Source organism: Phaeobacter sp. (assembly GCF_022825805.1).
Lineage (GTDB): Bacteria > Pseudomonadota > Alphaproteobacteria > Rhodobacterales > Rhodobacteraceae > Phaeobacter.
Map to the genome: position 1 here is coordinate 1 of NZ_JAJDWC010000031.1, position 57,145 is coordinate 57,145.

A 57,145-nucleotide genomic window follows, 5' to 3' on the forward strand; every position below is an offset into this window, starting at 1 on the left:
CGAATACACGTCTTCGAACTTCATAAGTCGAACTTCCTGTAACACTTCTGTCCGCTTCATAACGCCTCCTTTCGGAGACATGATAAAACCGGACAGATCGCATGTTACCTACACCGGACATATCGCTTGTTAGCGACAAACATCTGACATCACAGTTGTAAACAAAACTAGACATATGTAGCCTGTAGATATGGATAGCTCTCGTTTTTGCTCTGATGCGGATCATGCGGTTGTCATCGGCGCCGGCCTTGGTGGGCTGGCCGCCGCCATGAGATTGGGCGCGCGGGGCTACCGCGTGACTGTGCTGGATCGGTTGAAAACGCCCGGTGGCCGGGCGAGCGCGATCTGGTCGGGAGGGCACCGGTTCGATCTTGGTCCCACCATCGTGACGGTGCCACAGGTGTTCGAAGAGCTCTGGGCGGCCTGCGGGCGCAGTTTTTCGCGTGATATCGATTTGCGGCCGATGGATCCGTTCTATGAAATCCGTTGGCCTGATGGCTCGTCCTTTCAGGCGCGGGGATCCACCTCTGCGATGGAAGCAGAGGTGGCGCGGCTGTCGCCCAGGGATGTGTCCGGATATCTGGCGTTTTTGCGAGATGCTGAGGCCCGGTATGAATTCGGGTTTGAGGATCTGGGCCGCCGCCCGATGCATCAGCTGTGGGAGCTGATCAAGGTGCTGCCAAAGTTTGCCTGGTATCGTGCGGATCGGTCGATCTATGCCCATGCGGCGCGCCGGGTGCGCGACCCCAGGCTGCGTATGGCGTTGAGCTTTCATCCTTTGTTCATTGGCGGAGATCCCACCAAAGTCACTTCCATGTATGCGTTGGTTGCGCATTTGGAAAAGCAGTTTGGCGTACATTATGCCATGGGCGGCGTTGAGGCGATTGCCAAGGCGATGGTGCGCATCATCGAAGCGCAGGGTGGGTGTTTGCGTCAGGAATGCCAGGTTGACGAAATCCTGCTGGAGCCAGCTGCCAGATCCTCAGGGTCCACCCGATCAGCCGGAGCCGCACGCGGGGTCCGCCTGGAAGATGGCACCGAGATCGCGGCAGATATCGTCGTGTCGAATGCCGATCCTGGCCACACCTACGACCATTTGTTGCGGCGTCATTCCAAACGCCGCTGGAGCACTCGAAAACTGACAAAGGCCCGGTGGTCGATGGGGTTGTTCGTCTGGTATTTTGGGACCCGGGGCACGCGAGACATGTGGCAGGATGTGGGTCATCACACCATTCTGAGCGGGCCGCGCTATCGCCGGTTGTTGCGTGACATCTTTCGCAAAGGCCACTTGGCCGATGATATGAGCCTTTATCTGCATCGCCCCAGCGTCACAGACGGCAGCGTCGCGCCGGAAGGTGATGATACGTTCTATGCGCTGTCGCCGGTGCCGCATTTGGGGTGGGACAACGGCGTTGATTGGAAACAGCAGGCCGAACGCTATCGCCAGCGGGTGCTGGAGGTGTTGGAGGCCGGACCATTGCCTGGGTTGACGGATCGGCTGTCGCAATCGCTGGTCTTTACGCCAGAAAATTTCCGAAGCCGCTATCTCAGCCCTCTTGGCTGTGGGTTCTCGCTGGAACCGCGGATCCTGCAGTCTGCGTGGTTTCGTCCACACAATGTGTCAGAGGAGGCCAAGGGGTTGTTCCTGGTTGGTGCGGGCACCCATCCGGGCGCGGGGCTGCCGGGTGTGATTTCTGCGGCGGAGGTGCTGGACCAGTTGGTGCCTGATCCGGCCATCGCCCACATCGAAGCCGTGAGGGCCGCAGAATGATTGACCCTAAGGATATGGCCCATTGCCGAGAGGCGATCCGAACCGGCTCCTACTCTTTTCACGCCGCATCACGGTTGCTGCCGGGGCGCATACGGGATCCGTCTCTGGCGCTTTATGCGTTTTGCCGGTTGGCGGATGACGCGGTTGATGAACATGATGACAAGGCAGCAGCTGTTTTGCGCCTGCGGGAGCGGTTGGATTGCGTGTATGCTGGGCGGCCGCAGAACACACCGGCTGACCGCGCCTTTGCTGCCATTGTCGAAGAGTTCGAGATGCCGATGGCGCTGCCGGATGCGTTGCTGGAGGGGTTGGCCTGGGACGCCCAGGGTCGGGAGTATCGCAGCCTGTCGGATCTGCGCAGCTATTGTGCGCGGGTTGCTGCAGCGGTCGGGGTGATGATGTGTGTGCTGATGCGTGTGCGCGATGCAGATGCTTTGGCGCGGGCCGCGGATCTTGGTGTGGCGATGCAGTTGACCAATATCGTTCGCGACATCGGCGAGGATGCGCGTGCCCGGCGCATGTATCTGCCGCTGGATTGGTTGGCGCATGCGGGTCTTCGGAAAGAAGACATATGGCGCAACCCGCGCCCGCATCCGGCGCTGGCGGCCATTGCGGGCCAGCTTTTGGGGGAGGCCCGCGCGCTGTATGAACAGTCGGAAGCCGGGATTGCGGCCCTGCCGTTCGCCGCGCGGCCCGGTATTTTTGCCGCGCGCTATGCCTATGCCGGGATCGGAGATGTGGTGGCGCGCAATGGCTATGACAGTGTCACTCAAAGAGCGGTGACACGTCGGCACCAAAAGCTCGGATGGTTGGCGCTTTCGGTGCTGCGGTCCATGTCGGTGACAGTGATGCCACAATCGGCTGTATTGCACCGCAAGCCGCTGCCGGAGACAGCGTTTCTTGTCGCGGCCGCAGCACATCGGGGGGCGCAGCCCAGCTGGGCAGATCAACGCTCTGCCGAGTTGCTTGCAGTTCTTGCGCAGTTGGAGCAGACAGACCGGGACAAACGTGTTGCAAGGCTGGCGTAGGCGATGGATTGGTTATTGTTCCTGACATTCCTGGGGGCTTGTATGGCGGCGGCGGCCACTGGGGCGATGTTTGAGCCTGGCTCGTGGTATGCAGCTCTGCGCAAACCTGTGTGGACACCGCCAAATTGGCTTTTCCCGGTGGCTTGGTTTGTCCTTTATATCTGCATGTCCGTCGCCGCAGCGCGTGTTGCGGTGCTGCCAGACAGCGGTCAGGCGATGGCGTTGTGGTCGTTGCAGATTGCGTTGAATACGCTTTGGACACCGGTTTTCTTCGGCCTGCGACGCATGAAGGCAGCGCTGATTGTGGTGTCCTGTCTCTGGCTGGCGGTTGCCGCCACCCTTTATGTGTTCTGGCAGCTTGACCCCGTCGCAGGTGCGCTGTTTGTGCCCTATCTTCTGTGGGTCAGCATTGCGACCGCGTTGAACGAGGCGGTTTTGCGGCTCAACCCTGGTGATCAGGTGGGTTGAGCCTGTCGCGGAAAATGCCGCGAGCAATACTGGCGATTGCCGGACTTATGGATCTGCAAACTGCCAGCCGGGACGGCGCGGCACCCGCATGGCGATCATCGGCTTCAACCAGGGCTGCCTGAACCGGCGCAGATCAAGGGCCTCATGGACACCATCGTGCCAACGCCCCCCTAGCTGGGTGCGGACGACCGAGCGGCAATAAAACGGCGCGTCCAGCATGGCCTTGGTCTGGGTTGGGCGGCTGTTTGCGTCCCCACGGGTGTCGCGCCGTACCATCCAGAGAGAGCGGGCCATCGGTCTGCGATCCGGCAGCGCAATCGGGGTGACTGTGCCGTTTCGATCGAAATGAACTGCAGCGCTCAGCGTGCTGCCATCCAACCGATCGGCATCATAGAACGCAACGGCGCCATCGTCGGTGGGAAAACGGGCCCAGGTCCAATAGGAAAAATCCTGTTCCAGTGCGCGGGTGCCGAAATTGGCGTCGAAATACCCGTGGCCTGCCCATTTCACCCCACGGTTCAGATCAACCTCAATGCGGGCAGAGGGGGCAAATGGACGCCAAATGTGACAGCCATCTGGAGTCAAAGGCAGCTCATCTGAACTGAGCGCATCGGGATAGAGGCGGATTTGGCCTTGCACACGACCGGGAATGGGTGGAGCGGCCCATTCGTCTACATCCACCAGCAGCGTCTTGCCGCTCCATTGCAAGTGGCTGGGCCCAACCACAAACGTCGTTTCGCTCTGACGCAATGCGCGCTGCCCCCGGTCTGTCATCGTGAACCGTCCACCTGGGCCATAGGTGGCGACATTTATGCAGACGTGGTTTTCCGGATTGCGTCGCCCGGACCATCGGTACCAGGGTGAGAAGACCGATCCGATGAAGGCGATGACCGAGATTGCGTAGGTGCCGCAATCGGAGATCCCGTCGATGTACCACCACGCATATCCGTTTGCGGGAACGGCCAGGTCAAACCGAGGTCCTTGGCGATCGTTTCGGCCGCGTGCCGTCCGGAGAGCGCAGCCATTGGAACCCCCGCTCCAGGATGGGTGCCGCCGCCCGCCAGATAAATCCCGCGCATGCGTGTCTTGGCGGTGGGTCTGCGAAAGGTCGCCATCAGCGCATGTGGGCTCTGCCCGTAGAGGGATCCGAGACTGTGAGGAAAGAGCCGCGCGAAATCCTGCGGACTGCTGAGCTGCTGCGCCGTCGGAAACGGGCTGAGCCCGGCGCCAAAACTTGCCAGGGCGGAGCGAATGCGAGTCAGACATGTGGTGTCCTCCTTCCAGGTGGTGCCCGCGGTCATCGGCGCGGCGTTTTCGATGATTTCAAAGCGTTCAGGTCCCGCCGGTGGGGGCGAGGTGTCGCTGCGATCCTGTGCGCAGAGATACAGCGTCGCCCGGCGGGGCGGTTGCCGTTCGGCAATCGGATCAAATTCCTGTCTGGGATCATCGGTGAAGAACAGATTGTGATGCGCGAGCTTCGGCCCGCTCCATTGCGCTGCGCAGGCCAGAACATGGGCTGACAGCGATCGATGTTCGAGCGGGGCGGGTTTCACGGCGTCCATCAGGTCGGAGCCGAGCGCGCCCTGATCCAAGGCACGCGGGTCGCCATTGAACACAATCACATCAGCGTCGAGCGACTGCCCCGCGTCGGTCACGACGGTCGATGCGCCAGCTTCGTTGATCTGCACCCGCCGGACCAATTCGTTGAACCGCAACTCCGCGCCATTTTGAACGAGCAGATCCGCCAAGGCCGCAGGCAGGCGATGCATCCCCCCGCGAATGCGCCAAACCCCCATTTCTTCGGCGCGCCAGATCAACGACAGAAGCGCCGGCGACTGATAGGGAGTTCCACCCACGTAGGTTGCATAGCGCCCAAACAACTGCTGCAGCCGGGGGTCGCCGAAGCGTCCGGACAGCAGCCTAGCCAGGGAAAGATGCGGTGCCATGTCCAAGGCCAATCGCGGATGGCGCAGCACCGCGTGCGTGGCGTGGAGCTGTGATGGCGCAGGCATCTGCATGATCGGTGCGCTGAACGCATCAAACAGACGCTGCGCCGCAGCCCGGAACCTTAGGAATGCGTCCGCATCTTTCGGGCCAGCAAAGGTGGCGATGGCGCGGGCGTTTGCTTCTGGGTCCCCGACAAGATCAAGCTGGCTGCCGTCGCGCCAGAAATGACGGGCCAAAAGCTGTTCTTGTACGAGGTCGAGATCGGCGTTTAGATTGCGCCCAAGTGCTGCGAACAGATCCCGGATCACGGGCAACAGCGTGAGCACGGTTGGCCCGGTGTCAACGGGACCAAGATTGCTTGGCTTGGTGCGAATTTTGCCGCCTGGGTGGACCTGCGCCTCAATCACGGTGACATCAAGCCCAAGGGCGCGCATGTAAACTGCGGTTGACAGACCGCCAATTCCTGCACCGATCACAATGGCTTTTTTCATGGGTGTGTCATTTCTGAAATATTGAATTGCCTGGAAAATTCACAGAGGCGGCGTGCCAAATGGCCCCTTCCGCTCAATAGTTGACTCCGCTCAGACAAATGTCCAATGTAATTTACACATACATGTAATTTTTGAATTACACATGCGGAGGCACCGGGTGGCATGAAAGATCGACTGCAGCAGCGTATCGACACAGCATTGGCCCGGGCGACGCGTTCCCCTGCGCCGCAACAACTGGCGGAGGCCTTGACCTATGCGGTCAATCCGGGAGGAGCGCGCATTCGGCCCACAGTCTTGATGCAGGTGGCGTCCGCCTGCGGCGACCCTGATCCACAAGCAAGCGAAGCCGCCGCTGCCGCGCTGGAACTGATCCATTGCGCCAGTCTGGTCCACGACGATCTTCCATGTTTTGACGATGCCGACCTGCGTCGCGGCAAACCCAGCCTGCATCGCGCATACAGCCAGCCGATTGCTGTGCTGGCAGGGGACAGTTTGATCCTAGCAGCGTTCGAGACGCTGTCAGATATCACTGACACACGCAAAGCGATTGCCCTGGTTCGCCATCTGGCGCGCTATACCGGGATGCCAAATGGGATCTGTGCCGGGCAGGGATGGGAAAGCGAAGAGACCGTCGATCTGTCAGCCTACCATCAGGCCAAAACTGGCGCCTTGTTCATTGCTGCGACCGAAATGGGGGCCATTGCCGCCGATCAGGACCCGGCACCCTGGCAAGATCTCGGCGCGATGATTGGTGAGGCGTTTCAGGTCGCAGATGATCTGCGTGATGCGCTGTATGATGAACAGACGCTCGGCAAACCTGCAGGTCAGGATGTGATCCACGACCGGCCCAACGCGGTGAACCAATTTGGTGTGGGCGGCGCGATTGAGATTTTGCAGGATATTCTGGCCGGGGCGATTGCCTCCATCCCGGCTTGTCCCGGGGAAGCGGCACTGGCGCAGCTGGTGCGCAAAACGGCGGAGAAACTGACGCCGGTCACCGGGGACAGCCAAAGAGTTCCAGGTGAGTGACACGCTGGGAGCCGGACCGCCGCCGGGCAGAACCTTGCGGCAGCGTTGGTTGGATGTGCTGGCGGATCGCGGGTTTCATCGCTTGGCGGCGCGGGTTCCGGGGCTGAGGTCGATCGCGCGTCGTGAAGGCGCGGAGATGTTTGATCTGGTCGCGGGTTTTGTGAATTCACAGGTTCTGTCTGCTCTCTTGAAATTGCAGGTTTTGGATCATCTTCGGGATGCGCCGCTGCAGGTTGCGGATCTGGCGCGTCGTTGCGGAGCTGCGCCGGAGCGGCTGCAGGTTTTGTGCCAGGCGGGCGCGGCGCTGGGTCTGCTGCGCCAGCGCGGGGATGGCTGTTGGGATCTGACGCGCAAGGGTGCGGTTCTGCCTCACGTGCCGGGGCTGCGGGGTATGATCGAACACCACGATATTCTGTACCGGGATCTGGCCCAACCAGAGGTGTTTTTTGCACGCCCCACCGAGACCGAGTTGGCGGCATTCTGGCCCTATGTGTTTGGAGCAGGTGCTGTGAACGATCAGCCCACTGCGCAGCGATTCTCTGATCTGATGTCGCAGTCGCAGTCTTTGGTTGCGGAAGAGACGCTGGCGTGTCGCCCGTTGCGCGGTGTGCGCACGTTGCTGGATGTTGGCGGAGGTCAGGGTCGTTTTTTACGGTCGGTTGCGAAGTGTCATCCAAAATTGACGCTCCAGCTGTTTGACCTGCCTCAGGTGGTTGCCAACCTGCCAGACGATACCGGTCGGATAGAGGTTTTCCCTGGCTCTTTTCGTGATGACCCGCTGCCAGTGGGTGCGGATGCGATCAGCCTGGTCCGGGTTTTGTATGACCACGATGACGATACGGTCGCACAGTTATTACAGCGTGTTTTCAATGCGCTACCCTCTGGTGGGAAGATCATTGTGTCTGAGCCGATGCTGACAGGTCAGCGGGCAACTGATGTGTATTTTGCGGTTTACACCCTCGCTATGGGAACAGGGCGGACGCGCAGTGCAGACCAGATCGGAACCATGCTGCGCGAGGTTGGATTCGTGCGGGTGAACTGCCTGAACACACACCGGAAATACATCACTGAAGTGGTTGTCGCTTCAAAACCATAGAAACGCTCAGTTTCGTGGACAAACTGCATGTCTATTTTGATTGACATGTGAATATGTAAACATAGACTGACATATACGGAGTAACGTCTTACTGACGTCTGACAGTCCGTTTTGGTTGGCGTGTAGGGCTGGATCGTTTGTCGATGATCTGGCCAGAGCCAACGGCGATTGATGCAAACCACAAAGGTGCACGCGCCAGGGCTGACCAAGGCTGACCAGGGCTGAAACGATAACTCCGCAGGGGAGGGAATTGGTGCAAACAACTGCAGTCATATTGAACGGTCCGAAGGATATGCAGCTTGCGGAGCTGCAGACCCGGGATCCAGACGATCATGATCTGGTGGTTGATGTGCGGTATTCCGGCATTTCCAGTGGTACGGAAAAACTTCTGTGGTCCGGTGATATGCCGCCATTTCCCGGCATGGGTTACCCGCTGGTTCCTGGTTATGAAACCGCAGGCGAAGTTGTCCATGCGCCTGCGGGCAGCGCATTTAAGACCGGGGATTGGGTCTTTGTCCCCGGGTCTGATTGTTTTGAAGATGCTCACTGCCTGTTTGGCGGCGCAGCGCGTCACGTCGTAACCGCGGAGGACCGCGTGATACGCGTTGATCCCGGAATGGGCGCGGAAACAGCGCTGCTTGCACTGGCCGCGACGGCGCGCCACGCGGTTGCGGGACTGGGGCATCAGGTGCCGGATCTGATTGTGGGTCATGGCGTTTTAGGCCGTCTCTTGGCGCGGCTGACCCTTGCCGCCGGTGCGCCAGCGCCCACGGTTTGGGAAACTGCGCCCGAACGCATGGGGCAGGACGAACCCTATCCCGTTCTACGGCCGCAAGATGATCCGCGGCACGACTATTCGGTGATCTGTGATGCCTCGGGTCAGGCGGATCTGTTGAACAGCTTGATCCGGCGATTGGTCAAAGGTGGCGAGATCGTCCTGGCCGGTTTTTACGCCCAGCCCGTCAGTTTTGCCTATCCACCGGCCTTCATGAAAGAGGCGCGGTTGCGGATCGCAGCAGAATGGAACCGGGATGATCTGGAGGCCACACGCGCGCTGGTGGAATTGGGGGCGCTGTCCCTTGACGGATTGGTCAGCCACCAACGCAGGGCCACCGCCGCGACAGATGCCTATCGCCAGGCATTCTCTGACATCGATTGCCTGAAAATGATCCTGGATTGGGAGGGCCACGCATGAGCCTCGATACACCGCCAAAGCTAACTAGCTATGACGCGAAACTCCGCGAAGAAGCCGCCGAGACCGCGCCCTCGCTGGAGGTGCCCATGCGCGAGCCGACGCGAAAGACGCAGATCATCGCGATCTACGGTAAGGGCGGCATCGGGAAATCCTTCACGCTGGCCAACCTGAGCTACATGATGGCAGAGCAGGGAAAGCGGGTTCTGCTGATTGGCTGTGATCCGAAATCCGATACCACGTCTTTGCTGTTTGGCGGTAAGGCCTGCCCCACCATCATCGAGACCTCAACCGCAAAGAAACTGGCTGGTGAAGAGGTTGCCATTGGCGATGTTTGTTTCAAACGCGGTGGCGTGTTTGCGATGGAGCTTGGCGGGCCGGAGGTGGGCCGTGGCTGCGGTGGCCGCGGCATCATCCACGGGTTTGAACTGCTTGAAAAGCTGGGCTTCCATGATTGGGACTTCGACTATGTCTTGCTCGATTTTCTGGGCGATGTGGTCTGCGGCGGTTTTGGCCTGCCGATCGCGCGGGATATGGCGCAGAAGGTCATCGTGGTTGGCTCCAACGATCTGCAATCGCTTTATGTCGCCAACAACGTCTGCTCTGCGGTGCAGTATTTCCGCAAGATGGGTGGGAATGTCGGCGTGGCTGGCATGGTGATCAACAAGGATGATCACACCGGACAGGCGCAGGCCTTTGCCAAATCGGTCGATATCCCGGTTCTGGCGTCTATCCCTGCAGATGACGATTTGCGCCGGAAATCAGCGGCTTATGAAATTGTCGGGACCAACCAGACCCAATGGGGCGCGCTGTTTGCCGAGTTGGCGGACAATGTCGCCGAAGCCCCGCCAGTGCATCCCACGCCGCTCAGTCAGGATGATCTGATTGCGTTGTTTGATGGCAAGGACACGGGCGCTGATTTTGTCCTGGTCCCCGCAACAGACGAAGACATGCGCGGCAAGAATGCTGAGCCGAAACAATCCCTTGAAGTGATTTACGACGATATCTGATGGACAAAGAGATTGATCATACCCGCCATGCTGGAGATGCGGTGCCGGATCTGGAGCAAGGGCAGACGTCCGATGGTCTTGGCTGTCATGCTGGTGCAGATCAGATGGAGAAAGCCGCCCGGGCCACTGGCCAATCCGAACTGTTGGATCAATTTGCCAAAGACTACCCACAGGGCCCCCATGACAAGCCCCAGTCGATGTGCCCTGCGTTTGGATCTTTGCGTGTGGGCCTGCGGATGAGCCGGGTGGCCACGGTCCTGTCCGGTTCGGCTTGTTGCGTCTACGGGCTGACCTTTGTCTCCCATTTCTATGGCGCGCGCCGTTCCGTTGGCTATGTGCCGTTCAATTCCGAAACTCTGGTGACGGGTCGGTTGTTCGAAGACATCCGCGATGCGGTACACGATCTTGCGGATCCGGATCGCTATGACGCGGTCGTGGTGACAAATCTCTGCGTGCCGACAGCCTCTGGGGTGCCGCTGCGACTGCTGCCAAAGGAAATCAATGGCGTGCGGGTGGTTGGCATCGATGTGCCAGGTTTTGGCGTGCCCACCCATGCCGAAGCAAAAGACGTGCTGGCAGCAGCGATGTTGAACTACGCCCGCCAGGAAATTGCGGCAGGCCCGGTGCCAGCGCCAGCTGGTGGTGTGGATGACAGGCCGACTGTGACGCTGTTGGGGGAGATGTTCCCTGCAGATCCGGTGATGATCGGTCAGATGCTGGCCCCCATGGGTGTGGCCGCTGGGCCGGTGGTGCCATGCCGCGAATGGCGCGAGCTGTACGCGGCGTTGGATTGTGGCGCTGTGGCAGCGATGCATCCGTTTTACACCGCGACTGTGCGTGAATTCCAGCAGGCCGGTCGGCCGGTTATCGGATCTGCGCCCGTTGGGTATGACGGCACAGCGGATTGGCTTGCTGCCATTGGCGAGGCTTTTGGTGTGTCAGCGGATCGCGTGGCGCAGGCGCAGAATACCATGTTGCCTGCAATCCGCGGCGCGCTGGCGGCGCGTCCGATCAAGGGGCGGATCACCCTGTCCGGATACGAAGGCTCCGAGCTGTTGGTCGCCCGCTTGCTGATCGAAAGTGGGGCAGAGGTGCCATATGTCGGCACCGCCTGTCCGCGCACGCCCTGGAGCGCGGCGGATGCGGCGTGGCTGGAAAGCAAAGGTTGCAAGGTACAATTCCGTGCATCGCTGGAACAGGATCTGGCCGCGGTTGAAGCGTGCGGGCCCGATTTGGCGGTTGGGACAACGCCGGTTGTGCAGGCCGCCAAGGAACAGGGCATTCCGGCCTTGTATTTCACCAATCTCATTTCGGCCCGACCGTTGATGGGCCCTGCCGGTGCCGGATCTCTGGCCGAGGTGATCAATGCGGCGATCGCCAATGGCGCGCGTATGGACCGGATGAAAGAGTTCTTCGAAGGCGTCGGTGATGGCGACACCGCAGGCGTTTGGGAGGGAGACCCGAACCTGCGCCCGGACTTCCGCGCTTTGCAGGAAAAGAAACTGGCAAAGCAGGCCCGCGCGGCCAAAGCGGCGGAGATGATCTGATGCTGATCCAGGATCACGACAGAGCTGGCGGATATTGGGGCGCGGTCTATGCGTTCTGCGCGGTAAAAGGACTGCAGGTTGTCATTGACGGTCCGGTCGGCTGCGAAAATCTGCCTGTCACCTCAGTGCTGCATTACACGGACGCGCTGCCACCGCATGAACTGCCCATCGTTGTCACCGGGCTCGGTGAAGAAGAGCTGGGCCGTGACGGCACCGAAGGGGCGATGAAACGGGCCTGGAAAACTCTGGACCCGACGCTTCCGGCGGTGGTGGTGACGGGTTCGATTGCCGAGATGATTGGCGGCGGGGTGACGCCACAGGGGACCAATATTCAGCGGTTTTTGCCGCGCACCATTGATGAGGATCAGTGGGAAGCGGCGGATCGCGCCATGACCTGGCTGTTTCAGGAATTCGCCATGACCAAAGGGCGGATGCCCAAGGAAAAAAAGCGTGATGAGGGGGCCAAACCGCGGGTGAACATCCTGGGTCCAATGTATGGCACCTTCAATATGCCCTCTGACCTGGCGGAAATTCGGCGTCTGATCGAAGGCATTGGCGCCGAGGTCAACATGGTGATGCCGCTTGGCGCGCATCTGGCGGAAATGCGGGACTTGGTTAATGCCGACGTCAATGTGGTCATGTACCGCGAATTTGGCCGCGGTCTGGCCGAAGTTCTGGCCAAACCCTATCTGCAGGCGCCGGTTGGTTTGGAATCGACCACGCTGTTCCTGCGCAAATTGGGGGATCTTCTCGGACTTGATCCCGAGCCGTTCATCGAACGCGAAAAACACTCCACACTCAAACCGCTGTGGGATCTTTGGCGGTCGGTGACGCAGGATTTCTTTGGCACTGCGAGTTTCGCGGTTGTCGGCAGCGAGACCTATGTGCGGGGTTTGCGCCATTTTCTGGAGACGGATCTTGGGTTTGATTGCGCCTTTGCGGTGCCACGTGTTGCGGGCAAAAAGACCGACAACGACGAGGTGCGTCGCCTGATGGGCGAGCGACGGCCGCTGATTGTTTTCGGCTCTATCAATGAGAAAATGTACCTGGCAGAGATGAAAGCCGGGCATGGACCAAGCCCTGCATTTATTCCGGCAAGCTTCCCCGGTGCCGCGATCCGGCGCGCCACTGGCACACCGTTTATGGGGTATGCGGGCGCGACATATGTGCTGCAGGAGGTGTGCAACGGCCTGTTTGATGCGCTGTTCCACATTCTGCCGCTGGCCCAGGACATGGACGCTGCTAAAGCCACCCCAGCGCAGCTGCGCAAGGATCTGCCCTGGGATGCAGAGGCAAAGGCGCTGCTCGATAAGATCGTTGAGGATCATCCGATCCTGACGCGGATTTCGGCCAGCAAGACCCTGCGCGACGCGGCAGAAAAAGCTGCATTGGAGGCCGGTGTGAGCCACGTGGCGGTGGACACCGTCGCAGCCCTTCAGAGCGATCAAACCACACAAAAATACGGGAAGAAGGAGATCTGACGATGACAGACCAGGCGACCGATTTTTCGACCAAACCCAGCCGCAGCGCCACCGCGCTTCGATGGGAGTATCGGGTTTATTTCGCGCTGATTTTCCTGCTCGCGCTTCCGTTCGCCTTGGCAGACGTCCTGTTGGCCTATTGCGGCCTGAAGGCGCACCGCCGCCAGGGGAACGTGCTGCAGCGTGCCTGGGCAGAGGCAAATGCAATTACACCGATGATTTTCATGCACTGAAATCACCGGATTGAGAATTCCGACCGGGCCACAGCCCTTTCGGAACGCCAGTGCAGCTTTTTTGAGTTGTCTGGCAACCCGGCCGCGGGGATCGCGGCGTCAGCTTTGACCGTCCGGAGGATAAGTGATGGCTGATAAAACAGACCTGTCGTTCACAGGTCTCACAGACGAACAGGCGCAAGAATTGCACTCTGTCTACATGAGCGGGCTCTGGCTCTTCTCGATCATTGCGATCGTGGCTCATCTGGCAGTGTTCATCTGGCGTCCGTGGTTCTGAGGAGGGCTATGGAGTGATGAGCAAGTTCTACAAGATCTGGCTAGTCTTCGATCCACGTCGCGTTTTCGTGGCGCAAGGGGTCTTCCTGTTCCTGCTGGCAGCAATGATTCATCTCGTTCTGCTGAGCACGGATCGCTACAACTGGTTTGAGGCCGCAACCGTGAAATACGGTTCGGCTGAATAACGCCAGTTTCATATCAAGACTGCGGGTGGGCGGGCGCTCTCCCGCAGTCGTCCAGGCACTTAGCTGATCGCTCTGCCGCTTTGGCGGCTGCGACTGGATCTGAACGGAGAATAACTCATGGCGTTGCTGAACTTCGAGAAGAAGTATCGGGTACCCGGCGGCACCCTGGTCGGAGGCGATCTGTTTGACTTCTGGGTGGGCCCGTTTTTCGTTGGTTTCTTTGGTGTGACGACAATCTTTTTTGCGGCACTGGGAACCATTCTTATTTTTTATGGGGCCGTGCTGCAGGGCACGTGGAACCCCTGGCTGATTTCGATTGACCCGCCGCCGTTGGAATACGGCCTTGGTGCCGCGCCGCTGCGCGAAGGCGGATTGTGGCAGGTGATCACGATCTGTGCCCATGGCGCCTTTGTCAGTTGGATGCTGCGCGAGATCGAGATTTCCCGCAAACTGGGCATGGGGCTGCATGTGCCGTTTGCCTTTGGCGTTGCGATTTTCGCCTACACGACTTTGGTGGTCATTCGCCCCGTGCTGATGGGCGCCTGGGGACATGCGTTTCCTTATGGCATCTGGACCCATCTCGATTGGGTGTCGAACACCGGATATGCCTATGGCAACTTCCACTACAATCCGGCCCATATGATCGCGGTGACCTTTTTCTTCACCAACTGTTTGGCCTTGGCGTTGCACGGATCGCTGATCCTGTCTGCAGCAAATCCCAACAAGGACAAGGAAATGCGCGCGCCCGATCACGAGGACACGTTCTTTCGCGATTTCATCGGCTACTCGATTGGTCCGCTTGGCATTCACCGCTTGGGTTTGTTGCTGGCGCTCAATGCCGGGTTCTGGTCGGCGATCTGTATCGTGATCTCCGGCACCATCTGGTTCGAAGAATGGGTTGTTTGGTGGGATTGGTGGCTCAATCTGCCGTGGTGGGCAGACCTGTAAGAGGAGGCATGAAACATGGCTGAATATCAAAATATCTTCACGCAGGTTCAGGTCCGCGGCCCAGCAGAAATGGGCATGGTGGAAGATGTCGACCTGAAAGAGCGAGGCCGCGGCGTCAGTTTTAGCAATCTGGCGGGCTTCCTTGGAAATGCTCAGTTGGGTCCATTCTATCTCGGCCCCTGGGGGGTCGTGTCCCTGATGTCTGGCGCGCTTTGGTTCTTTATGGTGGGTATGGCATTTTGGGTGCAGGCTGAATTCAGCCCCGCGGTGTTCCTGCGGGATCTGTTCTGGCTGTCATTAGATCCACCCGGCCCGGAATACGGTCTTGGATTTGCGCCTTTCTGGGAGGGTGGATTGTGGCTGATCGCCTCGTTCTTCCTGCTGGTATCGGTGATGACCTGGTGGATCAGGTCCTGGGTTCTGGCAGAGCAGCTGGGGATGGGCAAACATGTTTGTTATGCGTTTGCCTCTGCCATCTGGTTGTTCCTTGTTCTCGGACTGATCCGGCCGGTGCTGATGGGCAGCTGGTCCGAGGCGGTGCCTTATGGTGTATTCACCCACCTGGACTGGACCAATCTGTTTTCACTGACCTACGGCAATCTGTTCTATAATCCGTTCCATGCGCTCTCGATTGCGTTCCTTTACGGGTCTGCGCTGTTGTTTGCGATGCATGGTGCCACCATTCTTGCGGTGACGCGCTTTGGTGGGGATCGCGAACTTGAGCAGATCGCTGATCGCGGTACTGCGTCGGAACGGGCGGGTCTGTTCTGGCGTTGGACCATGGGGTTCAACGCGACAATGGAGGGGATCCATCGCTGGGCCTGGTGGTTTGCTGTCTTGACCACATTGACAGGTGGCATTGGCATTCTGCTGACCGGAACCGTTGTTGATAACTGGTATGTCTGGGCACAAGATCACGGCTACGCTCCGCCGGATTGATCCTGATTGCTAAGGCTGAATTTGTGAAAGGAGAGGAACCATGACAGACAAACCTGGTTGGTGGGTCAAGGATGAACAGCCCAGTCTCTATCTTTGGGTCTTTACCAAGATGACGTTGGGCGCAGCCTATGGGGCCTTGTTCCTGACAGGCGTGATCTTCTTCATCTTGATACTGAGAGTCCTGTCAGGGCTGCTGCCGGAAGATCCCTATGCTGCGCTTGAAACAGGCGCTCAAATGGTGGCTCTTTTGGCCTAAAGACCTGGCTTGCGTGGCTGGTTGGTCAGCTGCGCAAGAACCCAGCGCGAATGCATCAAGGTGTCCCAACCTTCGCATTTCGCCAAAGGCAGACGCGTTCTGGATTTGCCTGCATGCCCCCAAGTTTTGCAGTTCCCCCAAGATCCACAGCCGGCCTGCCCAAACACCGGAGGTCGCTTTATGACAACGTCGAAACAGGTTCCTGCACAGCTGTCCGAAACTGCAGCCTCTTTGGTCCAATCCAAGTCGGACCAATCCAAATTGGTTCAGTCCCAGCAGGACCGATCGCGACCTCCGGCCTCATCTCAACCCAAGGCACCGTCGCAAGCGCAGACACGCCCTGCAACGCCGCTTTTGGATCGTGTGGCAGGCCCGGCTGATTTGAACGCTTTTCGCGATGCGGATCTCACACGCCTGGCCGATGAATTGCGTACGGAGGTCATTTCTGCGGTGTCCGAAACGGGGGGGCACCTTGGATCGTCCCTTGGCGTTGTTGAACTGACGGTCGCGCTCCATGCGGTGTTCAATACCCCGATGGACAAGATTATCTGGGACGTGGGTCATCAGTGTTATCCCCATAAAATTCTCACCGGGCGACGGGATCGTATTCGCACCCTGCGCCAAAAAGATGGTCTGAGTGGTTTCACCAAGCGTGCCGAGAGCGATTTTGATCCGTTTGGCGCGGCCCATAGTTCCACCTCTATTTCTGCAGCACTTGGCTTTGCGGTGGGCCGTGATATGGGCCAGCCGACTGGCGACGCAATAGCGGTGATCGGTGATGGATCCATCAGCGCGGGCATGGCCTACGAAGCACTGAACAATGCGGGCGCGCAGGGGCGGCGGTTGATCGTGATCCTGAACGACAATGAGATGTCGATCGCACCGCCTGTGGGAGCGGTATCGAAATATCTGACGGACCTGCATGATAACTCTCCGCTCCGGGCATTTCGCGATATTGCCGAGGGTATGGAAGCCGCCCTGCCCGGTCCGATCCGCGATGGTGCGCGCCGCGCACGCCAGCTGGTGACGGGTGAAGGCGGCTCTGGCGGCACCATTTTTGAAGAGCTTGGGTTTGATTACGTGGGGCCGGTCAATGGCCATAGTGTTGCGGACCTGTTGGCGGTGTTGCGTGCGGTGCGAACGCGCGCCACCGGGCCCGTGTTGATCCACGCCTGTACCGTGAAGGGCAAAGGATATCCACCGGCGGAGCATTCTGCAGACAAATACCACGGTGTCGCCACCTTCGATGTGGCTTCCGGTGCGCAACACAAGAAGACACCGAATGCGCCCAGCTATACCTCCGTGTTTGGAACGGCCCTGACCGATGAGGCAACACGTGATCCCGCCATTGTAGCGGTGACCGCGGCAATGCCATCGGGCACGGGGCTGAACATTCTGGCGGATCGCTTTCCTGCGCGGGTGTTTGATGTCGGCATTGCGGAACAGCATGGGGTGACCTTTGCGGCGGGTATGGCTGCAAGCGGGTTGAAGCCATTTGTGGCGATCTATTCGACCTTCTTACAAAGAGCCTATGATCAGGTGGTGCATGATGTGGCCCTGCAGGGGCTGCCGGTGCGGTTTGCCATTGATCGGGCAGGGCTTGTGGGTGCCGATGGCGCGACCCACGCGGGCGCCTTTGATCTGGCCTATCTTTGCAATCTGCCAGGCATGACCGTTATGGCCGCCGCTGATGAGGCTGAGCTGGTTGATATGGTGGCTACCGCAGCTGCCCATGATAGTGGCCCGATTGCGTTCCGCTACCCAAGAGGGGCGGGCACTGGGGCCGAGATGCCGGATCGCGGGCGTGTTCTGGAGATCGGCAAGGGCCGGATTGTCGCCGAAGGCAGCAGAGTTGCTTTGCTGTCGCTGGGTACGCATTTGGCGCCCTGCCTGGAGGCCGCACAGATGCTGGATGCTGATGGGATTGGTGTCACCGTGGCAGATGCGCGATTTGCCAAACCGCTGGATCACGACCTGATCCGCCAGCTGGCCCGCCATCATGATCTGGTGGTGACGGTCGAGCAGGGTGCGGCCGGTGGATTTTCAGCGCAGGTCACCCAGTTTCTTCTGAATGAAGGGCTGTTGGATGGCGGTGTCAAACTGCGCTGCATGACCTTGCCGGACCGGTTCATCGATCAGGCGAGCCCCAATGAAATGTACGCGGCGGCAGGGTTGGCAGTCTCTGACATCAGACAGACTGTGTTGCGTGGACTGTCACATGATAGCAAAATTGCCCACCTGCGGGCCTAGGGTGCGCGCACCCCTGATGGTTCAGTTGCCCGGATGGCTCAGCCAATTGGCGCAAACAGCAGCTCGGCGTGTTTTTCCATGTAGATCTGGAGCCAGGGCGTGAACCGAGCGGGTTGCTCCCGCAGCGACTGATGCAGATCCGATGGGCTGCGCCAGCAGGTGGCATGTACCTCTGATGGGTTGGGCGTGATCTCTGCGGAGCCGGGGTAGTAGCCGACGAACAGATCGACCACTTCGTGTTCGATCATGTCTGTCCCAACTTCTGCCCGATATTCAATCTGGCCACAATGCTGCAGGTCCGGTGCATCAAGCCCCAGTTCTTCGCGTAGCCGACGGTGTGCGCAGGCCTTGGGGTCTTCGCCCCAATGAGGATGGGTGCAGCAGGTGTTCGCCCACAATCCAGGGGTGTGGTATTTCGACAGGGCACGTTGCTGCAATAGGATGCGACCCTCCTCGTCCAAAAGAAAGACGCTGATTGCGGGGTGGCGCAGACCGCGGCGATGGACGTCGTATTTCTCAACAGCGGTCAGCGTGCCATCGACCCAGGCCGGGATCATTTGGGTCATCACACATGCACCTCAGGTACAAGACCCGTGAGATGGGCCAGATTCTTCAAACCGATCTTCAGATGGGCGAGGGGCCGTGCGCGCACAAGCTCTTTGTTCATATAGGCATCAAATGTCAGTCGCTGCACATCGATGTCATGACAGAGTGAGACAAAACGTTCGCGCCGCCCGTCAGACTTGTAATAGGCATCCTGCATGGCGCGCAGAACTTTGAAGACGGTTTTGTGGTCTTTCATGAAGAGCTTTCTGGCCAGCCGCAGGTCGCTGGCGCGCCCGGATGCAAGTGCGGCTTGCGCGGCGGTTGCTGCGACCCGGCCACCGACCATGGCATAGTAGATGCCTTCTCCGGAGGAGGGGGCAACCACTCCGGCGGCGTCCCCCGCCAAAACCACATCCTGAGCGTTGTCCCAGCGTTTTAATGGCTGCAACGGGATGGGCGCGCCTTCGCGGCGCAGGGTATCGCAGGCTTGCAGGCCGCTTGCGGCGCGCAAATCTGCGGTGGCTTGCTTCAGATCCACTCCATTGATCCCGGTGCCCATACCGACGCTGGCCTCTGCCCCGTGGGGAAAGACCCAGCCGTAGAAATCAGGGCTGATACGGCCGTCGTAGATCACGTCGCAGCGGTTGGGATCATAGTCCGCCGACGGCTGCGGTGCGGCGATGATTTCGTGGTAGGCAATGACATAAGGGATATCGTCGCCGCCTTTGACCTCTTGCTGCGCCACAACAGAACGCGCGCCATCGGCGCCAATCACATAGGTGCAGGGTAGGTGACGTTCCTCGCGGGTTGCCTTGTCCCGGTATACGACCTGGGGTGTGGGCGTGCTGCGGTCGATGCGCAAAAACGTGCCCGTGAAACGCTCGGCCCCTGTTGCTGCTGCGCGTTGGCGCAGGAAGTCGTCAAAATCGGCGCGATCGACCATGCCCACAAATCCGTTTTCAATGGGAATATCGACAGATCGCCCTGTCGGGGACACCATCCGGGCAGTGGTGATGCGGGCGCGGAGCTGGGAGTCTGGGATATCAAAATCACGGATCAAACGCGGAGGTACCGCCCCACCGCAGGGTTTGATCCGACCATCCCTGTCCAGCAAAGCAACTTTGTGACCTGCGCTCGCCAGATCCATTGCGGCTGTGGATCCTGATGGGCCGCCCCCGACCACTACGACATCATAATGCATGATCATTCTCCCGGGATATCAGCAAGCTGGGTTGTTTTGGTCTGTAAGGACAAGGTGCCGACAGCCATCCACATGGCTGCCAGAAACAGGGCCGCTTCGAACAGGAACACCGCGCCAAATGCTTCTGCATCGCCAAGCGGCGAGCGGGCCAGGTCGACCAAAGCAGCCCCCACCAGGCCACCAAAGCCGGCAGCAATCGCCTGCGCCGCCCCCCAAAGGCCCATACGTGTGCCTTCGCGTTTTTCGCGTCCGTTGCCAGCAAGCTGCATCATCGATCCTATTGCGGCCACGGCAAACATGCCGTTGAAAAAGCCAAGAGCGATGACCGGCGCCAGCAGGTCCGCACCCCTGATCTGGCCAAACGCCGCGATCACGACCAGGACCAAAGCGGACCCGCCGCATCCCGCGACCACCCAGGATCTCAGCTCGCCCATGCGGAACCCTGTGCACAGGACGCCGACTGTCAGCATGCCCAGGAAAACACCGCCATTCTGCGCGCCAGAAAGCTGGGTGGATTGGCCGAGGGAATAGCCAAAGACCAACCCCGCATAAGGCTCCAGGATGAGTTCCTGCATGAAATAGGCGGTCATCGAGAGGAACACAAAAATGGTGAACTGACGCGCCTTTGGCTCCTGCCAGATCTCTTGCAGCCCTTCGAGAAAAGATTGAGTGTGGTTGGCCGTTGTCGGCGCTGGCTCGGTCAGTTGCTGTTCAACCCGCCAGAGCGCGAGTGCGGTTACGGCAGTTCCAAGGACCGCCACTAAAGCCACAACTGCAATAAGGCGTTGTGGCGAATACGGATCCAGCAGCGCGCCTGTGGCGATGGCGGTGCCCGCAATGCCGAGGATCATCATCAACCAAGTCATGGTTGCCGCAGCTGCCCGGCGGCGAGGCTCGGTCGCGGTTGCCAAAAGTGCCAGCAATGACGTTCCGGAGGCGCCGACGCCAATACCAATCAGCCCATAGGCCAGAATGGACAAAAGCAGGACCCAGATCATTCCAATGGGAACCAGTAGGATGGCCAATGCCGCCATCACAGCGCCAAGGGCCAGAACGGCCATGCCACCAAGGATCCAGCGGCTGCGGCTACCGCCGGTATCGGACCGAAACCCCCAATTGGGTCGGGTGATCTGTATCGCGTAATGCAGAGCCACCAGAAATCCGGGGAGCACCGCCGGCAGGGCCAATTCGACAACCATCACACGATTTAAGGTCGAGGTCATCAGCACGACAATGGCGCCGAGAGCCATCTGAACCAGACCAAGACGAAAGATTGAGACCCAGCCCAGCATCACCCAATCCCCCGCAGGGCGAGGGCCGAAACCATCATACCCAGCACATAAAGTGTGACGCCCACGCCGTTGTACCAGGGGGCATATTTCTGTGGATCGGTGAGCAGCCGGCGCATAGCAACGATCTGCATCACTGCAAGCGCGGCCACTGTGGCGGCTGCCAAATGCGCACCCCACAGCAGCAGCATGGGTGCGACCAGGGCCTGTGCCATGATCATGATGATACAGGCAATTTTTGCGGCAACCTCGGGGCCCAGGCTGACCGGCAGGGATTGTATGCCCATGGCGCGGTCACCGTGCAGTGCCTTGAAATCATTGAGGGTCATGATGCCATGAGCACCAATCGCATAGAGCAGGGCGAGGAGGATAGTCTCAAACCGTGGCGCACCCGCTGATAGCACGGCGGCGCCAGTGAACCATGGCAGTGCTTCATAGCAGAGCCCGACAACGCCTGGTCCAACCCAACCCGACCTTTTGAGCCGGAGCGGTTCTGCCGAATAAGCCCAGGCGGCAGCAACAGCGACACAGGTGGCGGCGAACCCCCACAGGCCGAGCAGCCATCCCAACCCCAGCGCCATCACTGACATCACGATGGCCACCCAAAGGCCCCATCGTCCCGGCACCCGCCCCGAGGGAATGGGGCGGTGCGGTTCATTGATGGCATCAACGTGGCGGTCGCACCAGTCATTGGCCGCTTGGCTCATGCCGCACACCACAGGCCCAGCGAGAACCAGGCCCAGCACAACCAGCCAAATAGCTGGAAGAATAGGTTCATTGGCAGAGACGATGCCGCAGAGATAGGCCCACATCGGCGGAAACCAGGTGATTGGTTTGATCAACTGGAGCAGGGCGGCAGGATCAGGCCATTTTCGATCTCGTAAATCAATGCTGACACTCATGAAGTCAATATGACATTACGCGTGGCATTCAGGCAAGATGAGTCTTGTCTCGGGCGCATCAAATTGGGCCATCTGGGCGGCACAACCGCAGCGGCACATTGCCCTCGCGTGTTAGGTGCCGATTTTATGATACCCAAAGACCAACCCGTACCGGTGCGCTGCACTGGCCATTGACCAACAGAGGGCTAGCTACCGACTATGACTTATCGGAGACTGATTGCCGCCCTTTTTTGCCTGTGCTGTCTTGGAGCGCCTGCCTTTGCATTGACGGCAGAAGATCGGGTCATGATCATCGAATGGCGAGAGGATGCGGCTGAGTTGTTTCTGACGGTGCCGACATCAGACCTGCAAACGCAAGGGATCGCCCGCCGATCTGGTCTGATCGGTGCAGATGGTAAGATTGATTTCGCAACGTTGCGGCAGACACCGGGTCACGTTGCTGATGGGATCTTGCGGTTTGGTGCATTGACGTCCGGCCCCGATCCAGTGGATGGCATGACGATGATGGTGCATGACAAGCGCGAGATCCTGCCCTACGCGGACCCTTTCGATGCGTTGATGGCGTCCTCTGTTTGCGGCGTGCCCGACAGCGTTGAACGTTTATCCGCGGATGGCACGCGGCTCTATCTCAGCGCTTATCGCGGAATGGTTGCAGATCCTGATGGCATTGATCTTGATCTGTCGATGTTCGCAGGCCCGGTTGAAGTCAAAGTGTTTGATAGCGATGGGCTGACCACCCGGTTCACGGCTGACCCCAGTGTTCAGCAGATCCGGGTCCATCGCGAGGTCGTGGCGGCCGCCGCGCCGTCGTATCTGGCCGCTGTAATTGCCGCATTGGTGGCGGCGTTTGCGTCGGTCGGATTGGTGCGCGCGCTCAAACAGCGCTGAGTGGTCTTTACCCAGCCGACCGCAAACATATGCGTTTAGAAACAAAAAAACCCAACCCGCGAACGGGTTGGGTGATTTGCATAGACAGTCAGATGGTTTAGCTGGACTGCTCTTGCGCCAGCATTTCATCTGCCCGCGCGAAGATGTCTTCGTAGCGCTTCTTCTCTTTGCCGCGATAGCGCGCGCCCTTCAGGTCTTCGTAATTGGAGGACACATCGCCCACCAGCAGCAGGCCGACCATGCCAGCGGTGCGGTGTGGGGTGCAGAAGTAGCCATAGGCACCTGGCGTATCGAGTGTGATCTCGATTTCTTCGCCGATCTTACCCTTCCACGCGCTTGCGCCTTCGGGGATGTTCTTGTCTGTGGTGGCAGAGTTGTGGCCGCGGTCGGTGGCCACGAATTTGATGGTGTCGCCCACGTTGGCGCGGACGATGTCCGGATAGAACACCTGCCGCTCTTTTTTGTTGTCGGGATGTTTGTTCAGCATCTCGACTAGAATGGTCTTGGGTTCCTCGTTTGCAGCCGCAACGGAAGGCACAGCTGCGGCTGTTGCCAGGGCGCCAAGATAAAACAGGTGTTCACGTCGTGTGTGGTTCATGGTCTCTCCTTTCGGGGTGACGGTTGGTTCGAAGGGTTGCTTTTCGATGATCCGGCTCGGATAGGGTGTCTGCCCGCCGATGCTGGTGTGGTTGCAATGGCGGGCCGAATGATCTGGCGTGGTATCCGGGATGGCAGTTGGCGAGCATCTCTCAGGTCCTTTGGCCTGATCCATGTCGCGGTTAGTCGGCATGATCGCGCTGCACTGACGGCTCTGTCATCCCAGACAAAACCCTGTCGCATCGGTCAATCGCGAAAGAGCTCGCCTGGCGTATTGCTCCCTTTCCTGTGGTCCGGTTGGGGAAAGAGCTAATCCACCCCCAGCCAAAGGCAAATGACGGCTGCGTCAGGCGCCTTTTTCCGGTCTTGCTGCGCGAAAAATTGCGTGGCCTGCCGGTTGCACACCGCTCTAGTCTTTTTCCGTTTAGGCGACCATGCGCGAAAGCGCGCACTGCGACCAAAGGTCATCCAACGCAGAAATGAGCATTTCAATATCCGCATCGCTGTGCAGCGGTGATGGGGTGATGCGCAGCCGTTCAGTGCCCTTGGGCACGGTTGGATAGTTGATGGGCTGGACGTAAATGCCCCAATTTTCCATAAGCATATCGCTGATCATGCGGCATTTGACAGGATTGCCGATCATCACGGGGATGATGTGGCTGGGGTTGTCGATATGAGGAATGCCGCGGGCGTCCAATGCCGCGCGGACCTGCGCCACGCGCGCGGCCTGCTGCTGTCGTTCCACCTGGCTGGTTTTCAGATGCCGAATGGAGGCACAGGCCGCCGCCGCAACTGCCGGGGGCAGGGCGGTGGTAAAAATAAACCCACTGGCAAATGACCGAATGAAATCGCACAGCGCGCTGGATCCTGCGATATAGCCGCCCATGCATCCAAACGCTTTGCCAAGCGTGCCTTCGATCAGGGTGATCCGGTCCATAAGCCCTTCGCGCTCCGCGACACCACCGCCGCGCGGACCATACATGCCCACTGCGTGGACCTCATCCAGATAGGTCATGGCGCCATAGCGATCGGCCAGATCACAGATTTCGGCAATCGGGGCGATATCGCCATCCATGGAATAGACGCTTTCAAAGGCGATGATCTTTGGGCGGTCCGGATCCAGCTCGGCCAGCTGGCGTTCCAGATCTTCCATGTCGTTGTGTTTCCAGATCCTTTTTTCCGCCCGGCTGTGGCGGATCCCTTCGATCATCGAGGCGTGGTTCAGGCTGTCAGACAGGATCACCACATTGGGCAGGCGCGCCCCCAAAGTCGATAGCGCAGCCCAGTTGGAGACATAACCTGACGTAAACAGCAACGCCACCTCTTTGTGGTGGAGATCAGCCAATTCCTGTTCCAGCAAGAGATGCTGGTGGTTGGTGCCAGAGATATTGCGGGTGCCCCCGGCGCCGGTGCCATAATCGTTCACCGCAGCCACCATTGCGGCCATGACATCTGGGTTTTGACCCATGCCGAGATAATCGTTCGAGCACCACACGGTCACATCGCGTTGGCCGCCGTCGTGACGGTTGGTGGCATTTGGGAAATTGCCACAATGGCGTTCCAGGTTTGCAAAGATGCGGTAATTGCCCTCTTCGCGTAGTTTGCTCAGCTGGCTGTTGAACAGCGCGTCATATTCCATTGGCGTCCTCCTTGAAGGGCTTTGGAGACTTTTCTTCTTTGGGCGCAGGCAACATCCAGCGCCAGAGTTTGTCGTCAGGCAGGGGCAGCACCAGCAGCACGTGTTCGAGCAGCGCCAGACCGGCCAAAGCGGCGATCAGCCCGTCGCGGGGATCGCTGCTGGCTGTGGCGCGCAAGGCAAACGCGATGGCGACCCAGCCCAGCAGAGCCGCTGAAACCGGGAACAGTGCATTGATGCGCTGCCTGCGAAAGTGGCTTGGCATATGCGCCAAGGCCCGAGGCAGAAAATCGCTGTGCACGTGCGGCACGCCGAGAAAGAGGTTGAGTTTTGCAGAAATGCGGGCCGCAAACAGCAGGGCATAGACCCAAAGGCCCGTCGGGTTGGTGGCGTCTGTGTGGGCATAAATGACAGCCACCAACCCTAGCACCAGCGCAGCTTCGTGATAGGCAATTGTGCCAAAGCCACGCCAGAACCTCTCCCAGTGGGAAATCCCTGCAGGGCAGGGAAAGGGGCGAGGCCCCGTGATCACACCGGTCAGAAAGCTGATTTCGATCCATCCCCAGATCGCCAAGGCGCCCACAAATCCGGCATAGTCACCGGTTGTGGTTGGCAGAGCTTGTGCCGCCGACATCAACAATGCGCCCAGACCCAGCAGCGGCAGACTGGCGACGCAGACGACACCTGGTGCGATGTCACGCCGCTGATCCATCACTGCGATGCCGCGCAGGATGAGCCCGGTGGAGGCCCACCAAAGCGCACAGGCCACAGCTGCTGCAAACCACGCCGAGGCGATCATTGCGCCATCTCGCCTTGCTCGCAGCAGGCCCTAACCTGTGGGTCGTTATGCCGGCTGCGGATCAATAGGCAGGCTCCAGGCGCACGGACTCCGGCACCTCATTGGGGATTGCGGGGATCAGCATCAATCGCGCAAACGCCGTGGCCGCACGTGCGGACGCCCAGCCCGCTTTCAGCCGACCAACAATGCCACCTCTTTTGCGCGCCGCATCCAGATCCGCATTGGCGTCTTGCATGGCATTTAGCAAAGGCTGCCACTTTGGGTGATCGATATCGAGCGTGATCGGAAAGATCTGACGAGAGATTTCCGAGGTTTTTTCAAACACCGCTTGCCCGTACCACGCGGGATCCACGCCCAAAGCCTGGTGGAATGCCGGGCGTTGGTGGTCGCGGATCCACATGGTGGAATAGACGGCTGTAAGGAAAAACTTGATCCAATAGACATTGCCACCGCGGGTCAGATGCGGGTTGGCCTTCATCAGCAGGGCAAAAGCTTCGCCGTGGCTGAACTCATCATTGCACCATTCCCGGAACCATTTGAAAATCGGATGGAACCGGTATTCGGGATTGGCCTCCAGATGACGATAGATCGTGATGTAGCGGGCATAGCCGATCTTCTCACTGAGATAAGTGGCGTAGTAGATGAATTTCGGCTTGAAATACGTGTACTTCTTCGCCCGAGTGAGAAACCCGAGGTTCACGGAAATACCCGCCTCGCGAAGTGCATCATTGATGAAACCAGCATGGCGGGCCTCATCGCGCGACATGAACTTGAACAATTCACAAATGTCTGGATTGGTGCCACGCCGTTTCATTTCCTTGTAGAGAACGCAGCCTGAAAATTCAGCGGTGCAAGAGGAGATCAAGAAGTCGATGAACTCCTTGCGCAGCTCGGGCTCCATTCCATCCCAGTCGATCTGATCCCAGTCTTCGTTCTTCTTGAAATGGCCACGGTTCGGGTCTGATCGCATCTGATCCAGCAGCAGGTCCCAGTCTTGGCGCACAGGCTCGACATTGAGCGCATCCATTTCGTCAAAGTCGGTGGTGTAAAACCGCGGGGTCAACAGGGTGTTTTGCATTGCGACCGCAGTGGCGCTGTCACTGTCGTTGACCGCCTGGGCTTCCTGATAGGCGAGGCTTTCTTCGGCGGTTTCGGCATCGGCAGAATGTTTGGTGTGGACGTTCATAATGTGACCTCCTCTGAGAAGGAAAACTCGCAGAGCTCCATATATTCCAGATCGCCGGTCAGCCGGGTCCAGAGTTGCTCCAATTTGGATGCGCGAATGATTGTGGCGGTGCGATCTTCGCGCACAACGGCGCCAAACGGCGCCATGACCGGTGGCCCGTCGACCATGACTTCGTCACCGGGGTGGATCACTGCCCCATTGTTCAGGCGCACATGGGCGCTCAGTTCTTCAAAGCGATGGCTGACCTCAACCGTACAGGGGGCCATTTCAGTTTCTTTGGTGAAAAATCCCATGATCTATCCTCTCTATCCGTCCAGCACGCCGAGCCAGCGGGCTGTGCTTTCGCTGCCGAACATGGTGAGTTCGATTTCCCAGCCCGTTGCGGGGTCGTGCAGCTGCAGTCGCTTGTTTTCATACTGGCGCAGTTCAACAGCGGGATTGCCCACGATCCCGTTGCGATGCCGTTCAAACATCAGACCGGAGCGAACCGCCGCGATGAAGCCGCCATTGTCGGAGGTGACAATCATTGTGCCGGTCGGGTCGGTGATCTGCACCGCGTTGCCCTCACCCTGCAGGATGATGTCACGGCTTTGGAGCAGTTCTGCAGCTTTGGGCTGACCCAGCTTTGGGCGTTCCGTCACCACGGCGAAGGTAACCAGAGCGAGCACAAACAAAACTAGCCCCGCCATGGCCTGCAGCAGACGTTTTGGGATCAGCTCTTTGCTTTCGCGTCTGGTGGCTGCTTCGGTTTCAGCGTCGATGATCAACCTCATGCCAGGGCTCCTTCCTGCGGGACGTTCCGCTCGACCTGTGGTGTTGCAATGGTTGCATCAACGGCCTCGGCGAGCAGACCCGCGACGTGATGCGCCTCTGGAATGCACCGCAGTGCGGGCTTTGGCTGTCGCATCTGCCAGGGCTGCACGTGAGGCCAGAGCATCGCGTAGGAGATGCGGGTTTCGCTGATGGATTCAAAAACGATTGTCCCGGTACCGTTGGACCTGGCCAGGAGATCGGCAGCAGCAATGCGGTTGAACGGCAGATTGATGCTGAGCGTGAGCGCCGCCCCGATGCGCATGACAACACGCTGATTGGTGACCGTATAGAGGGTCGCGCGCGCCTGCAGGCGGGCCATGCCATAAATGACGACGGTCGCCAGACCACCCAAGACAAGCGGCGGCAATCCCGTCAGCAGGGCGGCGTCCCAGGGCATAATCTGCAGCGACAGGACGACCCGCCATAAGCAGAGCACCGCAAAGTAGCCGATCACCCAATTGAGCCACATGGCTTCGGTCGCCAATTGCCAGGGCTTTGGCGCGCCTTGCCAGAGGATATGTTCTCCCTCCGGCAGCTTCTCCGGCAGGCCAGGTACGGGTTCGGTTTTGAAATCACTATGTTCCATCAGTGTCTCCTTTTGCCGGTGGGAAGCGGGCTTTGTTGGCTCCGCTTCAAACCGGCAAAGCCTCAGACAGGCAAATGCTCAGGAATACATGATCCCGCCCGCATACCAGGCGCTGATCTTCTCTTCCTCAAGCAGCGTGACCTCGTCTGATTTGCGTGGCTTGGGCACGCCGGCAAAGCGGCTGGAATGCAACGAGGCGACTTTCACCCATTTGGGTTTGATCCGGGCCAATGACATCGGGATCAGGCGCTGGCCTTTGCCATGGTCCTCTTCCAGGGTCACTTCCAGATAGCGGACGAGCGCTTCTGGCTTATCGACCCACATGTCAGTGATATGACCGATCACCTGATCGTCTTTGGACAGCACCGGCAGTCCAATTGGATCGCGACCGGCTGAAACCTTGAACTCAGGTGCCACACGCATCGGGACGATTTTGACATGGCCATGCCCGTCCAGTTCCGGCGTGTTGTGACGCGGGGCCCAGGCGGCTGGACCGACGCCATCTCGCATTGGGTCACCCGTTGGTGCATATGGAAAGCCGCCAGCGCCGTTGGTGCGTGCCAGGGCCAGTTCGTCGCGGTCGCCGCGCGCGCCTGAGGGCACTGTCAACGTGCCTTTGCCATCCCGAAGGATAAAGGTCTTGTCCTTGGGCAGGGGGAACGGCCCCTGGTTGGCGGCTGGGTTGCCTTCCTCGTCGACCAGAGGAAAACCCTCGCGCATGTTTTCGGTCTGCAGGTAGTAGATCAGCCCCGCCAAAAAGATCCAGAACCCCCATATGGCGGCGCTCGCCAGATCAAAATTGCCAAAGAAATTAACTTCAACCATTGTGTGGTCCTCCGGTTAGCTGGGAAACTCGGCGAGGCCGAGCTTATCGGGGTGAGTGCCAGCCTTGATCGGCCGCTTGAACGACAGGCGAACAAGCGGGGCCAGCAGAATGAGCGTTGCAAAAAGCAGCAGTATTTCGATGTGGTAGACGAAGGCATAGCCGATGGACGGCGTGTTCAAGGTGGCCCCAAACGTGCCAGCCTGTGCCATTGATCCGATGACGTCTTTCAGCCCGCCTCCGGCCAGAATGGCGAGACCCGCAGCGGTTGCCTGGGCCGCACCCCAGGCGCCAAGAGCCAGGCCCTGACCGGTCAGTCCGCGTTTGGGCAGTGTCATGGCTGACGTCAGGGTCGCCACGGCAAACAGCCCAGCACCAAGCCCGATGCCGCAGACCCCAACAAAGAAGACTGATGGTGCCTGCATGGGGGCGGAAAAAACGAGAGCTGAAAAGCTGGCAATCCCGATCAACACGCCGCGGGCGGCCAAGCGGATTGGATCCTGCCCCCGGCCCAGCCAGTGGGCCGACACCGCAAACCCGAACAGTGCTCCTGTCGCCCAAAGGGCGGTCAGCAATGTGGTGCTGGACACCGACAGGCCCAGAATGGCCCCCCCGTATGGTTCCAGCAAAACGTCCTGCATATTGAAGGCAAGCGTCCCAACGAAAACAGTCGCCAAGAGCCGTCCGGCCCGCCCGCCCGCGGCATAGTCTGCCCAGGCATCACGGAACCGCGGCTTGGCGGCAGGTGTGGCACTTCGGCTGGTGGGGGCGAGCGGTTCCTGTTTCCAAAGGGCCAGCAGATTGATCAACAAAGTGGCCAGCGCGGCACCTTGCACGACGCGGATCAGCTGTAGTTGTGAGAAATCGGTCAGCAACCAGCCAATGATGACGGCGGAAATTCCCATGCCAATCAGGAACATGACATAAAGCAGAGCCACCACCCGCGGACGGGTCGTGTCATTTGCGCGGTCCGCAGCCAAGGCCAGTCCGGCGGTCTGTGTCATATGTAGGCCCAGACCCGTTGCGATAAACGCCGTTGCCGCCAGCGCTTCGCCGGCCCAGGATGGCCCTGTTGTTTGATCCCCGCCCAACACGATGAGCGCAAAAGGCATCACCGCCAATCCACCCATCTGCCAGAGTGAACCAAACCAAAGATATGGAATACGCCGCCACCCCAGGCTGCTGCGGTAGGTGTCCGATTTGAACCCCAGCAGGGGGCGCAGCGGGGCCACCAGCACAGGCAGGGCCAGCATGACCGCCACGATGATGGTCGGCACGCCGAGTTCCACAATCATCACCCGGTTCAAAGTTCCAAGCAGCAGCACGGTCGCCATGCCAACCGACACCTGAAACAGCGACAGCCGCAGCAGATCAGACAGCGGGAACGCGTCTGATGCGGCGTCCGAGAAAGGCAGGAACCTCTTACCCAGGGCTTTGACATGGTTGCGGGACAGGATCATGGCTGAAACTCCACCGCTGTGGAGATGTAGAAACCGCTGGTCACACGGTCGATTTCCCGCAGTTGCCCGGTGATCTCGTCGTGGTGCATCTGAGCCTGCAGCCGGGCGACAGAGTGCGGCACCATGGTTGGCGATTTTTGCGACTTCGGGAACATCTGGCCCACCCGCCACATCAGCATCAGCAATGGGGTGCGCGGCGCCACGGTAAAGGCAACCTTGCCGCACCGCTCCCCCAGGGTCGACAGTGTCTGACCGAGATCCCGGCGGTCGTAGTAGATTAAGCTGTCCATTGCGATTGCATGATCAAAGCGACCCCATCTGGGATCGGTCAGATCACCACTGGCGAATTGAATGCGGCCGCGCAGCGGCTCAGGGCAGCGGCTTTCTGCAATGTTGATCAGCGCGGGAGACAGGTCCACCGCCACAACATCCGCACCGCGGTGGGCCAGATCAAACGCGAGCGTGCCCGTGCCGCAGCCCGCGTCAAGAATGCGCCATCCCATCAGGTCGTCGGGCAACGCAGCCAAGAGCGTGTTTCGCATCTGGTCGCGACCGGCCCGGACAGTGGCACGGATACCGGACACAGGGGCATCCGACGTCAGCCGTGCCCAGGTTTGTGTGGCCTGGCGGTCGAAGTAACGCTCTACCCGTTGGCGGGTGGTGAGATATGTGTCGCTCTGTGTCAATCGAACCCCAACAATTCAAAGATGTCACGATCAGGGAGAGGGGCGGGCGCCAGCGGTTCCGTCCCGGCCCACAGCGTTTCGGCCAATCGAATGTATTCCAGTCGCGCGGCGACGATGTCGTCTTCGTCGGGCATTTCGAACAGCGTCTTTTTCTTCAGCCGGGAGCGACGAATTGCATCGATGTCAGGCATGTGGGCGATGCGCTTGAACCCGACCGTGTCACAAAAGCGGTCAACCTCATCCGTGTCACGCGAGCGGTTGGCGATGCAGCCGGCCAGACGCACGTTGTAGTTTTTGGATTTGGCCTGAACCGCCGCAATGATCCGGTTCATTGCATAGATGGAGTCAAAATCATTGGCCGTCACGATCACGGCGCGATCAGCGTGCTGCAGCGGGGCGGCAAAGCCACCGCAAACGACGTCGCCCAACACATCGAAAATCACCACATCGGTGTTTTCCAGCATATGGTGCTGTTTCAGCAGCTTGACGGTCTGGCCCACGACATAGCCGCCGCAACCTGTGCCGGCCGGTGGACCTCCGGCCTCGACGCATTGCACGCCGTTGTATCCAACGGTGACGAAGTCTTCGGGGCGCAATTCTTCGGGGTGGAAATCGACCTCTTTCAGAATGTCGATCACTGTCGGCTGCAGATGACCCGTCAGGGTAAAGGTGCTGTCGTGTTTGGGATCACAACCGATCTGAAGCACACGTTTGCCGAGTTTGGAAAATGCCACGGACAGGTTCGACGAGGTTGTCGATTTGCCGATGCCGCCTTTGCCATAGATGGAAAACACCTTCGCGCCTTCGATTTTCATCGATGGATCCTGATGCACCTGAACCGAGCCTTCGCCGTCCTGGCCCCGTATTTTTGGCGGTGATCTGTCTAGCATTGCTGCAGTCCTTTCCGGTTGGGTGCGCGGCTATTGCGCCGCGATCCCTTCCAATCGGTCTTCGATTTCATCAGCCGCACCTTGCAGTGCAGCCAGGGTTTCAGCGTCGGGTTGCCAATAGTCGCGGTCATGGGCTTCCAGCAGGCGGTTGGCCATGCGCATGCTGGCTTCGGGGTTGAGCGTCGCCAGACGCTGTCGCATGTCGTCATCCAGCACGAAGGTTTCGGAAATCCGCTGATAGACCCAAGGGTCGACCTGACCGGTTGTTGCAGACCAGCCGAGCGTGTTCGTGACATGGGCCTCGATATACCGGACGCCCTCGCGGCCATGGCGCAGCAGACCTTCGTAGAATTTTGGGTTCAGACTGCGAGACCGGGTTTCCAGTGCAATCTGATCTTTGAGCGTGCGGATTTTGCCATCGCCGCGGGTCTGATCAGAGATATAGACATCAGCGTCCTTGCCACGGGCGCGTTTGATGGCACGGCTCACACCGCCGAGCGTGTCGAAATAGTGGTCGACGGTTGTGACGCCCAACTCCACGCTTTCGAGGTTCTGATAGGCGACCTCGACATCTGCGAGGGACTGTTGCAGCAGTTCGGCCTGTTGGGCCGGTTTGCCATCGCGCCCATAGGCATAGCTCTTGCGGGCTTCGAAGGCATCGGCAAGCTCGTCTTCGTTGTTGAAACTGGATCCGTCGACCAGCAGATTGACGTTCGAGCCGTATGCGCCTTCGGCGTTTGAAAACACTCGCAGCGCCGCAGTATCCTGATCGCATCCGACGCGGTCTGCATAGCGCAGTGTGTTGGCACGGACGAAATTCATGTCCAGGGGTTCATCGGCATGGGCGGCAAGCCACGCGGCCTCTGCCAAGAGGCGGATTTGCAGCGGCAGCAGGTCCCTGAAAATGCCAGAAACCGTCATCAGCACATCGATCCGCGGGCGACCCAGCTCTTCCAGCGGGATCAGTTCAGCCGAACAGAGGCGGCCATAGCGATCAAACCGTGGGCGGGCCCCGAGCAAAGCCAGCGCTTGCCCAATCGGACTGCCATCGGATTTGATATTGTCCGAACCCCACAACACCAGCGCAATTGACCGTGGCAGGCTGGGATGTGTCGCCAGCAGGCGGTCTGCCTGTGCCTTGCCGTCCGCCAGCGCATAAGCGGTTGGCATGCGAAACGGATCAAACGCATGGATGTTACGGCCCGTTGGCAAAATCTGCGGGGCACGGATCAGGTCACCGCCGGGCACAGGCGGTATGAAATGGCCGCCAAGCGCGCGGATCAACGCAGGTGTTTCGGTGTCGCGCGCCAGCGCATCATCCATGTCGGCGCGCTGATCCTCGTCCATCTCCGGCAGGATGTCCAAAACGGCCTGTCGCTGATCTGCGGACATCGGTGCGCCAACAACATGCAGGCCATCGGGGATCAGGGCTTGTTCCGTGTCCAGCAGCTGTAGCCACAGTGTTTCTAGGTTGTCATATGTCAGATCGACTGCTTCGGCCTGCGCTTTGATCAGCTCTTCCAATTCATGACATTTTGGTGCGTCAGCCGCTGTTTCCCGCCACCGAGTGACGCTGTCCTTCAGGTCTTGCAGGCCCTTGTAGAGACCCGATTGGGCGGTTGGCGGTGTCAGATGTGTGACCGTTATGGCGTTGGAGCGGCGTTTTGCCAGGCTGGCCTCTGAGGGGTTGTTCGCCGCATAGAGGTAGACGTTTGGCAAATTGCCGATCAGCCGGTCTGGCCAGCAGTCCCCGGACAGGCCAGCCTGCTTGCCGGGCATAAACTCAAGCGCGCCATGCATCCCGAAATGCAGAAGAACATCCGCCTCGAAACGGTGTTTCAGCCATTGATAAAAGGCCGCAAAGGCGTGGGTGGGGGCAAAACCCTTTTCAAAGAGCAGCCGCATCGGGTCGCCCTCATAGCCAAACACGGGCTGCACGCCGACAAACACGCTGCCGAAATGCTGTCCGAGGATATAGACGCCACGCCCATCCGATTGGTGACGCCCTGGCGCTGGTCCCCATTGTGCTTCGATCTCGTCTAGCCATGGATTGGTCCTGACCAATTCGTCTGCGCTGACGATGTCCGCCACATTGGCACTTTGGCCAAAGTCCGCGGCGTTGCCTTCGAGAATGGCGCAGCGCAATGCCTCTGCATTTTGTGGGAGATCGATCTGATGGCCTTCGGCCTTCATGCGGCGCAGAACGTTGAAAAGGCTCTGGAATACGTCGAGATACGCCGCTGTCCCCACCGCACCGGCATTGGGCGGAAATCCATAAAGCACGATAGCGGTTTTGCGGTCTTCGGCCTTTGATTGGCGCAGTTTTGCGAGGTGCTCGGTCTTCTCGGCCAATGCTGCCACTCTTTCAGAAATGGGCATCAAGGCGCGGGCATCTGATTCATCTGACCGCACATCAACCGAACTGCGCCGCCCCGCAAACACCGTGGGATTGGTTGCGCCATCGATTTCCGGCAGCGAGATCAGCATGGTGGTTTCCACCGGACCAAGCCCACCTGTGGACGCCCGCCAGCAATCGATGGTCTGGAACTCCAGCGGATGGGCGGCGATATAGGGGACATCCAGCACTTTCAGCGTGGCGACGGCTGCGTCTGTGTCGTTGTAGGCGGGACCTCCAACCAGCGAAAACCCGGTCAGAGATAGCAGCGCATCGACGTCGCCCTGCATGAACTTCGCAATCGCAGGGCGCGCATCCAAGCCGCCGGCAAATGCGGGGATCACCCGCAGCCCCTTGTCCTCTAAGGCGCGGATCACCGCGTCGTAGTGGGCGCAATCGGCAGACAGCACATAGGACCGCAGCATCAGCACGCCGACCGTTGGCTTGTCGTGTTCCGATGATCGAAGCACTTGTAGTGTCGCGATATCTTCGCAGACCCGGTTGGGCAGATCGGGATGATACAATCCGACCTCCGGGTATTCGATGGGCAGGTTTGCATCGGCGCCGCGCCATTCGGGTCGAGAGGCGTAGCGCGACAGCAAGAACCGCACCATCTGTTCGATGTTCTCGTCGGACCCGCCCAGCCAATACTGCATACACAGGAACCAGTTGCGCAGATCCTGGGCCTTGCCGGGAACAAAGCGCAGAATTTTTGGCAACCGCCGCAGCATTTGCATCTTGGCGCGGGCAGGATCGCTGGTCTTTTTCACTGGACCGCGCAATTTTTTCAGGAAGCCGAGCACACCCGAAGAGGGCTTGGCCATATCCAGATCGCCGAGCTTTGTGCAGCGGACAATGGCATCTTCTGAGATAATCCCAACAACCGCATCGCAAGCGTCGCGCCGGTTTTGCAGATCCGGCAGGATGGCGCGGATATGTTCATCCAGGAAGAGCAGCGTGCAGATAACAATGTCTGCCTGCTGGAGGTCTGTGCGGGCTTTTTCCTTTGCTGCGGCGCATTCGGCCCATTCCGCACTGGCGTGCACGCTCAGCTGCAATCCGGGGAAATCCTTCGCCAAGGCAAGGGAAGCCCGCGCAACCGGCCCCGCCGCATGGGCATCCAGCGTGATGATCACCACGCGATAGGGCTGAGCCCTTGGGGATATCTGCGGTTTATCGAGCAAAATGCGCCTTGGCCTCATACAGGGTTTCGACGGAAATCTGCGTGACGCCACGGTCCTGGGCGAAGCTCTCGGTGTTGCGCTTGGCTTTGCCGCGCACAAAAAATGGAATTTTGCGCAGCTCGCGCTCTGCTTCATCCAGCCAGATGATCTCTGCACCTGCGGTGGCGGAGGGCTCTGGGACCGGGATTGGTGGTGTCACTGACGGTGCTTGCGCCGGTGTATTCGCCTGCGGGGCCGTATGGCCATGATGGCTCGGTCCAGCAGCGTCGTGGAACTCAAAATCATCCCGGAACATTTGCAACAGATGTTCTTCGAGACCCATCACCAGCGGATGGATCCAGGTGTCAAACAAGACATTGGCCCCTTCAAAACCCATCTGCGGAGAATAGCGCGCAGGAAAATCCTGAACATGAACAGGAGCTGAAATGACAGCACAGGGAATACCAAGCCGCTTGCCGATGTGGCGTTCCATCTGAGTGCCGAGGATCAGCTCTGGCTGCGCGGCTTCGATGGCCGCCTCAACCTCTAGATAATCGTCTGTAATCAGCGCATTGAGACCGAACTGCTGTGCCGCAGCCCGGACCGGGCGGGCAAATTCGCGATTGAAGCATCCCAGCCCGCAGACCTCAAAGCCCATTTCATCGCGTGCAACCCGGGCCGCAGCGATGGCATGGGTTGCATCACCAAAGATGAAGACTCGCTTGCCCGTAAGATAAGTGCTGTCGACGGAGGCAGACCACCAGGGCAGGCGCAGATGGCTCTGATCTGGTGTGCGTTCAATCCCGCTGAGATGTTGCACCTCGCGAATGAAGTCACGGGTCGCACCAACACCGATTGGAACGGTCTTTGTGTAGGGCTGATCACATTCACGCTCGAGCCAGCGGGCGGTGCTTTCGCCGGTTTCTGGATACATCAAGACATTGAAATGCGCGGCTGGCAGTCTCGCGATATCCTCCGGGCTGGCATTGAGCGGGGCGACGACATTGATTGTGATGCCCATGCTGTTGAGCAGCCGGCGCAGCTCCTCGACATCGTCGCGATGGCGAAATCCCAAGGCCGTTGGACCCAGAAGATTGCAGCTGATGGTTTCCGATTTTTGCTGCGCGACAGCCAGGCTGCGTGTGATCTGGTAGAAGGTCTCGTCAGCGCCAAAGTTTTCTTTGCGTTGGTAACTCGGCAGTTCAAGCGGGATCACAGGGATCGGCAGCCCCATGGTTTCGGCCAGCCCGCCCGGATCGTCCTGGATCAGTTCCGCGGTGCAGGAGGCGCCAACGATCATTGCTTTGGGTGTAAAGCGCTCAAACGCTTGCTGGGCTGCTGTCTTGAACAGATTGGCAGTGTCTGCGCCCAGATCTCTGGCCTGAAAGGTCGTAAACGTCACCGGGGGGCGATGATTGCGCCGTTCGATCATCGTGAACAGCAGGTCGGCATAGGTGTCGCCCTGCGGCGCGTGCAAGACGAAATGCACATCTTTCATACCAGTTGCGACGCGCATCGCCCCCACATGGGGTGGGCCTTCGTATGTCCAGACCGTCAGCTTCATTCTGCGGCCTCCAGATGCAGCAGCGCCTTGCGCCGTAGCGGACGGGAAAACAGCCCGGCCAGATCACCGGCCTGTTCGTAGAAATGCACCGGTGTGAAAACCAGTTCGATCGCCCATTTGGTTGTCAGCCCCTCTGCCTCCAGCGGGTTGGCGAGGCCCAGGCCACAAACCGTCAGATCTGGTCGCGCTTTGCGCACCCGGTCCAGTTGCAGATCCACGTCCTGCCCTTCGGACAGGGTCGGGTTGCCGGGCAGATCCGCCAGATCGGGACCAACCAAGTCGCGGTGCAGATAGGGGGTGCCAACCTCAATCGGTGTCATGCCGCACTCGGCAGCCAGGAAACGGGCCAAAGGCACCTCGAGTTGGCTGTCAGGCAGGAAAAAGACGGATTTTCCTTCCAGGGTTGCCCGATGTGCATCCAGAGCGCGGCGCGCACGGGCGCGGGGTGCAGCGGTGACCTCATCGAAGCGATTGTCAGAAATGTTGAACGCGCGGCAAAGGGCCTGCAACCACGCGGTGGTACCTGCTTCCCCGAATGGGAAGGGCGCAGCGATATGGCGTGCGCCCCGACGGCACAGTGCTGCGTGGGTTTCGCCAAGGAAGGGTTGGGTCAGAATGAAACGGGTGTTGGGGCCGATATGTGGATCCACCCCGGCGTTGCGCCCGGGTAGCAGGGCAACCCGATCCAAACCCAAATTGGCCAGCAGTTGCATCATCTGGTCTTCGACCACGTCAGGCAGCGCTCCGACCACGATCAGATCGGCGGGATTGGTGTTTGGCAGAACCGGCACCATGGCGGCGAGACAACAGTCTTCGCCCTGGGTGAACGTGGTTTCGATGCCCGAGCCAGTGTAGTTTAGGACCCGCACATTGGGGGCGAAATGCTGGGTCAAGCGTTCGGCTGCGCGGGCCAGATCCAGCTTGATCACTTCGGACGGACAGGAGCCCACCAGAAACAGCTGACGGATATCAGGGCGCCGGGCCAGCAGTTTGGCGACAACCTCATCCAAGGCATCGTGGGAGTCGTTCATGCCGGCCAAATCCGCTTCTTCCAGAATGGCTGTGGCAAAGCGCGGTTCCGCAAAGATCATGACGCCCGCTGCCGATTGCAGCAGATGCGCGCAGGTGCGGCTGCCGACGACCAGAAAAAACGCATCCTGCATTTTGCGGTGCAGCCAGATGATACTGGTCAGGCCGCAGAACACTTCGTGCTGGCCGCGTTGGCGCAGGATGGGCGTATCGGTGCAGCCGCGCGAGGCAGGTACGGGAGCAGAGGTCATAGGGGCAGCGTGCGCTTTGGTCATGGCGCAACCTCTGCCTGCAGCCGGGCAATGCGGAGTTTCCAAAGAAACTGCCCGGCGTTGATCAGGTAGGCGGCGTAGGCCAGCAAGGCGACAATCATTTCAGTGATGGGTTGGGTCTGCCCAGTGAATAACAGCACCACATACAGGCAGTGCAGCGCGATCACACCAAAGCTGACGACATCTTCCCAGAAGAAGGCAGGTGCAAAAAGATACTGCCCAAAGACCTGCTTTTCCCAAATCGCGCCGGTGACCATGATCAATAGCAGGCAGGCTGTTTTTGCCAGAATTGACAGCGATGTTTCGACGTAGCCTTCGCCGGTTGCCAGATAGCGCACCACCAAAGCCAGGGAGATGAGAAAGACCAAAAACTGCAGCGGCGCAAGCACGCCCTGCACAACTGTCCAAACCGTTTCGTCACGCCGAACGCGCTGTTCGGGAGTGTAAAGGTTTGTAGACACTTCGGTCCTCCCCATTTTTGGATTCTCATAAAGAAGTCTGCGCAGTTGCAAAGTGAGTGTCAATTAAAACTTACAATCATGTAGTTGACACTTTGAGTCTGCGTGGGGGACTGTCAACCTGCGTTGATGTAACCCACAGGGAACAATTGATTTTCAAAGATTTGAATTGAGCAAGGGCGCAAGCGTCCGTAAATTCGCAGGACAGGAGTGTACGTTGAATTTGACATTTGAGGCCGTATCGCTGACATTACAGACGCCCAAGGACCCCGCCTGGGATCAGAGCTGCCGTATCTTACGGTCCGCCCTTGGGTCAGCGCGAAAGTGTAACCAATGACCGACGCCTACATTGCCAAAGGCCTGGGTTCGGAAGGGGTTCCCTCGCAACTATCTCGTTCTGTGGCCAGCGATGCGCTGCACAACGTCGCGTCCAAACCTTTGTTTCGTATCACGACGGCACAACATAACAGCAAGATCGATCCCGCAGTTGTTCAACAGCTCTGCCGGGCGTCTCATGACGCCGATGAGCGGCAAATGAATGCCTATGTCTCGGAACTCCTGAAGCAGGGCGTGCCGCGAATGGCTCTGATCGAAGACTACATTCCGGCCACTGCGCGGGACCTTGGGGACCAGTGGCTTGCCGATCACCTCAGCTTTGTTCAGGTGTCGATTGGTGCGGCTCGCCTGCAGGCCGCACTGCGTGGGCTCTATGCGGCATTGCCGCGTCAGGTTCTGGATGTGGGTCTTCAACTCGCGGTAATTACACCTCCGGATGAGCAGCATACCATCGGTACAATCATAGTAGGAAACACGCTGCGGCTGGCAGGCCACACGGTCTGGCTTGCGACCGGTTTTCACGATTATGAGATCGTGGAACGCTTGGCACGGCGGGATTTTGACGCCATTCTGGTGTCGATCGCCCAGGAGCGGAATTTGGCGAAACTGCCACTGTTTCTGGAGCGGGTCCGGGCGGCCTGTCACCAACCAGTTAGTCTGTATGTTGGCGGCTGCGCGTTAGAGAGGCTGAGTACTGCGGAAAGGTCTACCCTTGGCGCAGATCTCGTGACATCGGATATGGAGCAGGTGACCCGCCATCTTGCGGCCACAACCGAAATGAAAAAACAAAAGACATGATGCAGTTTCTTGAATTCCCTTTTGCCAGTTTCCGCCAGGAAGCCAGCCAAGAGGACACCCAATGACACAACGTGGTGCCGAATTTTGGACCAGTGGGGCGGTCCCGATCATAGGCCCTGAAGTGCTGATCAGCATTGTCGGCAGTGCCTCTGATGTTGCCCTTGTGGTGACGCCGGAAGATCGGGTGGCCTCTGTCATGGTGAATCCGAATGCCAATGGCATGTCCGTGTTTGAGCGGTGGTATGGGCAGGGTTTTCTAGAGACGCTGACGGTTGAGAGCATTCCGAAGTTTCAAGAACGCGCTGCGCTCTTGCGGGCCGGCGGAGAAAGCCGTGCGCCGCTTGAGCTGAACCACGCGCTTGCGGACGGCGAAGATGTCCCGATCCAATATTCCGTCTTCCGCATGGCAAACGATCGGTCGTTGTTGTTGCTGGGCCGTGATCTGCGCCCGATTGCGGCGTTGCAACAGCAACTCATCGAAAGCCAGCGGGTGCTGGAACGCGATTATGAGTTGCAGCGGGAAGCCGAAACTAAGCTTCGGGTGCTGATGGAGTCGTCCGAGCAAGCGATTGTGTTTGCCTCTTTGACGACGGGTCGGGTGATTAATGCCAATCAACTGGCCAGTGATCTTTTGGGCGTGAAACGGGATGCGTTGATCGACAGCCAGCTGACCAGCCATTTTGCGGGTATGAAAAACAGCATCACCGAGCGGCTTTTGCAAGCCAGTTCAGATGGTTTGGAACGGCCCGTTGATCTGGTGATCAAACGCAATGACATGATGGTGTCTGCAGCACCGATTATTTTCCGGTCCTCCGGCGAGCGTATGTTGTTCTGCCGGCTCAATCTGCCAGACAAACTGCGGGTACAGCGAAGCGGGCTGAGTGATCTGTTGAATGGCATGTTCCAGAATGCAGCGAATGGGATCGTCTTCATCAATGGGTCCGGCACGATCAAGACAGCCAATGAAGCCTTCTTGAACCTCTGCGAAGCACCTGATCTGGCGCGTGTGTCGGGACGGTCTTTGGCCGATTATCTGGAGCGCGGATCGCTTGATGTGCGACTGATGGTCGAAAATGCCGCGCGCAGCCGCAAACTGCCGTTGTTCTCGACGCGTCTGTTGACCGACCACCAACACACGGTTCCGGTTGAAGTGTCTGTGACCACAGTAGAATTTGGCGGTAGCGAAATGTATGCGGTGACCATGCGGGATCTGGCACGTGACAGTTCCGTGGCCCAGGCGGCTACCAGTGTCCGCGAACAGAATGCCCGGAATGTTTCCGAGTTGGTTGGCAGTGCCTCGCTCAAAGAGATCCTGGCTGAGACCATCGACGAAGTGGAAAAGATGTGTATTCGAACGGCCGTGGATATGACCGGCAACAACCGCGTTGCAGCGGCTGAAATGCTCGGGCTCAGTCGGCAGAGCCTTTATGTGAAGCTGCGCAAATACGGTTTGGTTAACCGCGACGACAGCTGACGCGTTCAATTTGATTTCGAAGACAAGGCACGGGCCAGCGTAAGACGACGCTGGCCCTTTTTTATTCGGTGTTTTGATCTTTTCGCTTTATTATTGATTGACCAGTCAATTAAAATAGTGATGATCCGCTTTTAATTGTGCAGGTCAACCAGAGTGGATTCTCCAGATGAAAAAGCCTAACATACTGATATTTATGGTGGATCAGTTGAACGGGACTTTGTTCCCAGATGGTCCGGCTGATTGGCTGCATGCGCCAAATCTGAAGAAGTTGGCGGCGCGTTCGACCCGGTTTCGCAACGCATACACGGCCTCGCCTCTCTGTGCGCCGGGCCGAGCGAGCTTTATGTCGGGGCAATTGCCGTCCGCGACGCGCGTTTACGACAATGCAGCTGAATTTGCTTCGTCGATCCCGACCTACGCGCATCATTTGCGCCGGGCAGGCTACTACACCTGCCTGTCTGGGAAGATGCATTTTGTCGGACCCGATCAGCTGCATGGGTTTGAGGATCGGTTGACCACAGATATCTATCCGCCCGATTTTGGTTGGACGCCGGATTACCGCAAGCCAGGTGAGCGCATTGATTGGTGGTATCACAATATGGGGTCCGTGACGGGTGCCGGGGTCGCAGAGATTTCCAACCAGATGGAGTTTGACGACGAAGTCGCCTTTCATGCGACGCAAAAGATCTATGATCTGGCACGCGGCAAGGATGATCGTCCCTGGGCTTTGACGGTATCGTTTACACATCCGCATGACCCCTATGTGGCGCGCAAGAAATACTGGGACCTCTATGAGGATTGCGAACATCTGCTGCCGGAGGTCGCAGACCTCGGCTATGACAATCAGGATCCGCACGCCAAAAGGATCTTTGATGCCAATGATTGGCGCAGTTTCGACATCACCGAGGAAGACATCCGTCGCTCTCGTCGTGCCTACTTTGCCAATATCTCCTACCTTGATGACAAAATCGGCGAGGTGATGGAGGCGCTGGAGAGCACGCGCCAAGAGGCCATTATTCTGTTCGTATCTGATCACGGTGATATGCTTGGGGAGCGTGGTTTGTGGTTCAAAATGAGCTTCTACGAGGGCTCTGCGCGTGTGCCGTTGATGGTTGCCGCCCCACAAATGAACCCCGGACGGGTGGGCACACCGGTGTCCAACATCGACGTTTGCCCGACGCTGTGTGATTTGGCCGGCGTCAGTATGGAGGAGGTGATGCCCTGGACGTCTGGCGAGTCGCTGGTGCCCCTCGGCAATGACGGCAAAAGGGAGACGCCGGTCGCAATGGAATATGCGGCTGAGGCCTCTTATGCGCCGATGGTGTCACTGCGGTTGGACCGTTGGAAACTAAATCTTTGCGCTCTCGACCCTGACCAGCTCTTTGATCTGGAAAGCGATCCGAACGAGTTGACCAATCTTGCCGCCGATCCAGCCCATCAGGAGGTTCTTGCCGATCTGAAGGCGATGGCTGCCGAACGCTGGGATCTGGGCCGGTTCGATGCAGATGTGCGCGAAAGCCAGGCGCGTCGTTGGATCGTTTATGAAGCCTTGCGAGAGGGCGGCTATTTCCCTTGGGATTACCAGCCCTTACAAAAGGCAAGCGAACGCTATATGCGCAACCACATGGATCTGAACGTGGTCGAGGAAGACGCGCGTTTCCCAAGGGGAGAATAATGGTCCGGCCGCTGGCGGTGGCTGACAGTATGCTCCCGCCAGCTGCGCCAAAGGTGCTGTTTAGATCCCGCGACGTGACAAGAGGCGAGCTATGCCAAGGCAAGGAATGGAACCCAAACGCCGGGCGGCTCTGGTCAGCGCGGTGATCGATGAAATTGGTGATGCAGGATCATTGGATGTGACTGTGTCGCAGATCGCCAAACGCGCAGGAATGAGCAGCGCCCTGGCGCATCACTATTTCGGCAGCAAGGATCAGATGTTGATCGCTGCCATGCGCCATATCCTGTCAGTATTTTCACGCCGGGTTGCCGCCAACCAACGTAAGGCGAAGACACCTTACGCCCGGCTCTGTGCCGTGATTGCGGCAAACTTTGAAACCCATGTGTTTGATCGTCGCAAGACATCGGCTTGGCTGAGTTTCTATGCCCTGTCTCAATCCAACCAAGAAGCCATGCGGTTGATGCAGCTCTATCAGCGGCGCCTCCGTAGCAACCTGTTGCATGACCTGCGGCGGCTGTGCGACGACGCCGAACAGATTGAACCTGTCATTTCGGCTTTGATCGATGGTGTTTATCTGCGCGCGGCTCTGTTGCGGGGCGCTCCGGATCCCGATGCAGCCCAACGCGTGATGGCGGCGGCTGACGCTCTTTTGGGTCAGCCCACAGCAACCCAATCTATCATTCCTCCATCGCTTCAATAATTGCGATATCTGCGTCACAGGCATTGTGACGATGGGATTTTGCAGTTTGGTACGCGTCAGAGGCATAACAGGCCTTGGCGTCTGACAGGCTGGCAAATTCAATGATAACGCGGCGCTGCCAGGCCCGACCTTCCAGGGTTTCGGCCTCGCCCCTGGCCAGAAACTTTGCGCCGAACTGTGCAAACGCCTCGGGCGCGAGGGTCTGATAGCCTGCGTAGGCCTCAGGATCTGTAACGGTTACGTTTGCTATCCAATAGGCTTTAGGCATCTACTTTCCTTTTCTTTCAACTGGATGCGGCGGACGGCCAGCGGTTTGCGGACGCATTTGCGTGCGTTGATGCCGCAAAGTTTGGCTGATTTTATTGACACACCGTATCTTGGTATACCATAAGACTTCAACAAGAATCATCAGTACAGGTGCCCTATGCCCGCAGAAATCCGCAAAACCCTTCTCCATGTTGAAGAAACCCTGATTGAGGGTGGCAAAGCTGCGGAGACGCCCTTGAAAATGATCGCGGCAATTGCGGTGATCAAAAATCCATGGGCCGGACAGGGATTTGTGGATGATCTGCGACCCGCAATTCATGATTGCGCACCCGGGCTTGGCGAGTTGTTGACCAAAATGATCCTGGATGCCGCAGGCGGGGGCGACAAGGTCGAAGGTTACGGCAAATCCGCCATCGTCGGTCTGGATGGCGAGGTGGAGCACGCATCGGCTCTGATCCACACTCTGCGGTTTGGCAATCACTTCCGCGAAGCGGTTGGTGCCAAATCCTACCTTGCCTTCACCAACACACGCGGACCTGCGAACGCCTCGCTGCAAATCCCCTTGATGGATAAAAATGATGGCGGCAAGCGCAGCCATTATCTTACCATTCAGACTGCAATTGCGGATGCGCCAGCGGCAGATGAAATCGTGATCGCCCTTGGCGCCTCGATCGGTGGGCGGCCGCATCACCGCATTGGCGACCGCTACCAAGATCTGGAGGAATTGGGCCATGATGTTGAAAACCCTGCAGCTGTCTGATCCCTACGGCACGGTTGCCTATCGGGAACAAGGTCAGGGGGCACCGATTGTCCTGATCCATGGTGTCGGTATGCAATCCGCCGCCTGGGGCCCGCAGATCAAGGGTTTGTCCAAAAGGCACCGGGTGATCGCACTGGACATGCCGGGACATGGCGGATCCTCCCCTTTGCCGCCGCAGTCTGACCTGCCTGCTTTCGTGGCCTGGTTGCATGCGGTTTTGGAGGGTCTGGCCCTGAAAGGGGTCAGCCTTGCAGGCCACTCCATGGGTGCGCTGTTGTCTGCAGGTTACGCCGCAACACACCCTGGGAAATTGGCCCGCGTGGCGTTGCTGAACGGTGTCTTCCGGCGTGATCCTGCGGCACGGGATGCCGTCATCGAACGGGCAGATGTCATTGCGCAGGGCGAATTTGATCTACAAACGCCCCTCGCGCGCTGGTTTGGAGAAAGCAAGGTCGAGCAGACAGCACGAACATCTGTTGCTGCCTGGCTGTCCGAGGTCGACCGGGCAAGCTATGCCACTGCCTATCGCGCATTTGCGAGGGGTGATGCGACCTATGCGGACGATTTTGGCCGGATCGACTGCCCTCTGTTGGCAATCACTGGCGATGGAGATCCGAATTCAACGGCGAAAATGACAAAGCAGATGGCCAATGCGGCCCCCATGGGGCGCTCTGTTGTGATCAAGGGGCACAAACATATGGTCAATCTGACGGCCCCCGAATTGGTCACCGAGACCTTGTTGGATTGGATGGAACTGGAAGTCGCAGGAGCACAAGCATGACCAGTTTTGACCCGCGCGAATTGCGCAACGCTTTTGGCTCTTTCATGACGGGGGTCACCGTGGTGACGGCTGTTGGCGAAGAGGACGCGCCCATTGGGTTTACCGCGAACTCGTTCACCTCTGTTTCGCTAGATCCACCGTTGGTGCTGGTGTGTTTGGCCAATACCTCGCGCAACTACGAGGCGCTTACCGCGGCAAAGGGATTTGCGGTGAACGTGCTCGCAGAAAACCAGGTCGAATTGTCAAACACCTTTGCGCGTCCTGTGGACGACAGATTTGCTAATACCGATTGGTCATTTGGTCCCTTCGGATCACCAGTTTTTGCCGGTGTGTCCGCCTGGTTTGACTGTTCGATGTTCAAAACCGTCGACGCAGGCGATCATGTGATCCTTATCGGACGGGTCGAAGCCTTTGACAGCAGCCCGCAACCGGGGCTCGGCTACGCAAGGGGCGCCTATGTTACCCCTGCTGCCGAAGCCGAGGCCCTGCGTGGCAGCACCGATCTTTATGTCTCCGCGTTGATTGAACACAACGGCAAGGTGCTGTTGCAGAGCGCGGACGACGGTGGATTGTCTTTGCCACAAATCAAGGTTGGAAAAGACGGCGCCCAGGCGGCTCTGGCTCGATTGATCGAGACAACAGGAGCAGCGGCAGAGCCGGGGTTCATCTACTCCGTCTACGAAGACGACACACAGTCAACGCAGCATATTTCTTTCCTCTGTCAGACCACCGGAGAATTTGCCAGTGCCGGTCAGTTTGAGGAACTTACACCAAATGTTTCGCAGAAAATCGCCAACTACGCTGAGCGCACAATGCTTGAGCGGTTTGGCGCAGAACACAGCATCGGTCACTTCGGTGTCTACTGCGGCACTCAAAGCAACGGAAATGTCCAACCAATGGCATCAGGGAGCTAAAGCATGAAGTTTTCGCTTTTTGCGCATATGGAGCGCATCTCCTCTCAGGAGGATCAGAAGAAACTCTACAGCGAATTTGTGGAGTTGTGCCAGATCGCCGATGCCGGTGGCATGCATGCGGTTTGGACCGGTGAACACCATGGGATGAACTTCACCATTGCGCCAAACCCGATGCTGAATTTGGTTGATCTGGCTCGGGTGACCAAAAATGTTCGCCTCGGGACCGGGACGGTGATTGCACCATTCTGGCATCCTATCCGTCTGGCCGGCGAAGCGGCGATGACCGATATGATCACGGATGGCCGGTTGGAGCTGGGCATTGCCCGCGGTGCCTACACCTTTGAATATGACCGTCTCAGCCCGGGTCTCGATGCTTGGCAGGCCGGTCAATACATGCGGGAACTGGTGCCCGCGGTGAAAGCACTGTGGAAAGGCGACTATACCCATGAAGGGGAACAGGTCGCGTTCCCCAAAACCACGTCTGTGCCGCAGCCGGTACAGGAAAACGGCCCGCCGATGTGGATCGCCGCACGGGACCCAAACAGCCACGAATTTGCTGTTAAACAGGGCTGCAACGTCCAGGTGACGCCGCTTTGGAATGGTGATGCAGAGATCGAAAGCCTGATCGCCAAATTCAACGCAGCATGTGAAAAGCACGCCGACATGCCGCGACCGAAAATCATGCTGTTGTTGCACACCTATGTCGCGGAAAGTGATGCGGACGCCAAAGATGCAGCTGTGGAGTTGAACCGGTTCTACAACTATTTCGGTGCCTGGTTCATGAACAAGCGAGAGATCACCCAAGGATTGATTGAGCCGCTTTCAGATGAAGAAATCGCAAACCACCCAATCTATTCGCCGGAGGCGCTGGAGCGGGATCTTGCGGTTGGGACGTCTGACAAGATCATCGACCGGCTGAAAAGCTTCGAAGCGCTTGGCTACGACGAATATGCGTTCTGGATCGACAGTTCGATGTCATTTGAACGCAAAAAAGCATCGCTAGAGCGGTTCATTCGCGACGTGATGCCGGCCTTCGCCTAAGGCGAGTTGGGGAGAGTAAAATGCAGATATTTCAGCAGTATATCGGCGGGCAATTCGAAGACGCGACGGAGCACTTCGACAGTTTGGATCCTGCGACCGGAACCGCTTGGGCCAAGATGCCTGCTGCCACGCCGCAGGATGTAGACCGAGCGGTCACCGCCGCTGAACAGGCATTTTTCTCCTCTGAATGGGCCACCATGACAGCAACCGCACGCGGCAAATTGCTGCTGCGGTTGGCGGATCTTATCGCAGAGGCCGCGCCACGGCTGGCCGAGCTGGAAACCCGCGACACCGGCAAGATCATTCGCGAAACCAGTGCCCAAATTGCCTATGTTGCCGAGTACTACAGGTATTACGCCGGGCTGGCAGACAAGATCGAAGGTGCGCATCTGCCGATTGATAAACCTGACATGGAAGTCTGGTTGCGGCGCGAACCCATTGGTGTGGTTGCTGCAATCGTTCCTTGGAATTCCCAGCTGTTTTTGTCCGCGGTGAAGATCGGACCCGCACTTGCCGCAGGCTGCACCGTGGTGTTGAAGGCGTCAGAGGCTGGACCGGCCCCGATGTTGGAATTCGCCCGCCTGTTTGACCAAGCCGGGTTCCCGGCGGGTGTTTTGAACGTTTTGACCGGCGGCGCAGACACTGGCGCTGCGCTCACCAGCCATCCAAAGGTGGCCCATGTCGCCTTCACCGGTGGGCCGGATACCGCGCGCCACATCGTGCGCAACACCGCAGACAACCTGGCGTCTTCATCGCTGGAACTGGGTGGGAAATCCCCCTTCATCGTTTTTGATGACGCGGATCTGGAAAGCGCCGTCAACGCACAGATTTCCGGGGTTTTTGCCGCTACCGGACAAAGCTGTGTCTCCGGATCGCGGCTGGTTGTTCATGCGGCCATCAAAGATGCATTTCTGGAGCGGCTTACCGAAAAGGCGGAAAAAATCGCAATCGGCGCGCCAGATGATATGGCGACCGAGGTTGGGCCGTTGTGCACCCGCGCGCAGCAAGATCGCGCCGAGCAGTTGGTGGCACAAACAGTTGCGGAGGGTGCCCGACTGATCACCGGGGGTACGCCGCTGGAACGCGATGGATTTTTCTTTCCGCCGACGATCCTTGATTGCGATGGTGTGGATCAGGCCACCAGCCTGCGGGAAGAGTTCTTCGGGCCCGTCCTGTCCGTCGTCAGTTTCGAAACCGAGGCTGAGGCGATTGCCATTGCCAATGACACTGCCTTTGGTCTGGCCTCCGGCCTCTTCACTCGAGATCTGACCCGCGCCCATCGTATGATCCGGGCAATTCGGGCTGGGATCGTCTGGGTCAACACCTATCGTGCGGTCAGCCCCATTGCCCCGTTTGGTGGACATGGATTGTCAGGTCATGGCCGGGAAGGCGGGATTGAGGCGGCTTTGGATTACACCAAGGTGAAATCCGTCTGGCTGCGTACGAGCGACGCGCCGATACCGGACCCTTTTGTGATGCGATGACGTCACACCGCGGGCGGTTCGCTTAGCCGCCAATCCAAAATCTGAATTGTTGTTGGGAGGAAACACAACATGAAACCCGAACACCGGGCTCATGACGGGGGGCATTTGGTCTCCGACAGTGGGCTTTTCAAAGGGCTGCACAATGGGATGAGCATCGCATCAAAAGCGATGGTTGCTGCCTTTGTGCTGTTCACGATCCTGAATGTGGAATTTGCCGGAAGCATCTACAAAGGGATCCGCTCCTGGGTCGAAGGTGCACTGAGCTGGTATTACATCAGCTCTGTCATCATCATCCTGTTCACCTGCCTGTTTTTGATGTTCAGCCGCTTTGGCTCCATCCGGCTGGGGGATGACAATGCCAAACCAGAATTCAGCCGCTTTTCCTGGTTTGCGATGCTGTTTTCTGCCTCGGTTTCCATCGGGATCATGTTCTTTGGCGTCGCGGAACCCCTGTTCTACTTCGACAATTCAGCTGGCTGGGGTTATCCCAACAACCCATTTGCGGATGCCGCAGGCAATACCGAGATGGGATTTGAACGCGCCGTTGATGCAGTGCGGGTGACCAACTTCCACTGGGGTCTTCATGGCTGGGCGATTTACACATTGACTGGTTTGGCACTGGGATATTTTGCATTCCGCAAAAAACTGCCCCTGACGTTCCGCTCCGCGCTCTATCCCATCCTGGGCGAGCGGATTTATGGCCCGGCCGGTCATGCTGTTGACCTGCTGGCGGTTTTTGGCACCGTATTTGGTATTGCCACCTCCATGGGGCTTGGCGTCAATCAGATGGCGCATGGGATGAATGTTCTGTTTGGCATTGATCCCGGTGTCGGCACGCAGGTGGCCCTGGTGATCATCATTTCCATCGTTGCGACCCTCTCCGCCGTTTCTGGCATCGGCCGAGGGATCAAGATCCTGTCCGAATGGAACATCGTGCTGACGATTGCGCTGATTTTGTTCTTCGTCATCGCGGGCCCTACCCAATGGTTGGCAGGTTTCTTCCTGAACGCGACGGGTGACTACATGACCCAGTTCCTGTCGATGGGATTCTGGACAGCTTCTGCTCCGGGCGACGTGTCCTGGCAGGGTGGCTGGACCATCTTCTACTGGGGCTGGTGGTTGAGCTGGGCACCGTTCGTAGGCATGTTCATTGCCCGGATTTCCAAAGGTCGCACCATCCGTGAATTCATGTTCGGAGCCATGCTGGTGCCAACAACCATGGCCTTTATCTGGATCTCGATCTTTGGGGGCAACGCACTCTACTTTGAACTGAATGCCGACGGTGGCGTTGGCACCGCAGGTCTGATCGATATGGTGAACAGCTGGAACCTCGGTGGCACGCTTTATGGCACCATTGATCTGCTGGCCAATGGCGGCACCCTGGCCTGGGTTGTCTCGGCATTGACAACGATTTTGCTGGCGACCTGGTTTATCACCAGTTCCGACTCCGGCACTCTGGTTGTCACAACGATCCTGTCGATGGGCAACAGCCACCCGCCAAAAATGCACCGGGTGATCTGGGGCGCGGCACAGGGTCTGGTTGCTGCGGTTCTGTTGCTGGCAGGCGGTCTGTCTGCGTTGCAAACAGCAGCCATCGCCGCAGCTCTGCCGATCTCTGTGCTGGTCGTGCTGATGGCCTGGGGCGTGATCAAATCGCTGATGGAAGATCCCGCGGCCGTCTCAGACAGCCAAACACCCACACCGGATGGCACCGCGCTGGACCGTGATCTCCACGCATAAAACGACACATCGGTGCGGGCACCCCGTGTGCCCGCATCTTTTTTTGCTCAGCAAATGGACTTAACTATGCTTGCCCTGAACCGCCCCGACCTGTTTGTTTCTGATGCCTATGTAAATGGCAGCTGGACCGCTGCGGATGCACGCTTTCCGGTCACCAACCCGGCCACGGGCGATGTCTTGGCGCAGGTGGCGGACTGCCCCCTGCCACTGATCAATCAGGCAATCGAAGATGCGCATATTGCACAGAAAAAATGGGCCGCGCTGACAGGAAAAGAACGGGCCGGCGTTCTGCGCAACTGGTATGATCTGATGGTCGCCCATGCCGATGATCTGGCAGCGATCCTGACAGCTGAAATGGGCAAGCCGCTTGCCGAAGCAAAGGGCGAAATCCTCTATGGTGCGTCTTTTGTGGAATGGTTCGCAGAAGAAGCCAAACGCATCTATGGCGATACCATACCAGGGCACCAGCAAGACAAACGGATCATGGTCCTGAAACAGCCCATCGGCGTGGTCGGTGCCATCACCCCATGGAATTTTCCCAACGCCATGATCACACGCAAAGCCGCGCCAGCACTTGCCGCTGGTTGTGCCATGGTCGTGCGCCCTGCAACCGAAACACCGCTATCTGCCTTGGCCATGGCGCGTCTGGCCGAAGAAGCCGGGCTGCCGCCAAGGGTGTTTTCCGTTGTGCCCTCAACCGACAGCGCAGGTGTGGGTCAAACATTCTGCAGCCATCCCCTGATGCGCAAAATCAGCTTTACGGGCTCAACGCGAGTGGGCAAGATCTTGATGCAGCAAGGGGCGGATCAACTGAAGAAACTGTCCTTGGAACTGGGGGGCAACGCACCATTCATCGTGTTTGACGATGCCGATCTGGATGCCGCCGTCGAAGGCGCAATGATTTCAAAATTCCGCAATGCCGGTCAGACCTGCGTGTGTTCCAACCGGATTTATGTTCAAGATGGTGTCTATGATAGCTTTGTCGCCAAATTTGCGGAGGCGGTGAGCAAACTGTCTGTGGGCGATGGGGCATCAGACGGGGTCGCCATCGGGCCGTTGATTACCCCAGCAGCGGTTCAGAAAGTCACCGATCATATTGATGACGCGCTGTCAAAAGGCGCGCGATTGATCGTTGGCGGACAAAACTATGACCTTGGTGGCACCTTCTTTCAGCCAACAGTGATCGCAGATGTCGACAGCACGATGGCTGTCGCGGGTGAGGAGACTTTTGGCCCATTGGCGCCTGTATTCCGGTTCTCCACCCTTGAGGATGCTCTGACCGCCGCAAATGACACGGAATTCGGCTTGGCGTCTTACGTCTATACCCAAAACCTCAGCCAGGTTTGGCAGATGATGGAAGGCCTGGAATATGGCATGGTCGGCGTCAACACCGGTCTGATTTCCACCGAAGTTGCGCCGTTTGGTGGCATCAAAGAAAGCGGTCAGGGCCGCGAGGGCTCCAAATATGGGATCGAAGATTATCTGGAGATCAAATACTGCTGCCTGAGCGTTTGAGGATCTGAACAGACGTGAGCCTCCGGGAGACATTCTGCCGGGGGCGGACCTGCACCGCCCCTTAGCGGCAATCCCCGGCAACGCGTAATCGGTCCGCAATCAGTGTCAGCCACTGGATGCCAGTATTGTCAATTCCTCGGCAAGCCAGGGAAAGCGGCGGCCGATCGGGTCAACAAAATGATGATGCAGGGATTTTTGGACGATTTCATGGATTAATTGTGAGGTTGCCGCAGGATAGTAGTTGGTCGTGAAGAGGGATACGGTTCGGGCAAAGTTCTTGCCTGGAAAACGGACCACTTTGACCTTATCGTGAAAACGCTGTGCCCGGTGATAACTGGCGGCCGTCGTGACAGCCCAGCCACTGTTTTCTGCGACCAGGCCAATGATTGATTGATTGCATTCTAGCTCAAACCGATTTGGCAAAGATATCTTCAGCCGGTTCAACTGGGTCTCGATCTGTTTGCCAATCGTATGATCACGGGAATACCGCAGGAACGGCAAAACCGCGTCCGCTGTGATCAAATCTTCAGTTTTGCCGCTGTAGGATGATGGCACCACCAGGATGAATGGATCCCGCATCAACGGGTATTCTGTCAGATCAGGCAGCACCCCCAGCGGGCGCGTGGCCACGCCGGCGTCCAGTTTTTGGGCTTGCAGTTTTTCGATGATTTCATGGCTCGGCCGTGTGTAGTGGCGAAAACTGCATCGCGGCAGAGCGGTGGACAAAGTTTGAAACAGCTCCGGCCCGATTTCATTGTCGAAGTCATCAAGCAAAGCAACACGCAGATCAATCGCATGCTGCCAACTGCCCGACCGCATTTCGGCCTCTCCCTGTTTCAGGGCGATGAGACCTTCGTTTGTGTAGCGGGCAAACACAACACCCGCGGGGGTCAACGCCATGGGGCGGCGGCTGTGGTCAACCAGCTCGACCCCGAGGGCCGTTTCAAGACTGCGCAGATGGTTGGACACCGTGCTGATAGACAATCCTGATTCCCGAGCAACGGTCTGAATTGAGCCCGACTTTGACACCAGCTGGAACACCTCCAACCAGCGCAAACTAAGCGGTTTTGTCATCAGTGTGCCCTCTCAAGATGCAATAGTTTCGAGAAAATCAAAGAGAAGTTTTGGATAGATCGCAAGAGAGAATTAATACTATTGCTCAATCGGTTCCGGGATATGGTTTTGCATAAGGATAAATTTCCGCGGTCACAAAGAACGGGCCGAGCACCACAACTGGGAGAAAACCACCATGATTAAGAAATACTTGCTTTCTACGGCCTGCGCTGTTGCCGCTGCGATCTCTGCAACGTCGGCCTCGGCGATGGACGAGATTACTGTGGCCTATTTCCTTGAATGGCCGATGCCGTTCCAGTTTGCGAAGGCCAATGGCACCTACGAGGAAGAGATGGGTGTCAAAATCAACTGGGTGTCTTTTGACACCGGCACTGCAATGTCGGCTGCGATGGCATCTGGCGACGTGCAGATCGCTGTCAGCCAAGGTGTGCCGCCTTTCGTTGTCGCGACGTCCGCAGGTCAGGACATCCAGGCTGTTGATGTTGCTGTGAGCTACTCTGACAATGACAACTGCGTTGTGGCAGAGGCGCTGGAAATTGACAAAACGAACGCTGGCGAACTGACCGGCAAGAAAGTCGGCGTACCGATTGGTACCGCGGCGCACTATGGGTTCCTGTCCCAGATGGCGCATTTTGGCGTAGACGTCGGCTCCATGGAAATCGTTGACATGGCGCCCGCAGATGGCGCAGCAGCCTTTGCCCAGGGCAATCTTGACATGGTCTGCGGCTGGGGTGGCGGCCTGCGGCGGATGCTGGAGCACGGCAACGTGCTGCTGACCGGTGCGGAAAAAGAGGAACTGGGCATTCTGGTGTTTGATGTTACCAGCGCGCCAGCCAGCTTCATCGCGGAGCAGGGAGATCTGCTCAGCACGTTCCTGAAGGTAACAGCAGACGCCAACGCAATGTGGAATTCCGGCGAGAACAGCGACAAAATGTTGCCGGTGATCGCCAAGGATGCGGGCATGGATGTGGATGAAACCGCCGCCACCATTGCGACCTTCAGCTTCCCATCCGCTGACGAACAGCTGACCGAAAAGTGGTTGGGCGGTGGCGCACAGACCTTCATGAAAGGCGTGGCCGACGTGTTTGTGAACGCGGGCAGCATCGAGGGCGCGCTGGAGTCATATGATGGTGCGGTCGATAGCGATCCACTTGCCGCGTCGCAGAACTGATCCACTGAACTGAACCAATGCAAGCGGCTCTGCCGGGGCCGTTTGCAACCAGTCGCAGTTGACTGCCGGGCTCGTAGATCGACTGCTGCACGACCACCCATGACAGAGCCAAAACACGAAAAGGGAGAGAGATGTCGGGACTGGACATCAAAAGTGTCTCCATGCGCTTCGATCTGCCGAATGGCAGCTCAGTGCAAGCGCTGAAAGACGTTTCTTTGAATTTGAAAGCGGGCGAGTTGATGTCTGTTCTGGGTCCTTCGGGCTGCGGAAAGACCACTTTGCTCAATATCTTGGCAGGTTTCCTTGCGCCAACTGAAGGCGCGATTGAACTGAACGGCCATGTCGTCGAAGGACCAGACGCCGAGCGGGGTATGGTGTTTCAGAAAGGCGCGCTGTTTGAATGGATGAACGTGCGCGACAACGTCGAATTTGGTCCGCGCATGAAGGGGATGCCCAAAGCCGAACGCGAACAGATTTCAGATCACCTTCTGGAAATCGTCGGATTGCAGGATTTCAAGGAAAAAGCCGTCTATGAACTGTCCGGTGGGATGCAGCAGCGAGTTGCCCTGGCGCGGTGCCTGGCCAATGAGCCAGACGTTATTTTGATGGATGAGCCTTTGGGTGCCCTGGATGCGTTGACCCGCGAGAAAATGCAGGGGCTTGTGCTGAAACTCTGGAAAGAGACCGGGAAAACAATCATCCTGATCACCCACTCGGTCGAAGAAGCGCTGCTTCTTGGCGAGCGGTTGATCGTGATGGCCCCGCGGCCTGGCCGGATCCACCGGGAATACAATCTTCCCTTTGCCGAACGCGGCGTGAATGCCGATCTGCGAGATGTCAAAAAATCTGAAGGCTTTGCTGAAACCAGAGATGAAATCCTCTCCATGATCTGGGAAATGGAAGAGGAAATCATGGGCCGGACGGAGCAGGTGGCATGACTGTTGTTCTCTTCTATATTGCGCTTTTTGCAGGTGCTTTCTTTATCGTGCATCTGGTACGTAAAGGCACCCGATCACGTCAGGATTTCACCAGTCTGAAAACAGTGACCTTCGGCGACGAAAGCGCGGTCACGCCGGATCGGGCAGCATCGGTCATCTCTGTATTGGTGATCTTTCTGATTTGGGGGGCCTTCACCGGATCGAATTGGGCGCCCATTCACGTGCCCGGACCATTCATCGGCGAAACACGCTTCACCTACACACTGCAGACCGCCGATGGGGCGACAGACGATGCGGAGGTCGTGGTGAAGGTCTTTGGCTTTGGCGAAGAGGTCGAGAAATTCGACGTCGACGCAGGCGATGGCTTTGCAAGCAATGATGCGCTTGCCGCTCAGGCCGGGCGCTCCACCACGCTCTTGTTTGACAAGAACGATACAGCCAAGCGCAAAGAGGGCGCAAAGATCATTGCCATCAATGGGCAGGCCATCGGATCAGAGGGATCCGTCGACGCAGGCGATGGATCTGTGGCGCTGACCAGTAAAGGCGCGATCAGCTTCACGCCTCATCCGGGCCTGCAAATGAACCCGATCTGGCTGCCAGCGCCCGAAACTGTTGTGTCACGCTTTTTCGAAATTGCCTCCGAAGGGTACCAGAACTTTTCCCTCTGGCAGCACCTTGGCTGGTCTTTGACCCGCGTGATCGCTGGTTTTGTCACCGGCGCCATCGTTGGCATTCCTTTGGGATATGCGATGGGGCTGTCGGGTTGGTTCCGCGGCTGGTTTGATCCGATCGTCGAATTCATGCGACCGGTCCCGCCATTGGCGCTGATCCCCTTGGTCATTATCTGGTTTGGGATCTGGGAAACCGGCAAAATCGTCCTGCTGTTCCTTGCGGCCCTATGGATCATGACAATCGCGGCACGCGCCGGGGTGTCTGGCGTCAATATCTCTAAAATCCACGCAGCCTATTCGCTGGGTGCATCGAAGTGGCAGATCATGCGCCATGTGATTGTCCCCAATTCCCTGCCTGAAATCTTCACCGGCGCTCGCGTCGCGATGGGGGTATGTTGGGGCACGGTTGTTGCCGCCGAACTGGTTGCCGCACAAAAAGGCGCGGGCATGATGATCATCGCGGCGTCAAAGTTTCA

At 58.4% G+C, this 57,145-nt stretch carries 54 protein-coding genes (1 of these 54 cut by a window edge); 31 read left to right on the plus strand and 23 right to left on the minus strand.

What is annotated here, in order from left to right; genetic code table 11:
- Positions 1–190 precede the first annotated feature (190 nt).
- Genes Q0C28_RS03400 through Q0C28_RS03410 form a run of 3 tightly spaced genes read left to right on the plus strand, consistent with a single transcriptional unit; the run spans position 191 to position 3,267 of the window.
- On the plus strand, positions 191–1,771 hold the full coding sequence (locus Q0C28_RS03400; RefSeq protein ID WP_293573244.1) for a phytoene desaturase: 1,581 nt from the start codon (positions 191–193) through the stop codon (positions 1,769–1,771).
- Complete coding sequence (crtB, locus tag Q0C28_RS03405) at positions 1,768–2,799, plus strand: 15-cis-phytoene synthase (protein WP_293573245.1); 1,032 nt, start codon at positions 1,768–1,770, stop codon at positions 2,797–2,799. Before Q0C28_RS03400 ends, crtB begins: the two co-directional genes overlap by 4 nt.
- A gap of 3 nt (positions 2,800–2,802) precedes the next feature.
- Positions 2,803–3,267, plus strand: a complete 465-nt coding sequence (locus Q0C28_RS03410) for a TspO/MBR family protein (protein ID WP_293573246.1) — start codon at positions 2,803–2,805, stop codon at positions 3,265–3,267.
- A 45-nt stretch (positions 3,268–3,312) separates the two neighbouring features.
- Here Q0C28_RS03410 and crtC read toward each other — a convergent pair whose 3' ends face one another.
- Both crtC and crtD read right to left on the minus strand, forming a co-directional pair.
- Complete coding sequence (gene crtC, locus Q0C28_RS03415) at positions 3,313–4,188, minus strand: carotenoid 1,2-hydratase (protein ID WP_293573296.1); 876 nt, start codon at positions 4,186–4,188, stop codon at positions 3,313–3,315.
- The gene (gene crtD / locus Q0C28_RS03420) at positions 4,077–5,705 is read right to left on the minus strand and encodes a 1-hydroxycarotenoid 3,4-desaturase CrtD (protein WP_293573247.1); all 1,629 of its coding nucleotides are present in this window, start codon (positions 5,703–5,705) and stop codon (positions 4,077–4,079) included. Before crtD ends, crtC begins: the two co-directional genes overlap by 112 nt.
- A 162-nt stretch (positions 5,706–5,867) precedes the next feature.
- Here crtD and Q0C28_RS03425 point away from each other — a divergent pair, with 162 nt between their 5' ends.
- From Q0C28_RS03425 to dxs, 13 genes are all read left to right on the plus strand, one after another.
- Positions 5,868–6,734, plus strand: coding sequence for a polyprenyl synthetase family protein (locus Q0C28_RS03425; RefSeq protein WP_293573248.1), 867 nt, complete (start codon positions 5,868–5,870; stop codon positions 6,732–6,734).
- Positions 6,727–7,830, plus strand: a complete 1,104-nt coding sequence (locus Q0C28_RS03430; protein ID WP_293573249.1) for a methyltransferase — start codon at positions 6,727–6,729, stop codon at positions 7,828–7,830. Before Q0C28_RS03425 ends, Q0C28_RS03430 begins: the two co-directional genes overlap by 8 nt.
- Before the next feature lie 253 nt (positions 7,831–8,083).
- Positions 8,084–9,025: a chlorophyll synthesis pathway protein BchC gene (gene bchC, locus Q0C28_RS03435; RefSeq protein WP_293573250.1), complete on the plus strand. Its 942-nt coding sequence runs from the start codon at positions 8,084–8,086 to the stop codon at positions 9,023–9,025.
- A complete protein-coding gene (locus Q0C28_RS03440) occupies positions 9,022–10,032 on the plus strand; it encodes a chlorophyllide a reductase iron protein subunit X (protein ID WP_293573251.1) in 1,011 nt (336 codons plus the stop codon). Before bchC ends, Q0C28_RS03440 begins: the two co-directional genes overlap by 4 nt.
- A complete protein-coding gene (gene bchY, locus Q0C28_RS03445; RefSeq protein ID WP_293573252.1) occupies positions 10,032–11,579 on the plus strand; it encodes a chlorophyllide a reductase subunit Y in 1,548 nt (515 codons plus the stop codon). The genes Q0C28_RS03440 and bchY overlap by 1 nt, the downstream gene beginning before the upstream one ends.
- Entirely contained in the window at positions 11,579–13,060 is a 1,482-nt protein-coding gene (gene bchZ / locus Q0C28_RS03450; RefSeq protein WP_293573253.1) for a chlorophyllide a reductase subunit Z, read from the plus strand. The genes bchY and bchZ overlap by 1 nt, the downstream gene beginning before the upstream one ends.
- 2 nt (positions 13,061–13,062) lie before the next feature.
- Positions 13,063–13,293 carry a cytochrome PufQ gene (pufQ, locus tag Q0C28_RS03455; protein WP_293573254.1) on the plus strand — a complete coding sequence of 77 codons (231 nt, stop codon included), beginning with the start codon at positions 13,063–13,065 and terminating at the stop codon, positions 13,291–13,293.
- A 127-nt stretch (positions 13,294–13,420) separates the two neighbouring features.
- On the plus strand, positions 13,421–13,570 hold the full coding sequence (gene pufB / locus Q0C28_RS03460) for a light-harvesting antenna LH1, beta subunit (protein WP_293573255.1): 150 nt from the start codon (positions 13,421–13,423) through the stop codon (positions 13,568–13,570).
- A gap of 16 nt (positions 13,571–13,586) precedes the next feature.
- On the plus strand, positions 13,587–13,754 hold the full coding sequence (pufA, locus tag Q0C28_RS03465; RefSeq protein ID WP_293573256.1) for a light-harvesting antenna LH1, alpha subunit: 168 nt from the start codon (positions 13,587–13,589) through the stop codon (positions 13,752–13,754).
- Between the two features lie 117 nt (positions 13,755–13,871).
- Positions 13,872–14,702: a photosynthetic reaction center subunit L gene (gene pufL, locus Q0C28_RS03470; protein WP_293573257.1), complete on the plus strand. Its 831-nt coding sequence runs from the start codon at positions 13,872–13,874 to the stop codon at positions 14,700–14,702.
- Between the two features lie 15 nt (positions 14,703–14,717).
- Positions 14,718–15,641, plus strand: coding sequence for a photosynthetic reaction center subunit M (gene pufM / locus Q0C28_RS03475; RefSeq protein WP_293573258.1), 924 nt, complete (start codon positions 14,718–14,720; stop codon positions 15,639–15,641).
- 40 nt (positions 15,642–15,681) lie between these two features.
- Positions 15,682–15,897: an RC-LH1 core complex protein PufX gene (gene pufX, locus Q0C28_RS03480; protein ID WP_293573259.1), complete on the plus strand. Its 216-nt coding sequence runs from the start codon at positions 15,682–15,684 to the stop codon at positions 15,895–15,897.
- A gap of 180 nt (positions 15,898–16,077) precedes the next feature.
- The gene (dxs, locus tag Q0C28_RS03485) at positions 16,078–18,147 is read left to right on the plus strand and encodes a 1-deoxy-D-xylulose-5-phosphate synthase (RefSeq protein WP_293573260.1); all 2,070 of its coding nucleotides are present in this window, start codon (positions 16,078–16,080) and stop codon (positions 18,145–18,147) included.
- 38 nt (positions 18,148–18,185) lie between these two features.
- On the opposite strand, the gene idi is transcribed toward dxs, so the two are convergent.
- The 4 genes from idi to chlG are packed head-to-tail and all read right to left on the minus strand — an operon-like array spanning position 18,186 to position 22,085.
- Positions 18,186–18,713, minus strand: coding sequence for an isopentenyl-diphosphate Delta-isomerase (gene idi, locus Q0C28_RS03490; RefSeq protein ID WP_293573261.1), 528 nt, complete (start codon positions 18,711–18,713; stop codon positions 18,186–18,188).
- Positions 18,713–19,894, minus strand: coding sequence for a geranylgeranyl diphosphate reductase (locus tag Q0C28_RS03495; RefSeq protein ID WP_293573262.1), 1,182 nt, complete (start codon positions 19,892–19,894; stop codon positions 18,713–18,715). The genes idi and Q0C28_RS03495 overlap by 1 nt, the downstream gene beginning before the upstream one ends.
- Before the next feature lie 2 nt (positions 19,895–19,896).
- Entirely contained in the window at positions 19,897–21,186 is a 1,290-nt protein-coding gene (locus tag Q0C28_RS03500; RefSeq protein WP_293573263.1) for a BCD family MFS transporter, read from the minus strand.
- Entirely contained in the window at positions 21,186–22,085 is a 900-nt protein-coding gene (gene chlG, locus Q0C28_RS03505; protein ID WP_293573264.1) for a chlorophyll synthase ChlG, read from the minus strand. Before chlG ends, Q0C28_RS03500 begins: the two co-directional genes overlap by 1 nt.
- 285 nt (positions 22,086–22,370) lie before the next feature.
- Between chlG and Q0C28_RS03510 the strand changes: the two genes are divergently transcribed.
- Complete coding sequence (locus Q0C28_RS03510; RefSeq protein ID WP_293573265.1) at positions 22,371–22,973, plus strand: hypothetical protein; 603 nt, start codon at positions 22,371–22,373, stop codon at positions 22,971–22,973.
- A 97-nt stretch (positions 22,974–23,070) separates the two neighbouring features.
- Here Q0C28_RS03510 and Q0C28_RS03515 read toward each other — a convergent pair whose 3' ends face one another.
- From Q0C28_RS03515 to bchF, 15 genes are all read right to left on the minus strand, one after another.
- A complete protein-coding gene (locus Q0C28_RS03515) occupies positions 23,071–23,763 on the minus strand; it encodes a pseudoazurin (protein WP_293573266.1) in 693 nt (230 codons plus the stop codon).
- 231 nt (positions 23,764–23,994) lie between these two features.
- Positions 23,995–25,209, minus strand: a complete 1,215-nt coding sequence (gene hemA, locus Q0C28_RS03520) for a 5-aminolevulinate synthase (protein WP_293573267.1) — start codon at positions 25,207–25,209, stop codon at positions 23,995–23,997.
- The gene (gene puhE, locus Q0C28_RS03525) at positions 25,199–26,005 is read right to left on the minus strand and encodes a putative photosynthetic complex assembly protein PuhE (RefSeq protein ID WP_293573268.1); all 807 of its coding nucleotides are present in this window, start codon (positions 26,003–26,005) and stop codon (positions 25,199–25,201) included. Before puhE ends, hemA begins: the two co-directional genes overlap by 11 nt.
- Before the next feature lie 61 nt (positions 26,006–26,066).
- On the minus strand, positions 26,067–27,191 hold the full coding sequence (gene acsF / locus Q0C28_RS03530) for a magnesium-protoporphyrin IX monomethyl ester (oxidative) cyclase (protein WP_293573269.1): 1,125 nt from the start codon (positions 27,189–27,191) through the stop codon (positions 26,067–26,069).
- Entirely contained in the window at positions 27,188–27,484 is a 297-nt protein-coding gene (locus Q0C28_RS03535; protein WP_293573270.1) for a hypothetical protein, read from the minus strand. The genes acsF and Q0C28_RS03535 overlap by 4 nt, the downstream gene beginning before the upstream one ends.
- Before the next feature lie 12 nt (positions 27,485–27,496).
- A complete protein-coding gene (gene puhC / locus Q0C28_RS03540) occupies positions 27,497–27,964 on the minus strand; it encodes a photosynthetic complex assembly protein PuhC (RefSeq protein WP_293573271.1) in 468 nt (155 codons plus the stop codon).
- Complete coding sequence (gene puhB, locus Q0C28_RS03545) at positions 27,961–28,590, minus strand: photosynthetic complex putative assembly protein PuhB (RefSeq protein ID WP_293573272.1); 630 nt, start codon at positions 28,588–28,590, stop codon at positions 27,961–27,963. The genes puhC and puhB overlap by 4 nt, the downstream gene beginning before the upstream one ends.
- Before the next feature lie 78 nt (positions 28,591–28,668).
- Positions 28,669–29,415 carry a photosynthetic reaction center subunit H gene (gene puhA, locus Q0C28_RS03550; RefSeq protein WP_293573273.1) on the minus strand — a complete coding sequence of 249 codons (747 nt, stop codon included), beginning with the start codon at positions 29,413–29,415 and terminating at the stop codon, positions 28,669–28,671.
- A gap of 15 nt (positions 29,416–29,430) precedes the next feature.
- Complete coding sequence (locus Q0C28_RS03555; protein WP_293573274.1) at positions 29,431–30,873, minus strand: PucC family protein; 1,443 nt, start codon at positions 30,871–30,873, stop codon at positions 29,431–29,433.
- Positions 30,870–31,559, minus strand: a complete 690-nt coding sequence (bchM, locus tag Q0C28_RS03560) for a magnesium protoporphyrin IX methyltransferase (RefSeq protein ID WP_293573275.1) — start codon at positions 31,557–31,559, stop codon at positions 30,870–30,872. The genes Q0C28_RS03555 and bchM overlap by 4 nt, the downstream gene beginning before the upstream one ends.
- A complete protein-coding gene (gene bchL, locus Q0C28_RS03565) occupies positions 31,556–32,449 on the minus strand; it encodes a ferredoxin:protochlorophyllide reductase (ATP-dependent) iron-sulfur ATP-binding protein (protein WP_293573276.1) in 894 nt (297 codons plus the stop codon). Before bchL ends, bchM begins: the two co-directional genes overlap by 4 nt.
- Before the next feature lie 30 nt (positions 32,450–32,479).
- Entirely contained in the window at positions 32,480–36,028 is a 3,549-nt protein-coding gene (locus Q0C28_RS03570; RefSeq protein WP_293573277.1) for a cobaltochelatase subunit CobN, read from the minus strand.
- Positions 36,018–37,571, minus strand: a complete 1,554-nt coding sequence (bchB, locus tag Q0C28_RS03575; protein ID WP_293573278.1) for a ferredoxin:protochlorophyllide reductase (ATP-dependent) subunit B — start codon at positions 37,569–37,571, stop codon at positions 36,018–36,020. Before bchB ends, Q0C28_RS03570 begins: the two co-directional genes overlap by 11 nt.
- The gene (locus Q0C28_RS03580) at positions 37,568–38,851 is read right to left on the minus strand and encodes a ferredoxin:protochlorophyllide reductase (ATP-dependent) subunit N (RefSeq protein WP_293573297.1); all 1,284 of its coding nucleotides are present in this window, start codon (positions 38,849–38,851) and stop codon (positions 37,568–37,570) included. Before Q0C28_RS03580 ends, bchB begins: the two co-directional genes overlap by 4 nt.
- Before the next feature lie 20 nt (positions 38,852–38,871).
- Entirely contained in the window at positions 38,872–39,333 is a 462-nt protein-coding gene (bchF, locus tag Q0C28_RS03585) for a 2-vinyl bacteriochlorophyllide hydratase (protein WP_293573279.1), read from the minus strand.
- A 330-nt stretch (positions 39,334–39,663) separates the two neighbouring features.
- Here bchF and Q0C28_RS03590 point away from each other — a divergent pair, with 330 nt between their 5' ends.
- From Q0C28_RS03590 to betI, 4 genes are all read left to right on the plus strand, one after another.
- Positions 39,664–40,464 (plus strand): hypothetical protein, encoded by an 801-nt coding sequence (locus Q0C28_RS03590; protein WP_293573280.1) that lies wholly within the window; start codon positions 39,664–39,666, stop codon positions 40,462–40,464.
- A gap of 61 nt (positions 40,465–40,525) precedes the next feature.
- Positions 40,526–41,938, plus strand: coding sequence for a transcriptional regulator PpsR (ppsR, locus tag Q0C28_RS03595; protein ID WP_293573281.1), 1,413 nt, complete (start codon positions 40,526–40,528; stop codon positions 41,936–41,938).
- Positions 41,939–42,104: 166 nt separating this feature from the next.
- Positions 42,105–43,613, plus strand: a complete 1,509-nt coding sequence (gene betC / locus Q0C28_RS03600; RefSeq protein ID WP_293573282.1) for a choline-sulfatase — start codon at positions 42,105–42,107, stop codon at positions 43,611–43,613.
- Positions 43,614–43,704: 91 nt separating this feature from the next.
- Positions 43,705–44,313 (plus strand): transcriptional regulator BetI, encoded by a 609-nt coding sequence (gene betI / locus Q0C28_RS03605; RefSeq protein ID WP_293573283.1) that lies wholly within the window; start codon positions 43,705–43,707, stop codon positions 44,311–44,313.
- On the opposite strand, the gene Q0C28_RS03610 is transcribed toward betI, so the two are convergent.
- Positions 44,291–44,581: a DUF1330 domain-containing protein gene (locus Q0C28_RS03610; protein WP_293573284.1), complete on the minus strand. Its 291-nt coding sequence runs from the start codon at positions 44,579–44,581 to the stop codon at positions 44,291–44,293. The genes betI and Q0C28_RS03610 overlap by 23 nt on opposite strands.
- A 156-nt stretch (positions 44,582–44,737) precedes the next feature.
- Between Q0C28_RS03610 and Q0C28_RS03615 the strand changes: the two genes are divergently transcribed.
- The 7 genes from Q0C28_RS03615 (at position 44,738) to Q0C28_RS03645 (ending at position 52,815) form a co-directional block, all read left to right on the plus strand.
- Positions 44,738–45,340, plus strand: coding sequence for an amino acid synthesis family protein (locus Q0C28_RS03615; protein WP_293573285.1), 603 nt, complete (start codon positions 44,738–44,740; stop codon positions 45,338–45,340).
- On the plus strand, positions 45,312–46,121 hold the full coding sequence (locus tag Q0C28_RS03620) for an alpha/beta hydrolase (protein ID WP_293573286.1): 810 nt from the start codon (positions 45,312–45,314) through the stop codon (positions 46,119–46,121). The genes Q0C28_RS03615 and Q0C28_RS03620 overlap by 29 nt, the downstream gene beginning before the upstream one ends.
- The gene (locus tag Q0C28_RS03625) at positions 46,118–47,035 is read left to right on the plus strand and encodes a flavin reductase (protein ID WP_293573287.1); all 918 of its coding nucleotides are present in this window, start codon (positions 46,118–46,120) and stop codon (positions 47,033–47,035) included. The genes Q0C28_RS03620 and Q0C28_RS03625 overlap by 4 nt, the downstream gene beginning before the upstream one ends.
- Positions 47,036–47,038: 3 nt before the next feature.
- A complete protein-coding gene (locus tag Q0C28_RS03630; RefSeq protein WP_293573288.1) occupies positions 47,039–48,076 on the plus strand; it encodes an LLM class flavin-dependent oxidoreductase in 1,038 nt (345 codons plus the stop codon).
- A 20-nt stretch (positions 48,077–48,096) separates the two neighbouring features.
- Positions 48,097–49,560 carry an aldehyde dehydrogenase gene (locus tag Q0C28_RS03635; protein WP_293573289.1) on the plus strand — a complete coding sequence of 488 codons (1,464 nt, stop codon included), beginning with the start codon at positions 48,097–48,099 and terminating at the stop codon, positions 49,558–49,560.
- 69 nt (positions 49,561–49,629) lie between these two features.
- Positions 49,630–51,300, plus strand: a complete 1,671-nt coding sequence (locus tag Q0C28_RS03640) for a BCCT family transporter (protein ID WP_293573290.1) — start codon at positions 49,630–49,632, stop codon at positions 51,298–51,300.
- A gap of 66 nt (positions 51,301–51,366) precedes the next feature.
- Complete coding sequence (locus tag Q0C28_RS03645; RefSeq protein WP_293573291.1) at positions 51,367–52,815, plus strand: NAD-dependent succinate-semialdehyde dehydrogenase; 1,449 nt, start codon at positions 51,367–51,369, stop codon at positions 52,813–52,815.
- Between the two features lie 105 nt (positions 52,816–52,920).
- On the opposite strand, the gene Q0C28_RS03650 is transcribed toward Q0C28_RS03645, so the two are convergent.
- A complete protein-coding gene (locus tag Q0C28_RS03650; protein ID WP_293573292.1) occupies positions 52,921–53,889 on the minus strand; it encodes a LysR family transcriptional regulator in 969 nt (322 codons plus the stop codon).
- Positions 53,890–54,064: 175 nt separating this feature from the next.
- On the opposite strand from Q0C28_RS03650, the gene Q0C28_RS03655 reads away from it, so the two are divergent.
- The 3 genes from Q0C28_RS03655 to Q0C28_RS03665 all read left to right on the plus strand — a co-directional run.
- Complete coding sequence (locus Q0C28_RS03655) at positions 54,065–55,060, plus strand: ABC transporter substrate-binding protein (protein ID WP_293573293.1); 996 nt, start codon at positions 54,065–54,067, stop codon at positions 55,058–55,060.
- Positions 55,061–55,191: 131 nt separating this feature from the next.
- Entirely contained in the window at positions 55,192–55,998 is an 807-nt protein-coding gene (locus Q0C28_RS03660) for a taurine ABC transporter ATP-binding protein (RefSeq protein ID WP_293573294.1), read from the plus strand.
- Positions 55,995–57,145, plus strand: partial view of an ABC transporter permease gene (locus Q0C28_RS03665; protein ID WP_293573295.1) — the 5' portion only. It continues 115 nt past the right edge of the window; 1,151 of the gene's 1,266 nt are visible here — the first part of the coding sequence; its start codon is at positions 55,995–55,997; its stop codon lies beyond the right edge, outside the window. The genes Q0C28_RS03660 and Q0C28_RS03665 overlap by 4 nt, the downstream gene beginning before the upstream one ends.

Bases quoted from the DNA above. Each gene is read 5' to 3' on its own strand.
- Q0C28_RS03630 (WP_293573288.1), top strand. From the start codon at position 47,039: ATGAAGTTTTCGCTTTTTGCGCATATGGAGCGCATCTCCTCTCAGGAG.
- pufA (WP_293573256.1), top strand. From the start codon at position 13,587: ATGAGCAAGTTCTACAAGATCTGGCTAGTCTTCGATCCACGTCGCGTT.
- Q0C28_RS03515 (WP_293573266.1), bottom strand. From the start codon at position 23,763: ATGCCGACTAACCGCGACATGGATCAGGCCAAAGGACCTGAGAGATGC.
- Q0C28_RS03410 (WP_293573246.1), top strand. From the start codon at position 2,803: ATGGATTGGTTATTGTTCCTGACATTCCTGGGGGCTTGTATGGCGGCG.
- Q0C28_RS03555 (WP_293573274.1), bottom strand. From the start codon at position 30,873: ATGATCCTGTCCCGCAACCATGTCAAAGCCCTGGGTAAGAGGTTCCTG.
- acsF (WP_293573269.1), bottom strand. From the start codon at position 27,191: ATGAACGTCCACACCAAACATTCTGCCGATGCCGAAACCGCCGAAGAA.
- Q0C28_RS03580 (WP_293573297.1), bottom strand. From the start codon at position 38,851: ATGACCTCTGCTCCCGTACCTGCCTCGCGCGGCTGCACCGATACGCCC.
- Q0C28_RS03440 (WP_293573251.1), top strand. From the start codon at position 9,022: ATGAGCCTCGATACACCGCCAAAGCTAACTAGCTATGACGCGAAACTC.
- hemA (WP_293573267.1), bottom strand. From the start codon at position 25,209: ATGGAATATGACGCGCTGTTCAACAGCCAGCTGAGCAAACTACGCGAA.
- betC (WP_293573282.1), top strand. From the start codon at position 42,105: ATGAAAAAGCCTAACATACTGATATTTATGGTGGATCAGTTGAACGGG.
- puhB (WP_293573272.1), bottom strand. From the start codon at position 28,590: ATGGAACATAGTGATTTCAAAACCGAACCCGTACCTGGCCTGCCGGAG.
- puhC (WP_293573271.1), bottom strand. From the start codon at position 27,964: ATGAGGTTGATCATCGACGCTGAAACCGAAGCAGCCACCAGACGCGAA.
- pufM (WP_293573258.1), top strand. From the start codon at position 14,718: ATGGCTGAATATCAAAATATCTTCACGCAGGTTCAGGTCCGCGGCCCA.
- chlG (WP_293573264.1), bottom strand. From the start codon at position 22,085: ATGAGTGTCAGCATTGATTTACGAGATCGAAAATGGCCTGATCCTGCC.
- Q0C28_RS03610 (WP_293573284.1), bottom strand. From the start codon at position 44,581: ATGCCTAAAGCCTATTGGATAGCAAACGTAACCGTTACAGATCCTGAG.
- puhA (WP_293573273.1), bottom strand. From the start codon at position 29,415: ATGGTTGAAGTTAATTTCTTTGGCAATTTTGATCTGGCGAGCGCCGCC.
- crtB (WP_293573245.1), top strand. From the start codon at position 1,768: ATGATTGACCCTAAGGATATGGCCCATTGCCGAGAGGCGATCCGAACC.
- Q0C28_RS03660 (WP_293573294.1), top strand. From the start codon at position 55,192: ATGTCGGGACTGGACATCAAAAGTGTCTCCATGCGCTTCGATCTGCCG.
- pufL (WP_293573257.1), top strand. From the start codon at position 13,872: ATGGCGTTGCTGAACTTCGAGAAGAAGTATCGGGTACCCGGCGGCACC.
- ppsR (WP_293573281.1), top strand. From the start codon at position 40,526: ATGACACAACGTGGTGCCGAATTTTGGACCAGTGGGGCGGTCCCGATC.
- Q0C28_RS03500 (WP_293573263.1), bottom strand. From the start codon at position 21,186: ATGCTGGGCTGGGTCTCAATCTTTCGTCTTGGTCTGGTTCAGATGGCT.
- Q0C28_RS03620 (WP_293573286.1), top strand. From the start codon at position 45,312: ATGATGTTGAAAACCCTGCAGCTGTCTGATCCCTACGGCACGGTTGCC.
- pufX (WP_293573259.1), top strand. From the start codon at position 15,682: ATGACAGACAAACCTGGTTGGTGGGTCAAGGATGAACAGCCCAGTCTC.
- Q0C28_RS03635 (WP_293573289.1), top strand. From the start codon at position 48,097: ATGCAGATATTTCAGCAGTATATCGGCGGGCAATTCGAAGACGCGACG.
- Q0C28_RS03625 (WP_293573287.1), top strand. From the start codon at position 46,118: ATGACCAGTTTTGACCCGCGCGAATTGCGCAACGCTTTTGGCTCTTTC.
- pufQ (WP_293573254.1), top strand. From the start codon at position 13,063: ATGACAGACCAGGCGACCGATTTTTCGACCAAACCCAGCCGCAGCGCC.
- Q0C28_RS03655 (WP_293573293.1), top strand. From the start codon at position 54,065: ATGATTAAGAAATACTTGCTTTCTACGGCCTGCGCTGTTGCCGCTGCG.
- Q0C28_RS03535 (WP_293573270.1), bottom strand. From the start codon at position 27,484: ATGGGATTTTTCACCAAAGAAACTGAAATGGCCCCCTGTACGGTTGAG.
- crtD (WP_293573247.1), bottom strand. From the start codon at position 5,705: ATGAAAAAAGCCATTGTGATCGGTGCAGGAATTGGCGGTCTGTCAACC.
- Q0C28_RS03645 (WP_293573291.1), top strand. From the start codon at position 51,367: ATGCTTGCCCTGAACCGCCCCGACCTGTTTGTTTCTGATGCCTATGTA.
- puhE (WP_293573268.1), bottom strand. From the start codon at position 26,005: ATGATCGCCTCGGCGTGGTTTGCAGCAGCTGTGGCCTGTGCGCTTTGG.
- Q0C28_RS03640 (WP_293573290.1), top strand. From the start codon at position 49,630: ATGAAACCCGAACACCGGGCTCATGACGGGGGGCATTTGGTCTCCGAC.
- Q0C28_RS03650 (WP_293573292.1), bottom strand. From the start codon at position 53,889: ATGACAAAACCGCTTAGTTTGCGCTGGTTGGAGGTGTTCCAGCTGGTG.
- bchL (WP_293573276.1), bottom strand. From the start codon at position 32,449: ATGCTAGACAGATCACCGCCAAAAATACGGGGCCAGGACGGCGAAGGC.
- dxs (WP_293573260.1), top strand. From the start codon at position 16,078: ATGACAACGTCGAAACAGGTTCCTGCACAGCTGTCCGAAACTGCAGCC.
- pufB (WP_293573255.1), top strand. From the start codon at position 13,421: ATGGCTGATAAAACAGACCTGTCGTTCACAGGTCTCACAGACGAACAG.
- betI (WP_293573283.1), top strand. From the start codon at position 43,705: ATGCCAAGGCAAGGAATGGAACCCAAACGCCGGGCGGCTCTGGTCAGC.
- bchB (WP_293573278.1), bottom strand. From the start codon at position 37,571: ATGAAGCTGACGGTCTGGACATACGAAGGCCCACCCCATGTGGGGGCG.
- Q0C28_RS03400 (WP_293573244.1), top strand. From the start codon at position 191: ATGGATAGCTCTCGTTTTTGCTCTGATGCGGATCATGCGGTTGTCATC.
- Q0C28_RS03510 (WP_293573265.1), top strand. From the start codon at position 22,371: ATGATCATCGAATGGCGAGAGGATGCGGCTGAGTTGTTTCTGACGGTG.
- bchZ (WP_293573253.1), top strand. From the start codon at position 11,579: ATGCTGATCCAGGATCACGACAGAGCTGGCGGATATTGGGGCGCGGTC.
- Q0C28_RS03425 (WP_293573248.1), top strand. From the start codon at position 5,868: ATGAAAGATCGACTGCAGCAGCGTATCGACACAGCATTGGCCCGGGCG.
- bchY (WP_293573252.1), top strand. From the start codon at position 10,032: ATGGACAAAGAGATTGATCATACCCGCCATGCTGGAGATGCGGTGCCG.
- Q0C28_RS03495 (WP_293573262.1), bottom strand. From the start codon at position 19,894: ATGCATTATGATGTCGTAGTGGTCGGGGGCGGCCCATCAGGATCCACA.
- Q0C28_RS03590 (WP_293573280.1), top strand. From the start codon at position 39,664: ATGACCGACGCCTACATTGCCAAAGGCCTGGGTTCGGAAGGGGTTCCC.
- idi (WP_293573261.1), bottom strand. From the start codon at position 18,713: ATGACCCAAATGATCCCGGCCTGGGTCGATGGCACGCTGACCGCTGTT.
- Q0C28_RS03615 (WP_293573285.1), top strand. From the start codon at position 44,738: ATGCCCGCAGAAATCCGCAAAACCCTTCTCCATGTTGAAGAAACCCTG.